Source organism: Streptomyces sp. AC512_CC834, from assembly GCF_019049325.1.
In the GTDB taxonomy this organism is placed as follows: domain Bacteria; phylum Actinomycetota; class Actinomycetes; order Streptomycetales; family Streptomycetaceae; genus Streptomyces.
The window spans coordinates 113,445-165,039 of record NZ_JAGMUO010000023.1; the positions used below are offsets into that span (position 1 = coordinate 113,445).

At 70.0% G+C, this 51,595-nt stretch carries 46 protein-coding genes, 1 tRNA gene, 1 pseudogene and 1 riboswitch (1 of these 49 running past the window's edge); of the genes and pseudogenes, 23 read left to right on the plus strand and 25 right to left on the minus strand.

The genetic code is table 11. The features are described 5' to 3' along the window. The 9 genes from KUM40_RS08685 to KUM40_RS08725 form a co-directional block, all read right to left on the minus strand. Positions 1-514 carry the 5' portion of a Ppx/GppA phosphatase family protein gene (locus tag KUM40_RS08685; protein WP_217164668.1) on the minus strand. It extends 443 nt beyond the left edge of the window, so only the first 514 of its 957 coding nucleotides appear in the window; its start codon is at positions 512-514; its stop codon lies off the left edge, out of view. Then, the gene (locus KUM40_RS08690; protein ID WP_217164770.1) at positions 511-1,116 is read right to left on the minus strand and encodes a DUF501 domain-containing protein; all 606 of its coding nucleotides are present in this window, start codon (positions 1,114-1,116) and stop codon (positions 511-513) included. The genes KUM40_RS08685 and KUM40_RS08690 overlap by 4 nt, the downstream gene beginning before the upstream one ends. 50 nt (positions 1,117-1,166) lie before the next feature. Beyond that, complete coding sequence (locus KUM40_RS08695; protein WP_217164670.1) at positions 1,167-1,649, minus strand: septum formation initiator family protein; 483 nt, start codon at positions 1,647-1,649, stop codon at positions 1,167-1,169. A gap of 108 nt (positions 1,650-1,757) precedes the next feature. After that, complete coding sequence (eno, locus tag KUM40_RS08700) at positions 1,758-3,038, minus strand: phosphopyruvate hydratase (RefSeq protein ID WP_217164671.1); 1,281 nt, start codon at positions 3,036-3,038, stop codon at positions 1,758-1,760. A gap of 259 nt (positions 3,039-3,297) precedes the next feature. Next, positions 3,298-4,032 carry a transglycosylase family protein gene (locus KUM40_RS08705; RefSeq protein ID WP_217164673.1) on the minus strand — a complete coding sequence of 245 codons (735 nt, stop codon included), beginning with the start codon at positions 4,030-4,032 and terminating at the stop codon, positions 3,298-3,300. A gap of 3 nt (positions 4,033-4,035) precedes the next feature. After that, positions 4,036-4,203: riboswitch (cyclic di-AMP (ydaO/yuaA leader) on the minus strand. Between the two features lie 183 nt (positions 4,204-4,386). Then, positions 4,387-5,442: a transglycosylase family protein gene (locus tag KUM40_RS08710; RefSeq protein ID WP_217164675.1), complete on the minus strand. Its 1,056-nt coding sequence runs from the start codon at positions 5,440-5,442 to the stop codon at positions 4,387-4,389. Between the two features lie 143 nt (positions 5,443-5,585). Further along, on the minus strand, positions 5,586-6,854 hold the full coding sequence (locus tag KUM40_RS08715) for a cytochrome P450 (protein ID WP_217164772.1): 1,269 nt from the start codon (positions 6,852-6,854) through the stop codon (positions 5,586-5,588). 71 nt (positions 6,855-6,925) lie between these two features. Beyond that, complete coding sequence (locus tag KUM40_RS08720) at positions 6,926-7,903, minus strand: nucleoside triphosphate pyrophosphohydrolase (protein ID WP_217164677.1); 978 nt, start codon at positions 7,901-7,903, stop codon at positions 6,926-6,928. Between the two features lie 118 nt (positions 7,904-8,021). Continuing rightward, positions 8,022-8,675 carry a SurA N-terminal domain-containing protein gene (locus KUM40_RS08725; protein WP_217164680.1) on the minus strand — a complete coding sequence of 218 codons (654 nt, stop codon included), beginning with the start codon at positions 8,673-8,675 and terminating at the stop codon, positions 8,022-8,024. 269 nt (positions 8,676-8,944) lie between these two features. Between KUM40_RS08725 and KUM40_RS08730 the strand changes: the two genes are divergently transcribed. Further along, on the plus strand, positions 8,945-9,886 hold the full coding sequence (locus KUM40_RS08730; protein ID WP_217164682.1) for an aminoglycoside phosphotransferase family protein: 942 nt from the start codon (positions 8,945-8,947) through the stop codon (positions 9,884-9,886). Here the strand turns inward: KUM40_RS08730 and KUM40_RS08735 are convergent. Next, the gene (locus KUM40_RS08735; RefSeq protein ID WP_217164684.1) at positions 9,861-10,676 is read right to left on the minus strand and encodes an HNH endonuclease family protein; all 816 of its coding nucleotides are present in this window, start codon (positions 10,674-10,676) and stop codon (positions 9,861-9,863) included. The genes KUM40_RS08730 and KUM40_RS08735 overlap by 26 nt on opposite strands. Positions 10,677-10,821: 145 nt before the next feature. Between KUM40_RS08735 and KUM40_RS08740 the strand changes: the two genes are divergently transcribed. Then, the gene (locus KUM40_RS08740) at positions 10,822-11,019 is read left to right on the plus strand and encodes an antitoxin (RefSeq protein ID WP_217164686.1); all 198 of its coding nucleotides are present in this window, start codon (positions 10,822-10,824) and stop codon (positions 11,017-11,019) included. 178 nt (positions 11,020-11,197) lie between these two features. On the opposite strand, the gene mfd is transcribed toward KUM40_RS08740, so the two are convergent. The 3 genes from mfd to KUM40_RS08755 form a co-directional block, all read right to left on the minus strand. Beyond that, positions 11,198-14,731: a transcription-repair coupling factor gene (gene mfd, locus KUM40_RS08745; protein WP_217164688.1), complete on the minus strand. Its 3,534-nt coding sequence runs from the start codon at positions 14,729-14,731 to the stop codon at positions 11,198-11,200. Between the two features lie 384 nt (positions 14,732-15,115). Next, complete coding sequence (locus KUM40_RS08750; protein WP_217164690.1) at positions 15,116-17,683, minus strand: ABC transporter permease; 2,568 nt, start codon at positions 17,681-17,683, stop codon at positions 15,116-15,118. Then, positions 17,680-18,468, minus strand: coding sequence for an ABC transporter ATP-binding protein (locus KUM40_RS08755; protein WP_217164692.1), 789 nt, complete (start codon positions 18,466-18,468; stop codon positions 17,680-17,682). The genes KUM40_RS08750 and KUM40_RS08755 overlap by 4 nt, the downstream gene beginning before the upstream one ends. Before the next feature lie 540 nt (positions 18,469-19,008). On the opposite strand from KUM40_RS08755, the gene KUM40_RS08760 reads away from it, so the two are divergent. Both KUM40_RS08760 and KUM40_RS08765 read left to right on the plus strand, forming a co-directional pair. Continuing rightward, entirely contained in the window at positions 19,009-19,488 is a 480-nt protein-coding gene (locus tag KUM40_RS08760) for a DUF485 domain-containing protein (protein ID WP_217164694.1), read from the plus strand. After that, positions 19,485-21,125 (plus strand): cation acetate symporter, encoded by a 1,641-nt coding sequence (locus tag KUM40_RS08765; RefSeq protein WP_217164696.1) that lies wholly within the window; start codon positions 19,485-19,487, stop codon positions 21,123-21,125. Before KUM40_RS08760 ends, KUM40_RS08765 begins: the two co-directional genes overlap by 4 nt. A 52-nt stretch (positions 21,126-21,177) precedes the next feature. Here KUM40_RS08765 and KUM40_RS08770 read toward each other — a convergent pair whose 3' ends face one another. The 3 genes from KUM40_RS08770 to KUM40_RS41140 all read right to left on the minus strand — a co-directional run bounded on the left by KUM40_RS08770 (position 21,178) and on the right by KUM40_RS41140 (position 26,000). Next, a complete protein-coding gene (locus KUM40_RS08770; protein WP_217164774.1) occupies positions 21,178-22,080 on the minus strand; it encodes a cellulose-binding protein in 903 nt (300 codons plus the stop codon). A 169-nt stretch (positions 22,081-22,249) separates the two neighbouring features. Next, positions 22,250-24,997, minus strand: coding sequence for an SUKH-4 family immunity protein (locus tag KUM40_RS08775; protein ID WP_217164699.1), 2,748 nt, complete (start codon positions 24,995-24,997; stop codon positions 22,250-22,252). 7 nt (positions 24,998-25,004) lie between these two features. After that, positions 25,005-26,000: an SMI1/KNR4 family protein gene (locus KUM40_RS41140; protein WP_217164701.1), complete on the minus strand. Its 996-nt coding sequence runs from the start codon at positions 25,998-26,000 to the stop codon at positions 25,005-25,007. A 311-nt stretch (positions 26,001-26,311) separates the two neighbouring features. On the opposite strand from KUM40_RS41140, the gene KUM40_RS08785 reads away from it, so the two are divergent. Beyond that, positions 26,312-26,842, plus strand: coding sequence for a YwqJ-related putative deaminase (locus KUM40_RS08785; RefSeq protein WP_217164702.1), 531 nt, complete (start codon positions 26,312-26,314; stop codon positions 26,840-26,842). A gap of 70 nt (positions 26,843-26,912) precedes the next feature. Further along, on the plus strand, positions 26,913-27,407 hold the full coding sequence (locus tag KUM40_RS08790; protein ID WP_217164704.1) for an SUKH-3 domain-containing protein: 495 nt from the start codon (positions 26,913-26,915) through the stop codon (positions 27,405-27,407). A 31-nt stretch (positions 27,408-27,438) separates the two neighbouring features. Here KUM40_RS08790 and KUM40_RS08795 read toward each other — a convergent pair whose 3' ends face one another. Beyond that, complete coding sequence (locus tag KUM40_RS08795; RefSeq protein WP_217164706.1) at positions 27,439-28,758, minus strand: sensor histidine kinase; 1,320 nt, start codon at positions 28,756-28,758, stop codon at positions 27,439-27,441. 134 nt (positions 28,759-28,892) lie between these two features. Here KUM40_RS08795 and KUM40_RS08800 point away from each other — a divergent pair, with 134 nt between their 5' ends. The 7 genes from KUM40_RS08800 (at position 28,893) to KUM40_RS08830 (ending at position 34,612) form a co-directional block, all read left to right on the plus strand. Continuing rightward, positions 28,893-29,756, plus strand: coding sequence for a hypothetical protein (locus KUM40_RS08800; protein ID WP_217164708.1), 864 nt, complete (start codon positions 28,893-28,895; stop codon positions 29,754-29,756). 14 nt (positions 29,757-29,770) lie between these two features. Then, positions 29,771-29,842, plus strand: a tRNA-Gln gene (locus KUM40_RS08805). 117 nt (positions 29,843-29,959) lie between these two features. Beyond that, positions 29,960-31,408 (plus strand): bifunctional UDP-N-acetylglucosamine diphosphorylase/glucosamine-1-phosphate N-acetyltransferase GlmU, encoded by a 1,449-nt coding sequence (glmU, locus tag KUM40_RS08810; RefSeq protein ID WP_217164710.1) that lies wholly within the window; start codon positions 29,960-29,962, stop codon positions 31,406-31,408. A gap of 134 nt (positions 31,409-31,542) precedes the next feature. Beyond that, a complete protein-coding gene (locus KUM40_RS08815) occupies positions 31,543-32,517 on the plus strand; it encodes a ribose-phosphate diphosphokinase (protein ID WP_217164711.1) in 975 nt (324 codons plus the stop codon). A gap of 242 nt (positions 32,518-32,759) precedes the next feature. Next, complete coding sequence (locus KUM40_RS08820) at positions 32,760-33,356, plus strand: 50S ribosomal protein L25/general stress protein Ctc (protein ID WP_217164713.1); 597 nt, start codon at positions 32,760-32,762, stop codon at positions 33,354-33,356. Between the two features lie 91 nt (positions 33,357-33,447). After that, entirely contained in the window at positions 33,448-34,050 is a 603-nt protein-coding gene (gene pth / locus KUM40_RS08825) for an aminoacyl-tRNA hydrolase (RefSeq protein WP_217164715.1), read from the plus strand. A gap of 52 nt (positions 34,051-34,102) precedes the next feature. Further along, the gene (locus tag KUM40_RS08830) at positions 34,103-34,612 is read left to right on the plus strand and encodes a hypothetical protein (protein ID WP_217164717.1); all 510 of its coding nucleotides are present in this window, start codon (positions 34,103-34,105) and stop codon (positions 34,610-34,612) included. 136 nt (positions 34,613-34,748) lie between these two features. Here KUM40_RS08830 and ppc read toward each other — a convergent pair whose 3' ends face one another. Next, positions 34,749-37,484: a phosphoenolpyruvate carboxylase gene (gene ppc, locus KUM40_RS08835; RefSeq protein ID WP_217164719.1), complete on the minus strand. Its 2,736-nt coding sequence runs from the start codon at positions 37,482-37,484 to the stop codon at positions 34,749-34,751. Positions 37,485-37,881: 397 nt separating this feature from the next. Here ppc and KUM40_RS08840 point away from each other — a divergent pair, with 397 nt between their 5' ends. From KUM40_RS08840 to KUM40_RS08850, 3 genes are all read left to right on the plus strand, one after another. After that, positions 37,882-38,895, plus strand: a complete 1,014-nt coding sequence (locus KUM40_RS08840; RefSeq protein WP_217164721.1) for a fatty acid desaturase — start codon at positions 37,882-37,884, stop codon at positions 38,893-38,895. Continuing rightward, the gene (locus KUM40_RS08845) at positions 38,892-39,569 is read left to right on the plus strand and encodes a TetR/AcrR family transcriptional regulator (protein ID WP_217164723.1); all 678 of its coding nucleotides are present in this window, start codon (positions 38,892-38,894) and stop codon (positions 39,567-39,569) included. The genes KUM40_RS08840 and KUM40_RS08845 overlap by 4 nt, the downstream gene beginning before the upstream one ends. A 138-nt stretch (positions 39,570-39,707) precedes the next feature. Beyond that, positions 39,708-40,883, plus strand: coding sequence for a CaiB/BaiF CoA-transferase family protein (locus tag KUM40_RS08850; protein WP_217164725.1), 1,176 nt, complete (start codon positions 39,708-39,710; stop codon positions 40,881-40,883). 61 nt (positions 40,884-40,944) lie between these two features. On the opposite strand, the gene KUM40_RS08855 is transcribed toward KUM40_RS08850, so the two are convergent. Both KUM40_RS08855 and KUM40_RS08860 read right to left on the minus strand, forming a co-directional pair. Further along, complete coding sequence (locus KUM40_RS08855) at positions 40,945-41,316, minus strand: VOC family protein (protein WP_217164727.1); 372 nt, start codon at positions 41,314-41,316, stop codon at positions 40,945-40,947. After that, positions 41,313-42,143: a trans-aconitate 2-methyltransferase gene (locus KUM40_RS08860; RefSeq protein ID WP_217164728.1), complete on the minus strand. Its 831-nt coding sequence runs from the start codon at positions 42,141-42,143 to the stop codon at positions 41,313-41,315. The genes KUM40_RS08855 and KUM40_RS08860 overlap by 4 nt, the downstream gene beginning before the upstream one ends. Before the next feature lie 120 nt (positions 42,144-42,263). On the opposite strand from KUM40_RS08860, the gene tamR reads away from it, so the two are divergent. Beyond that, positions 42,264-42,761: a MarR family transcriptional regulator TamR gene (gene tamR, locus KUM40_RS08865; protein WP_059301209.1), complete on the plus strand. Its 498-nt coding sequence runs from the start codon at positions 42,264-42,266 to the stop codon at positions 42,759-42,761. On the opposite strand, the gene KUM40_RS08870 is transcribed toward tamR, so the two are convergent. Beyond that, a complete protein-coding gene (locus KUM40_RS08870; protein ID WP_217164731.1) occupies positions 42,720-43,487 on the minus strand; it encodes a response regulator transcription factor in 768 nt (255 codons plus the stop codon). The genes tamR and KUM40_RS08870 overlap by 42 nt on opposite strands. 324 nt (positions 43,488-43,811) lie before the next feature. Between KUM40_RS08870 and KUM40_RS08875 the strand changes: the two genes are divergently transcribed. Then, positions 43,812-44,267 carry a GNAT family N-acetyltransferase gene (locus KUM40_RS08875; protein WP_217164733.1) on the plus strand — a complete coding sequence of 152 codons (456 nt, stop codon included), beginning with the start codon at positions 43,812-43,814 and terminating at the stop codon, positions 44,265-44,267. A gap of 33 nt (positions 44,268-44,300) precedes the next feature. On the opposite strand, the gene KUM40_RS08880 is transcribed toward KUM40_RS08875, so the two are convergent. The 3 genes from KUM40_RS08880 to KUM40_RS08890 all read right to left on the minus strand — a co-directional run bounded on the left by KUM40_RS08880 (position 44,301) and on the right by KUM40_RS08890 (position 46,188). Beyond that, positions 44,301-44,900 carry a Uma2 family endonuclease gene (locus tag KUM40_RS08880; protein ID WP_217164735.1) on the minus strand — a complete coding sequence of 200 codons (600 nt, stop codon included), beginning with the start codon at positions 44,898-44,900 and terminating at the stop codon, positions 44,301-44,303. Positions 44,901-44,962: 62 nt separating this feature from the next. Next, positions 44,963-45,778 carry an ATP-binding protein gene (locus KUM40_RS08885; RefSeq protein WP_217164737.1) on the minus strand — a complete coding sequence of 272 codons (816 nt, stop codon included), beginning with the start codon at positions 45,776-45,778 and terminating at the stop codon, positions 44,963-44,965. 86 nt (positions 45,779-45,864) lie between these two features. After that, complete coding sequence (locus KUM40_RS08890; RefSeq protein WP_254394781.1) at positions 45,865-46,188, minus strand: hypothetical protein; 324 nt, start codon at positions 46,186-46,188, stop codon at positions 45,865-45,867. Positions 46,189-46,458: 270 nt separating this feature from the next. Here KUM40_RS08890 and KUM40_RS08895 point away from each other — a divergent pair, with 270 nt between their 5' ends. Further along, a complete protein-coding gene (locus KUM40_RS08895) occupies positions 46,459-47,340 on the plus strand; it encodes a helix-turn-helix transcriptional regulator (protein WP_254394782.1) in 882 nt (293 codons plus the stop codon). Then, on the plus strand, positions 47,337-47,594 hold the full coding sequence (locus KUM40_RS08900; RefSeq protein ID WP_217164740.1) for a DUF397 domain-containing protein: 258 nt from the start codon (positions 47,337-47,339) through the stop codon (positions 47,592-47,594). Before KUM40_RS08895 ends, KUM40_RS08900 begins: the two co-directional genes overlap by 4 nt. A gap of 1,259 nt (positions 47,595-48,853) precedes the next feature. Here the strand turns inward: KUM40_RS08900 and KUM40_RS08905 are convergent. Then, positions 48,854-49,047: pseudogene (locus KUM40_RS08905) on the minus strand (galactokinase); the annotation flags it as partial. Between the two features lie 289 nt (positions 49,048-49,336). On the opposite strand from KUM40_RS08905, the gene KUM40_RS08910 reads away from it, so the two are divergent. The 3 genes from KUM40_RS08910 to KUM40_RS08920 all read left to right on the plus strand — a co-directional run bounded on the left by KUM40_RS08910 (position 49,337) and on the right by KUM40_RS08920 (position 51,435). Continuing rightward, positions 49,337-49,627: a hypothetical protein gene (locus KUM40_RS08910; RefSeq protein ID WP_217164742.1), complete on the plus strand. Its 291-nt coding sequence runs from the start codon at positions 49,337-49,339 to the stop codon at positions 49,625-49,627. A gap of 130 nt (positions 49,628-49,757) precedes the next feature. Beyond that, a complete protein-coding gene (locus tag KUM40_RS08915; RefSeq protein WP_254394783.1) occupies positions 49,758-51,011 on the plus strand; it encodes a hypothetical protein in 1,254 nt (417 codons plus the stop codon). A 13-nt stretch (positions 51,012-51,024) separates the two neighbouring features. Continuing rightward, entirely contained in the window at positions 51,025-51,435 is a 411-nt protein-coding gene (locus tag KUM40_RS08920) for a hypothetical protein (protein WP_217164745.1), read from the plus strand. Positions 51,436-51,595: the final 160 nt, after the last annotated feature.

The window sequence follows — 51,595 nt, forward strand, 5'->3', positions numbered from 1 at the left end:
GCCGCTCGGTCATCCGGACACAGCCGACGTCCACGGAGCGGGCGGCGCGCACGTGGTCGTCGCCGACGACGAACTCGGTGGAGCCGCCGCCGATGTCGACGACCAGGTAGGGCTTGTCGAAGTGGTCCCGGCCGGCCAGTTCCTTCGTGGCGCCGGTGAAGGAGAACTCGGCCTCCTGGTCGCCCGAGATGACCTCCGGCTCCACGCCCAGGATGTCCAGCACCCCGCGCACGAAGTCGTCCCGGTTCTCCGCGTCCCGGGAGGCGGAGGTGGCCACGAAGCGCAGCCGCTCGACGCCGTGCTCCTTGACGGCCTCGGCGTACTCGCGGCAGGCGGCGAACGTCCGCTCCAGCGCCTCGGGCGCCAGCCGCCCGGTGCGGTCGACGCCCTGGCCGAGCCGCACGATGGTCATCCGGCGGTCCAGGTCGGTCAGCTCACCGGTGGCCGGGGAGGCGTCCGCGACGAGCAGCCGGATGGAGTTCGTACCGCAGTCGATGGCGGCGACACGGGTCACTGGGCGTCCTCCTGGTCGGCCTGCCCGGCAGCCTGATCGGCCTGGCCGGCAGCCTGATCGGCCCGGTCAGCAGCCCGGTCGGCCCGGTCGGTGGGCGTCACGCACGGCCCTTTGCGCCACCACTCGGGCAGCATCGCGATCGCCTCGTCGCCCAGCGGATTGACGCCGGGACCGGCCGCCAGCGAGTGGGCGACCAGCACGTGCAGGCACTTCACACGGTCCGGCATGCCGCCCGCGCTCGGGAAGCCGGTCAGCTCCTCGATCTCGTCGCGGCGCCGGATGTAGTCCTCGTGCGCGGCGCGGTAGGAGGCGGCCAGGACAGGGTCGGTGCCCAGCCGCTCGGTCATCTCCTTCATCACGCCGTTCGCCTCCAGCGTGCCGATCGCGGAGGCCGCCTTCGGGCACGTCAGGTAGTACAGCGTCGGGAAGGGCGTGCCGTCGGGCAGCCGCGGTGCGGTCTCCACGACGTCCGGCTGTCCGCACGGGCAGCGGTGCGCGATGGCGCGCAGACCGCGCGGGGGCCGTCCGAGCTGCTGCTTGAAGGCCGCCACGTCCGCGTCGGTCGGCTCGGTGCGCGGGGTGGTCGGCGGGGGATTCTGCATGACTGTCTTCTGCTGGTCTTCCTGTTGGGTCATGTCCGGCGCGGTCGGGTTCACTGCCGGCCGGCGGCGGCGTCGGCCTTGTCGACCCCGTCCCAGACGCTCCGGTACCAGGGACGGTCGGCGGCACCGAGTTCGGCGCGTGCCTGCTTGGCCGCGTCCGGGTCGACGACGACGAACCCCGTCTCCCCGGGCATCACGTAGTGCAGCCGCAGCCGGATCTGCTGCTCGGCGTAGGCGTCGTCCTGCCAGCGTGCCTTGAGGTCGCGCAGGTCCTCGACCCGGTCGCGGGTCTCCTGCTGCTCCCGCTGGAGGTCGGCGATCTCGGCGCGCTGGGCGACGTACTGCCGTATCGGATAGGCGAGCGCCACGACGAGCGAGCAGAGCACCATCGCGAGCAGCGCGGCCCGGCCGGTCAGCCGGGAGCGACGGGCCTGGCGCTTGGTCTGCGAGCGGTAGACCCGGGCCGCGGTCTGTTCCCCGATGATCCGGATCCTGGTCGCGGTGGAGAAACGGTCCCGGTCCTTCACCGCCATGTCTGTCCCCGCCTCCGCCTTCACGTCGTCATACGTGCGTACGTCCCCGCACACGGTACGGGACCGAGTACGGGGACGTACGTACGACGCTGCCTACGACGGCGGCGCTCAGCCCTTGAAGCGGGGGAACGCGCTGCGGCCGGCGTACACCGCGGCGTCGTCGAGGATCTCCTCGATGCGCAGTAGCTGGTTGTACTTGGCGACGCGCTCGGAGCGGGCCGGGGCACCGGTCTTGATCTGGCCGCAGTTGGTGGCGACGGCCAGGTCGGCGATGGTGACGTCCTCGGTCTCGCCGGAGCGGTGGGACATCATGCACTTGAAGCCGTTGCGCTGGGCCAGCTCCACGGCGTCCAGGGTCTCGGTCAGCGAACCGATCTGGTTGACCTTGACCAGCAGCGCGTTGGCGGCGCCGTCCTCGATGCCGCGGGCCAGGCGCTCGGGGTTGGTGACGAACAGGTCGTCGCCGACGATCTGGACCTTGTCGCCGAGCTTGTCGGTGAGGACCTTCCAGCCATCCCAGTCGTCCTCGAACAGCGGGTCCTCGACGGAGACCAGCGGGTACGCCTCGACCAGCTCGGCGTAGTACTCGGTCATCTCGGCGGCGGTGCGCTCCTTGCCCTCGAAGGTGTAGGAGCCGTCCTTGTAGAACTCGGACGCGGCGACGTCGAGCGCCAGGGCGATCTGCTCGCCGGGGGTGTAGCCGGCCTCCTTGATCGCCTCGAGGATGAGGTCGAGGGCGTCGCGGTTGGAGCCGAGGTTCGGCGCGAAGCCGCCCTCGTCGCCGAGGCCGGTGGCCAGGCCCTTCTTCTTCAGGACCTTCTTGAGGGTGTGGTAGACCTCGGCGCCCCAGCGCAGGGCCTCGGAGAAGGACTCCGCGCCGATCGGGGCGATCATGAACTCCTGGATGTCCACGTTGGAGTCGGCGTGCGAGCCGCCGTTCAGGATGTTCATCATCGGCACCGGCAGCAGGTGCGCGTTGGGGCCGCCCAGGTAGCGGAAGAGCGGCAGGTCGCTGGCCTCGGAGGCGGCGTGGGCGACGGCGAGGGAGACGCCCAGGATGGCGTTGGCGCCGAGCGAGCCCTTGTTGTCGGTCGCGTCCAGGTCGGACATGGCCTGGTCGATCAGGCGCTGCTCGGTGGCGTCGTAGCCGACCAGCTCCGGGCCGATCTGCTCGATGACGGCGAGGACGGCCTTCTCGACACCCTTGCCGAGGTAACGGCTCGGGTCGCCGTCACGGAGTTCGACGGCCTCGAAGGCACCGGTGGAGGCGCCGGACGGAACGGCGGCACGACCCGTGCTGCCGTCGTCGAGGCCGACCTCGACCTCGACCGTGGGGTTGCCTCGGGAGTCCAGGATTTCCCGGGCTACGACGACGTCGATGGACGGCACGAGCATCTCCTTCTTCAATGTGACGCTTCGGTGTGACGCGCGGGTCCACAGGACCGCAGCGGCTCTGCGGGACCGAGCCTAACCGGCTCCGGGCGATCGGCCAGCCGATCGCCCACCCGCTGGACAGAACCGAGAGTAAATTGTTTCCGAACGGAACAAAGACGTTTCCGGAAACAGCACCCGAATCGGGGGCGCAAAAATCCCGCCCCGGTGCGTACGGGGGAACACGCACCGGGGCGGGAGTCGCGGGGGCCGCCGCCTACTTGAGGTGGAGCTGCTGGCCCGGGTAGATCAGGTCGGCGTCGTCGACGATGTCGCCGTTCAGCTTGAACAGCTTCGCCCAGCCGCCCTCGACCTCGTGCTCCTCGGCGATCGAGCTGAGGGTGTCACCCTTGACGACCTTGTACTCGCCGTCGCCCTTCTCGACCTTGGTGCCGGTCGGGGTGGTGACGGTCTTCTTCTCGGCCTTCTGCTCGGCCTGCTTCTCGGCCGCCGGGCGCTCGGAGGAGCGGGAGGCCTTCTGCTCGCTGGAGCGCTCCGCGCTGGAGCCGCTGCTCTGGCTCTCCGAGCTCTCGGAGCTGCCGGAGCTCTCGGAGCTGCCGGAGTCGCCGCCGGTGTACGCGGCGCCCGACAGGCCGGTGCCGCAGACCGGCCAGGCACCCTTGCCCTGGCCCGCGAGCACCTTCTCGGCGATCTCGATCTGCTGCGCCTTGCTCGCCTGGTTGGCGGTGGAGGCGTACTGCGTACCGCCGTAGGCGGCCCAGGTGGAGCTGGAGAACTGCAGACCGCCGTAGTAACCGTTGCCGGTGTTGATGGACCAGTTGCCGCCGGACTCGCACTGGGCGACGGCGTCCCACTCGGACGCGGTGGCGGCGGAGGCGTTGCCGGCCGCCATCAGCGGGGCGGCGACGGCGGCACCGGTGACGCCTGCGACGGCGATGACACGGGTGGCCTTGGACGGGCGACGGTGCTTGCCCTTGCCGGAAAACAGCATGGTTGATCCCCTCACCGACGCCTGCGAGGTGAGCTGTCGGGTTCGGGCCGGTTGAGTTGCCCGGCCGGGTTCCTTGACGGAACTCGGCTCCACCCCTAGCCGCTCCGGCTCAACTGCCCGGTGCGGCACTTACCTTGGGTCCCCCGCTCCTGCCTTCGGCGCTTGACGCGACGACTGTTCCCGTACGGCCGCTGGCAGGATTCGGCGTTGCGGCTGTCGGGGCCCGCGGTGGCGAGCGGTCATGACCGTAGACACGCGCTCCGCGGATTTTCAAAGACGATCACGGCTTCTGAGACCTATCTCTCACGAGATCCAAAACGGACATACGGTCTCTAACCGTGACGTGAACTCCCTCTACTTTTCGCCCGATTCGCCCGCGACCGTGAGTGTCTGACCGGGCAGGATGTGGTCGGGGTCCGCACCGACGACCCGCTCGTTGTCGGCGTACAGCGCACGCCATCCGCCGTCGACGCCAAAGGAGTCGGCGATGGCCCAGAGACTGTCGCCGGAGCGGACGATGTACGAGCCTCCGTCGGCCTCCCGCGAATCATCGTCACGCGAGGCGTGCCGCCCCGCCGCGTTGTCCGTGAGGCCCCGCTTCACCGTGTTCTCGTCGGCACTGTCGCCGCGATGGCGGCCCGCACCGGACGTGCCGTCGGTGCCCTCCGGTTCGGCACTCGCCGAGGAGTCGGTTTCCGGCGATGTGCCCGGCTTGGCGGTTTGGTCCGCATCGTCGGACGGGGCGTCAGAAGCGGACGAGGAGGGTGAGGAAGAGGGCGAAGGGGACGAAGGGGATCCTTCGGAAGCCGACTCCGGCGCCTCGGATGACTCGGATGACTCGGACGTCTGGGACGACTCGGGCTTTTCCGTGCTGGCGGGCGATTCGGACGACTTGGACGTGTCCGTGTCCGTGCCCGTCTCCCCCGAGGTGTCCGAGGAATCCGAGGTGTCCGAGGAATCCGAGGTGTCCGGGGTGTCCGAACCCTCCGACGCGCCGTCACCGGCCGCGTCCGAGCCACTGTCCGTGAGCCCCGAGTCGTTGCCCAGACCCGCCAGCAGGCCGCAGGTCGGCCAGGCGGCGATGCCCTGGTCCGCGTGTATCTTCTCGGCGATTCTTATCTGCTGGGAGCGACTGGCCTGGTCGGCGCTGGGCGCGTACTCCAGACCGCCGTACTGCTCCCAGGCCTCCTGCGACAACTGCAGACCGCCGTAGTACCCGTTGCCGCTGTTCTGGCTCCAGGCGCCGCCGGTCTCGCACTGGGCGACCTGGTCCCAGTTCGCCGAGTCGGCCGCGTGGGCGCCGGTGGCGCCGAGCAGCGGGATCGCGATGGCGGAGCCGGTCACTCCGGCGGCGACGACCAGGGCGGGAGCCTGGCGGGGGCGACGGTGACGACCGTTCCCGGAGAGCATGCGACGACCTTTCACGAGACGACGGGGACCGCGCGGCGGGTGATGCTGGGCGCCACGCTGATTCGTGAACGTATAGGCAGATGATCGCTTGTCACAAGTTCATGCCGCGCAGATCACGTGAAGATCACAGAGTTGAGCGCGTGTCACTTTTGCGTTGACGACGCAACGTTGTCGGTCGATGACGCGAACGGCGTGAACGATACGGGCAAGGTGCGCAGGCCTCGCATGATGAGCCCGCCGCGCCACCGGAGTTCGGCGGGGTCCGCGGCGAAGGCGAGGTCCGGCAGGCGGGTGAGGAGCGTGGCGAGCGCCGTCTGCCCCTCCAGCCGGGCGAGCGGGGCGCCGAGGCAGTAGTGGATGCCGTGGCCGTATCCCAGGTGCTGGCTGTCGCGGCGGGCGAGGTCCAGGGTGTCCGGCTCCGTGAATCGCTCCGGGTCCCGGTCGGCGGCGGCGAGGACGACGAGGACGGGATCGCCCGCCGCGACGTCCTGCCCGCCGACGGTCAGCGGCCGGGTGGCGAAGCGCCAGGTCGCCATCTCCACCGGGCCGTCGTAGCGCAGGAGTTCCTCGACGCCGGTCTCCAGCAGGCCGCGCTCACCGGCGGCGAGGGACGTCTGGAGCCGGGTTCGCTGCTCGGGGTGGGTGAGCAGGGCGTACACCCCGTTACCGATGAGGTTGACCGTGGTCTCGAAACCTGCGAAGAGCAGGATGAAGGCCATCGCGGCGACCTCGTTCTCGGTGAGGTGCTCGCCGTGGTCGGAGGCGCGGATCAGCCCGGAGACGAGGTCCTCGCCGGGGCCCGGCTCGGGCGGCAGCGCGGCGCGCTTGCGGTGGATGAGGTCGGCGAGATAGCCCCGCATCTTCTTCACCGACCGCGCGACCCCGCCCCGCGGTCCACCCCCGTGACGAATCATCATGCCCGCCCAGTCCCGGAAGTCGTCCTGGTCCTCGCGGGGTACGCCGAGCAGGTCGCAGATGGCGTAGATGGGCAGCGGGAAGGCGAACTCGTGGATCAGGTCGGCGGAGCCGGTGGCCGCGAACCGGCCGATGAGGTCGTCGGCCAGCTCCTGCACCCGGGGCGCGAACTCGGCGACCCGGCGGGGCGTGAACGCCTTGCTGACCAGGCGGCGCAGCCTGGTGTGGTCGGGCGGGTCGATGTTCAGCAGATGGGTCATCAACTCGGCCTTCCGCTCCCCCGGAATGCCGGTCTTGCCCTTGGCGTGCGCGGGCTCGTCGTGGTGCGCCGGGTTCTTGGACAGCCGCGGGTCGGCGAGGGCCTGCTTCGCGTCGGCATACCGGGTGACCAGCCAGGCCTCCACCCCGCTGGGCAGCCGGGTGCGGTGCACGGGGGCGTGTTCACGCAGCCAGGCGTACGCCGGGTAGGGGTCGCTCGCGAACTCCCAGGTGAACAGCTCGGGGACGGGACCGTCGGACGTGCGGTCGCCGGGGGCGGGCCGGTGGGCGGGGGCGGGCCGGTGGCCGCTCACGCCTCGACGTCCCTGATCGCGTCCCGGTACGCCCGGGCCGCCGCTCTCAGGGCCGCTTCCGGGTCGGTGCCCTCGGCCTCGGCGCGGGCCGCGAGGGCCAGGAGTTCGTAGCCGACGCCCTCGCCGGTGGGCAGGGGGACCGGGAGGTCGGCCGTGCGGGCGCGGGAGGCGAGCTTGGCGGCGAGGGCGAGGCCGGGCTGGCCGAGCGGGACGCCCTCGGTGACCGAGGTGCGCTGCTTCTCGGCGGCCTTGGTGCGCAGCCAGTGCTCGCGGACCTCTTCCGGGGTGGCGGCCGTCTCGTCGCCGAAGACGTGCGGGTGGCGGTGGACGAGCTTGTCGACGATGGTGCCGGCCACGTCGTCGACGGAGAACGGGGCGTCCGGGTCCTCCTCCGCGATGCGGGCGTGGAAGACGACCTGGAGGAGCACGTCGCCCAGCTCCTCGCGCAGTTCCTCGCGGTCGCCGTCCTCGATGGCCTCGACGAGTTCGTACGCCTCCTCGATGGCGTACTTGGCCAGCCCCTTGTGGGTGCGCTGGGAGGACCACGGGCAGTCGAGGCGGATGCGGTCCATGACCTGGACGAGGTCGAGGAGGCGGGCGCCCGGGAGGTCGTAGGAGGCGGGGAGCAGCTCCAGGTCGGGCATGTGGACGCGGCCGGAGCCGGCGAGGCGGGCCAGGCCGTCGGTGAGCGCGGGGTCGCCCTCACCGGTCGCGACGACCACCGCCGTGCGGCCGCCGGCGCAGGCGTCCACCAGTTCCTCGGCGGTCGGGGCGGCCTCGTCGACCCGTATGCCCGCCTCGCGCAGATACGGCAACTGCGGGTGGGCCGCGTCGGCGCACAGGACGCGGTCGGCGCTGCGCAGGGCCTGCCAGGCGGGCCAGGACAGCAGGCCGGGGGCGACGCGGTGGCTGGTGGTGAGCAGGACGATGCGGCCCGGGTCCGCGGCGGTCGCGTCGGCGGTGGTTGCGTTCACTCCCCGAACCTAACGCACGCCGCCGACGGCCCCCGAGTTGTCCACAGGGGGCCGTGCGCGGGACCGGCGGGAGCGTTACAGGACCGGAAGGGGCGTTACGGGACCGGCGGGAGCAGCGCTATGCCGTCTGCTGGGTCCCTGCCGCTGTGACCTCCCGCAGCCACGGCACCTCGGTGTCGACGCGGCTGCTCTTCTCGACGTCCCAGGCGCCGTAGCGCGGGTTGAGGTCGACGTCGAGCTTCTTGGACGCCTTGGACAGGGCCTGCCAGAACTCCGGCCGGCTGGTGTCGGTGCCGAGGCTCTGGGCGAGCTTCTGGGCCTCGAGCTGGAGACGGAGGTTGGCGTCGAGGCGCTCGGGGGCGACGCCGTACTGCTGGAGCCAGACGGTCTCAAGCTGCTCGGGGCCGCCCGCCTGCTCCTCCAGGCCGCCGCGCATCTGCTGCACTTCCTTGCGGGTGACGCTCACCCCGGCGTCCTGGGCGGCGCGGTGCAGGACCTGGTCGAGGACCATGCCGTGCAGGGTGTCGCGGGTGAGGGTGCCGGTCCTGGCGACGACCTGCTGGTACTGGGCGTCGTCCGGGACGGCGGCGCGCTGCGCCTCGCGCACCTCGTCCACGCGGTTCTCGAGCTGGGCGACGGTGATCCGCTGGTCGCCGACGACGGCTGCCGCGCCCGGATGCGCGTCGTTGCCGCAGGCGGCGAGCAGGGGTGCCGCGGCGACGATCGCGGCGGTGAGGAGAAGCGCGGAGCGACGGCGACTGCGGCGGTGCAAGGGAACCTCCCGATTGGAGATTGTGCGACGGTGCACAAAGTCTTGCGATGATCGATGGTAGGCAGTGGCCAGGCTCTGGCCAACCCATTGGACCAACGATTCACCAGGACTTCGGGCACCGCCTCACCGTCCCGCGGGAGGGGAGGGCCCTCGGCCGCGTACCTGGCCGAGCCACTGGAGGGTGCGCCGGAGTCTCGTGCGCGGCGGCGCGGTCGCCGGCGCTGTACTGACTCTCGCAGCGATGTCACGCCGACCCGTAGGGTGCCCGGATGATTGCGGTACCAGAGGAGTTCGCGCGCGGCACTGTCGGGCGCGAAGGAGAACCTGGATCGGCGTGGCTCGCCGAACTTCCCGGGATCGTCGATGACCTGCTGGACGCCTGGGGCTGTGTGCCGGACGGCGAGGTCATGCACGGAGGTGTCGGGGTGATCGTCCCGGTGCGACGGCTGACCGGCGATGCCGCAGTACTGAAGGTGTCGTTTCCGCATCCCGGCAATGTCCATGAGCCGGACGCGTTCGCGGCGTGGTGCGGGCGCGGCGCTGTTCTCCTGCACAAACGGGACGACGAACGGTTCGCGATGCTGCTCGAACGGGCCCAGACCTCGACTCTGGCGGAGGTTGAGGACGGGGACGAGGTGATGGCGGTGGCGGGGCGGATCAATCGCCGTCTGGCTGTCCCCGCGCCGCCCGGCCTGCCCCGGCTCAGCGATGGGGCGAACACCTGGGAGGAGCAGCTTCGCAAGGATGCCAGGGAGCTGACACACACGCTGTCGCGCCACGTACTGGATGCTGCCGTGGCGACCATCCGGGAGCTGGGCCGCGCCCAGCCCGGCACTCTCCTCCACGGCGACCTGCACGCTCGCAACATTCTGCGCGCCGACCGCGAGCCGTGGCTGGCCGTCGACCCCAAGGGGTACGTCGGGGACCCCGCGTACGACGGCGGCACGCTGCTCAAGGCGCGCGCCCTGGTGCTCCTCGAAGCGGACGACCTGCGCAAGGCTGTTCACCGCGCCTTGGACGTCTTCGCCGAAGCTGCGGAACTCGATCGCGGACGCGTCCGGCGTTGGGCCCAGTTCCATGCCGTCCAGGCTGCGTTCTGGGGCCGTCGTCACGGATTCCGTATCGCCCGCAGCGGACCGCGGCTGGACTGGCTCACCGAATTCGCGGACGGCCTGGCAGAGTTGCTCACGGAACCGCACTCTCGCCGGTGAGGGTGGCTCCGCACTGCTTGAGCATGATCGTCTTGTCCGGCGCGGTGACCGGCAGTTCGTACTTCAGCGCCACTTGCGTGAACCGGACCGAGTAGGAGCAGCGGATCGCCTTGCTGGGCGGCAGCCAGGACGCGGGACCCGAGTCCTGCTTCGCCGAGTTGGCGCGGCCCTGGACGGGGAGCAGGTTGAGCGGGTCGTTCGCGAGTTGCTCGCGCTTGCTCTCCGGCCACCGGGCCGATCCCATCTGCCAACTGTACGAGAGCGGTACGACGTGGTCGATCTGTACCTCGCTCGCCTTCTGCTTGCGCCACTCGATGCTCTTGCCGGTGTACGGATCGGCCAGCGTCATGGCGACGACCACGCAGTCCGAGCCGGAGCGGAAACGCAGCTCCTGGCCGTCGCGTTTGAGCAAGTCGTTCCGCGTGTCACAACCGTTCCTCGCCAGCGGTACGCCGTCCGCCGTGTCCATCCAGGCGTAGCCGAACTCGTCGCGGTCGTAGCCCGTCTTGGGGCCGCGCCCCTTGGTCTCCAGGCCGTCGATGAGCTTACGGGCGGTCGCCTCGTCGGTGTCGCCGGTGAGCGGGGCGAGGCCGGGTTCGGTTCCGTCCGGGTTGTCCAGCGGGCTGACGGCCCGGCCCTCGCGGTCCGATGCCTCGGGGGCCGGCGCCTCGGCGCCGCTGCCCGAGGAGGGGGTCCCGTCGCCGTCGAGACCCTCGCATCCGGTGACCAGGGACAGGGCCACAATCGCGCCCGCGGCCCATCCGGTACGACTCCTGCTGTGCCGCCTCATGGGCGCCCCTCCCCTTGCCGTTCGCCGGTTTCACCGTAGCGACCGAGAGGTCCAGACCATAGTGGGCCACAGTAGGCTTTAGTGGGCATGCTGGACATATCTGCCGTACCGTCGACAGTGAGTCACGTCTCGGAAGGAGCTCTGCATGGGCATCCTCGACAAGATGAAGAGCATGGCCGGCAAGGACAAGGACAAGTCAAGGAAGATGTCCGACGCCGCCGAACGCCAGGTCAACCAGCGGACCGGCGGCAAGTACGAGAAGCAGGTCGACTCCGCGCAGCAGCAGGCCGAGGGCAAGCTCGGTTTCGGCCGCGAGCAGGGTGGCGAGGGGCCGGAGCGGTAGTAGCCCGCTCCGTTACCTGGACCTGAACCTGGACCTGGGCCTGCGTCGAAGCCGTCCATGGGCATGTCCCGTGGACGGCTTCCCCATCGGTGTGCAGAGCCATCGGTGTGGCCACGGCCCGAGGACCGAAGCCGCCACGAAGCGAGGATCGAGGCCGTCAGGACCAGGGTCGAGGCCGTCAGGACCCGAGGATCGAGGCCAGGAACTCTCCCACCCAGCCGAGCAGCTCCCGCCCGACCAGCGGCTTGCCGCCGACCTTCGCGGTCTTCGGGCGCGGCACGAGCACCTGGTGCGTGCCCGCCTTGATGACGCTGCCGGGGTAGAGCCGCTTGAGCCTCAGCTCCTGGGACTCGCGCAACTCCACCGGCGCGAAGCGGATGTTGTTGCCCTGGAGCACGATCTCGCCGACGGCGCACGCCCGCGCGAGCATGCGCAGGCCCGCGACCAGCAGCAGGTTCTCCACCGGCTCCGGCAACTTGCCGTAACGGTCGACGAGTTCCTCGCGTACGGCCTTGACGTCCTCCTCGCTGTTCGCGGAGGCGATGGACCGGTACGCCTGGAGCCGCAGCCGCTCGCCGGGGGCGTAGTCGTGCGGGACGTGCGCGTCGACGGGCAGCTCGATCTTGACCTCGAGCGGCGGCTCCTCCTCCACACCGCCCTCGAGGGAGGCCCGGTAGTCGGCGACGGCCTCGCCGACCATCCGCACGTACAGGTCGAAGCCGACGCCGGCGATGTGGCCGGACTGCTCGCCGCCGAGCAGGTTGCCCGCGCCGCGGATCTCCAGGTCCTTCATCGCCACGTACATGCCCGCGCCCATCTCGGTGTGCTGGGCGATGGTCGCCAGGCGCTCGTGCGCCGTCTCCGTCAGGGGCTTCTCCGGCGGGTACAGGAAGTACGCGTAGCCGCGCTCGCGGCCCCGGCCGACGCGGCCGCGCAACTGGTGGAGCTGGCTGAGGCCGAAGTTGTCGCCGCGCTCGACGATGAGGGTGTTGGCGTTGGAGATGTCGATGCCGGACTCGACGATGGTCGTGGAGACCAGCACGTCGAACTTCTTCTCCCAGAAGTCGACCACGACCTGTTCCAGCGCCTGCTCGGACATCTGGCCGTGGGCCGTGGCGATGCGCGCCTCGGGGACGATCTCGCGCAGCCGGGCCGCCGCGCGGTCGATGGACTCGACACGGTTGTGGATGTAGAAGACCTGGCCCTCGCGCAGCAGCTCGCGGCGGACCGCGGCGCCGATCTGCCGGTGCTCGTAGGGGCCGACGAAGGTCAGCACCGGATGGCGTTCCTCGGGCGGGGTGGTGATCGTGGACATCTCGCGGATGCCGGTGACCGCCATCTCCAGGGTGCGCGGGATGGGGGTGGCGGACATGGTCAGCACGTCGACGTTGGCGCGGAGCTTCTTGAGCTGCTCCTTGTGCTCGACGCCGAAGCGCTGCTCCTCGTCGACGATGACCAGGCCCAGGTCCTTGAACTTGGTCTCCGAGGCGAACAGGCGGTGGGTGCCGATGACGATGTCCACCGAACCCTCGCGCAGGCCCTCCAGGGTCGCCTTGGACTCGGTGTCGGTCTGGAAGCGGGAGAGCGCCCGCACGTTCACGGGGAACTGCGCGTACCGCTCGCCGAACGTTCCGAAGTGCTGCTGCACCAGCAGGGTCGTGGGGACGAGTACGGCCACCTGCTTGCCGTCCTGGACGGCCTTGAAGGCGGCGCGGACCGCGATCTCTGTCTTGCCGTAGCCGACGTCGCCGCAGATGAGGCGGTCCATGGGGACCGTCTTCTCCATGTCGTCCTTGACCTCGGCGATGGTGGTGAGCTGGTCCGGCGTCTCCACGTAGGGGAAGGCGTCCTCCAGCTCGCGCTGCCAGGGGGTGTCCGCGCCGAACGCGTGTCCGGGCGCCGCCATCCGCGCGCTGTACAGCTTGATCAGGTCGGCGGCGATCTCCTTGACCGCCTTCTTGGCGCGGGCCTTGGTCTTGGTCCAGTCGGCGCCGCCGAGACGGTGCAGGGTGGGGGCCTCACCGCCGACGTACTTGGTGATCTGCTCCAACTGGTCGGTGGGGATGTAGAGCCGGTCGCCGGGCTGGCCGCGCTTGGCGGGGGCGTACTCCACGACCAGGTACTCGCGGGTGGCGCCCTGGACGGTGCGCTGCACCATCTCGATGTAGCGGCCGACGCCGTGCTGCTCGTGGACGATGTAGTCGCCCGCCTCCAGGGTGAGCGGGTCGATGGTCTTGCGGCGCCTGGCGGGCATCCGGGCGCCCTCGCGGCCCGCCGCCCGCTGACCGGTCAGGTCGGTCTCGGTGAGCACGGCGAGCTTGAGGGCCTGGTCGACGAAGCCGTGCTCGACCGAGCCGCAGGAGACGTGCACGACGGAGGGGCTGAGCGTGCCCAGGTCCTTGTCGAGGCGGGCGGCGATGCCCTCGCCGCCGAGGACCTCGACGGTGCGGGCGGCCGGGCCGTGGCCCTCGGTGACGTAGACCGCGCGCCAGCCGTCGGCGAGCCAGCCCTTGGTGTCGGCCAGTGCCTTGGCGGTGTCGCCGCGGTAGGTCTCGGGGGCGTGCATGCCGAGCTTGAGGGTGTCGGCGTCGTCCAGCGCGTCGTCGGCGGCGAACGGCGACACCGACCACCACATCATGTCCAGCTCGCGGGCCCGGTCCCGGACGTCCGCGATGGACCACAGGGAGGCCGCGTCGACGTCGATCGGCGCCTCGCCGCCGCCCGCGGTGGCCGCCCAGGACGCCTGGAGGAACTCCTGCGACGTCGCGACCAGGTCGGCGGCCCTCGTACGCACCCGCTCCGGGTCGCAGACCAGGGCCATCGAGCCCTTGGGCAGCACGTCGAGGAGCAGTTCCATGTCGTCGACGAGGACGGGCGCCAGGGACTCCATGCCCTCGACGGCGATGCCCTCGGCGATCTTTCCGAGCAGTTCGCCCAGTTCGGGGTGGTCCTCGGCGAGGACCCGCGCGCGCTCGCGCACGTCGTCGGTGAGCAGCAGCTCGCGGCAGGGCGGGGCCCACAGGCCGTGCTCGGCGACCTCCAGGGAGCGCTGGTCGGCGACCTTGAAGTAGCGGATCTCCTCGACGTCGTCGCCCCAGAACTCGACGCGCAGGGGGTGCTCCTCGGTCGGCGGGAACACGTCCAGGATGCCGCCGCGCACGGCGAACTCCCCACGCTTCTCCACCAGCTCGACACGCGCGTACGCGGCCGCGGCCAGGGCCTGGACGATCTCCTCCAGGTCGACGCTCTGCCCGGAGCGCAGCGCCACAGGATCCAGGTCGCCGAGGCCCTTGACCTGGGGCTGGAGCACGGAACGCACCGGCGCGACGACGACGGAGACCGGGCCGGTCTCGGGGTCGTCGGGGCGGGGGTGGGCCAGGCGCCGCAGGACGGCCAGGCGACGGCCGACGGTGTCGCTGCGGGGGCTGAGCCGCTCGTGCGGGAGGGTCTCCCAGGACGGGTACTCCACGACGCCCTCGGGCGGCAGCAGTGAACGCAGCGCCGCGGCCAGGTCCTCCGCCTCGCGTCCCGTCGCCGTCACCGCCAGCACGGGGCGGCCCGTGTCGCGGGCCAGGGCTGCGACCGCGAAGGGGCGGGCCGCGGGCGGGCCGACCAGGTCGACGTGCATGCGGTTGCCGTCTGCGGCCGCGGAGATCGCTTCCGCGAGGGCGGTGTCCTTGACGACGGCGTCGAGCAGACCGTGCAGGCTCATGGAGGGGGCGCTTCCGTCCTGGGGTGGGACAACACGAATAACCCGACGCGGTGAGGGTCGGGGGTCTCCAGCGTACGTCGCTGCGCGGACGGACGCCGGGGGCTGTGGACGGCGCGGGGTGCGGGGTGCCGGACGCGGAGTGCCGGGCACGAGGCGCCGGGCACGAGGCGCCGGGCACGGGGCGCGGGGTCCCGGGTGCCGGGTGCCGGGTGGGTGGGCGCAGGCCGGGTCGGTGGGCCGGAAAGGTGTCGACTCGGTGGGCTGACGGGTGCCGACTCGGTGGGACGGAAGGTGGTCCACGAAAGAAGGCCGGCACCGGAGGCCTCATGGTCTCCGGTGCCGGGCTCTCCCCCGCAACCCCCGTGTGCGGTGGCTGTCGGGCCGCTACTCCGTCGCGATGGCGTTCAGGACGTTCATGCGGCCCGCCCGGAATGCCGGGACCAGGGCGGCGAACAGGCCCACGAAGGCCGAACCGACGAAGACCCCGATGATCGTCGGCCACGGGATGTCGAGGACGTTCAGTCCCTCCAGGGCGAGCAGCTTCTGCGCGGTGGCGCCCCAGCCCATGCCCAGCCCGAGGCCCAGCAGGGCGCCGAAGAGGGCGATGACGACGGACTCCATGCGGATCATGCGGCGTAGCTGGCGGCGGGAGAGGCCGATCGCCCGCATCAGGCCGATCTCCCGGGTCCGCTCGACCACCGACAGCGCCAGGGTGTTCACCACACCGAGGACGGCGACGATGATCGCCAGGGCGAGCAGGCCGTAGACCATGTTCAGCAACTGGCCGACCTGGTCCTTCAGCTCCTGCTTGTAGTCGGTCTGGTCGGCCACCTGGTACTGCGGGTAGGCGTCCAGGGACTTCTTCAGCGCCGCGTACGCCTGGTCGGCCTGGCCGTCCTTCGCCTTGGCGAACATGATCGTGTTCGGCGGGACGCTGTCGGCCGGCAGGTACTTGCGCATCGTCTCGAGGCTGATGTACCGGGCGCCCTGGTCGATGGCCACGTCGTCGCTCGTGATCGCGGCGACCTTGAGCTTCGCGGTCTCACCGCCCTTGAAGGCGACGGAGAGGGTGTCCCCGACGTGCACGCCGTGCTTCTCGGCGTAGTCCGAGCCGACCGACATGGCGTCGGTGCCGTAGGCGGCGGTGAGCTTGCCCTCCGTCGTCGCGCGGCGCACGTCCTGGGCGTAGGTCGGGTCCGCGGCCGTGACGCCGTCGTCGTCCGTCTTGCCGTCGGGCGAGGTCAGCGTGGCCTCGAGCACCTTGTAGCGGGTGACGTGCTCCAGGCCGGGCGTGTCCTGCATGGCCTTCTCGGCCTGCGGGACGATCCGCTGGTTGCCCTGGACGATGAAGTCCGCGCCGACCGTCTTGTCCAGCTCGCTCGTGGCCGAGGCGACCATGGAGGAGCCGACGACCGAGAGGCAGGCCACCAGCGCGAGGCCGATCATCAGAGCGGCACCCGTGGCGCCGGTGCGGCGCGGGTTGCGCAGGGCGTTGCGCTCGGCCAGCCGGCCCACCGGACCGAAGGCCCGCAGCAGCACCGCGCTGATCACCCGCACCACGAAGCCGGCCAGCAGCGGGCCGATGACGACGAAACCGATGAGCGAGAGCACGATGCCCGCGCCGAGCATCAGCGCACCGTCGCTCGCCTTGTCGGCGCCGGCCGCCGTGAGCAGGGCCGCCGCGCCGGAGCCGGTGAGCACCAGGCCGATCAGGCCGCGTATCCAGCCGGCCTTGCCGTCGGCCGGCGTACCGGCGTCGCGCAGAGCGGCCATCGGGGAGATCCTGCCGGCGCGGCGGGCCGGGATGTAGGCGGCCAGGACGGTGACCACGATGCCGAGGACCAGGCCGACCACGGGGGTCGCCGTCTTGATGGTCAGGTCGTCGGTGGACAGGTTCATGCCCGCCGACGACATCAGCTTCATCAGGCCGACGGCGATTCCGACACCGGCCGCGACACCGAGGATCGAGCCGACGACGCCGAGAAGGAGCGCCTCGACCAGCACCGAGCGGTTGACCTGCCGACGGGAGGAACCGATGGCCCGCATCAGGCCGATCTCGCGGGTGCGCTGGGCGACCAGCATGGAGAAGGTGTTGATGATCAGGAAGATGCCGACCAGGAACGCGATACCGGCGAAGCCGAGCATGGCGTACTTGATGACGTCCATGAACTCGCCGATGCCCTCACGGTTCTCGTCGGCGTTCTCCTTGCCCGTCTGGACCTTGTAGGTGCCGCTGCCCAGGGACTCGGTGACGTTCTGCTTCAGCCGCGCGTCGGAGACGCCGGCCTCGGCGGTGACGTTGAGCTGGGTGAACTTTCCGGTACCGCCGAGCAGTTCACGCTGGGCGGTGGGCGTGTCGAAGTAGAGGACAGCGGCGCCGGGGTTGGTCACGGTGAAGGAGGCGATGCCGACGATCTTCGCCTTGAAGTCGCCGGTCTGCGCGATGGTGCGCAGTTCGTCGCCGAGCTTCAGGTCGTGCTTGTCGGCGGTGTCGGCGTCGACCATCACCTCGGTCGGCCCGCGCGGGGCGTGCCCGGAGGTGATCTCCATCGACCGCAGGTCGTTCTTCGTCCAGTTCCCCGCGATGGTCGGGGCGCCGCTGGTGGCGCCCACGTTGTCGTTGTCCTTGTCGACGACGGTCACGTTCATCGAACTGACCGCGCCCTCGGCCGACTTGACGCCCTCGGCGCCCCGGGCCCGCTCGAGCGCGGAGGCTGGCAGGGCCTCGGGCACGCCGCTCTGCGGGGTGTCGTCGCTCTTGGCGTCCTTCGGCATGACCGTCACGTCGGACGAGGTGACCGCGAAGAGCTTGTCGAAGGTGGTGTTCATCGTGTCGGTGAACACCAGGGTGCCGCACACGAACGCCACCGACAGCAGCACCGCCACCGCCGAGAGCGCCATGCGGCCCTTGTGCGCGAAGAAGTTGCGCATCGAAGTCTTCACGACGGTCATGACGTGCGCCCCCGGGCGTCAAAATCCTTCATGCGGTCGAGGACGGCCTCAGCGGTCGGGTGGTGCATCTCGTCCACGATCCGGCCGTCGGCGAGGTACAGCACCCGGTCCGCGTAGCCGGCGGCCACCGGGTCGTGGGTGACCATCACGATGGTCTGGCCCAGCTCGGTGACCGAGCGGCGCAGGAAGCCCAGCACCTCGGCGCCGGCGCGCGAGTCGAGGTTTCCGGTCGGCTCGTCACCGAAGATGATCTCGGGCCGGGCGGCCAGGGCCCGCGCCACCGCGACCCGCTGCTGCTGGCCGCCGGAGAGCTGGGTGGGCCGGTGCTTGAGCCGCCCGGCGAGCCCCACGGTCTCCACGACCCGGTCCAGCCACGCGCGGTCGTACTTGCGGCCGGCGATGTCCATGGGCAGCGTGATGTTCTCGATCGCGTTGAGCGTCGGGAGCAGGTTGAACGCCTGGAAGATGAAGCCGATCCGGTCCCGGCGCAGTTGCGTGAGCCTCTTGTCCTTCAGGCCGGTGATCTCGGTCTCGTCGAGGTAGATCTGCCCGCTGGTGACGGTGTCCAGACCGGCCAGGCAGTGCATCAGCGTGGACTTGCCGGATCCCGACGGGCCCATGATGGCGGTGAACTGGCCGCGGGCGATGTCCACGTCCACGTGGTCGAGGGCGACCACCCGGGTCTCGCCCGATCCGTAGGCCTTCACGACCTGCCGCGCTCGCGCGGCAACGGCCGTACGCCCTCCAGTGCTCCCGTGCGTGGGAATACTTACGGCCGATGTCATGTCAAGTCTCCTATGTCGGTCATCGAGTGAGCCGCCGGTGCCGGCGGTAGCGGCGTACGCTGCCGCGCCCGTCGTGGTGTCGAGGTGCCGTGGTGTCCGTGCTGCTGTCTCGAAGAGTCTGTCCGGAACAGGGGGTCGACCGCGCTGGTGTTCAGCGCACTCTTTTGCTGGGGAAAACCCCACCCCCGAGGGTCCGGTTCACCGCCCCCCAGCGGTGTAAAGCCAGATTAAGGACGTCACCGGGTCCGTCTCGTCCTCCGTCGGTACGAACCCTCCCCGAGCCGTAGTACGGAGGTACCCCTAGGGGCCGTCCACCCTCCGGTGGAGCGGACCTCGGGGTCGCCCTCCACCCCCAGACGCACCGAGCGTCCACCCTCCCGCCGCGTCAGGGGCAAGCGGGCGCTCACGGTGGCCACATACCGACCGATCAGTTTGGCCAAAACGCAGCGCGTTACCCAACTCGCGAGTAACGTGCGGGACCCCCACCCCCCACCTCCTGCGGTCCGCCGCTCGGACCCAAGCCGCGCAAGGAGAACCGGGATGTCCTACGACCCGTCCCCGTCGTACCGGCACGGACCACCACCACCGCCGTACGACCCACCGCCGTACGACCCACCGCCGTACGACCCATCGCCGTACGGCCCACCGTCCCACTCCACACCGCCGTACGCCCCGCCACCGCGGACCGGCCACCGGGCTCCCCGGCGCGATCCGCTCGGGCACCACAGCGACCTGCGGGTCCTGCGCAGCGCCTACCGTCGGCAGCGGCGCACCGCGACGCTCGCCGCGCTCGGCTACTTCACGCTGTTCCTGATCCTGTCCGCGTACGCACCCGGGGTCATGACCGGCACCGCCGCCGGCGGGCTGCCCACCGGACTGCTGCTCGCCCTGGTCCAACTCCCCGTCACCTGCCTGGCGATCGCGCTGTACGAGTACACCGCCCGGCGCCGCGTCGACCCGCTCGCGGACCGCATCCGCAAGGAGGCCGAACTGGACGCCAGGCGGGAGGCGGGGCGATGACAGGGCTCGCGACGACAGAGCTCGCGACGACGGAGTTCAGCGGCAACGCCCAGGCGATGTCCCTGGTGGGCTTCACGGCCGTCGCCACCGTCACGCTGCTGCTGTGCGTGATGACCGGCCCCGACCGGGACGACCTCGACGAGTTCTACACCGGGTACAGCTCCCTGTCCCCCATGCGCAACGGCCTCGCGATCGCCGGTGACTACATCTCGGCGGCGTCCGTCCTCGGAACGAGCGGCGTCATCGCCCTCTTCGGCCACGACGGCGTCGTGCTGGCGCTCAGCACCGCACTGTCGCTGATGCTGCTGATGTTCCTGCTGGCCGAACCCCTGCGCAACGCGGGCCGGTTCACTATGGGCGACGCGCTCGCCCGCCGGATGCCCGGGCGCGGGGTGCGCATCGTGGCCTGCGCCGTGACCATCGCGGCGCTGCTGCCGCTGATGCTGGTGCAGCTCGCGGGCACCGGCCAACTGCTCGCGTTCGTCCTCGGTTTCTCCGGCGAGTCGCTGCAGACCGGCTGCATCGTCGGCCTGGGCGTGCTGATGATCGGTTACGCGGCGATCGGCGGGATGAAGGGCACCGCACTCATCCAGATCCTCAAGATCGTGATGCTGCTCGGCTCGGGCGCCGTCGTCGCCGTACTGATCCTGAACCGCTTCGACTGGGACCCCGCCGCGCTGTTCGACACGGCGGCGGACCGCAGCGGCGTGGGTTCGGCGTTCCTGGACTCGGGACTCCAGTTCGCCGGCGGGCCCCACCCCGACGCGGACATGATCTCCTCGCAGCTCACCGTCGTCCTCGGCGGCGCCTGCCTCCCCCACGTCACCATGCGCATGTACACCGCGTCCTCCGCCCGCCAGGTGCGCCGCTCGATGTCCTGGGCGGTGTCCAGCGTGGCGCTGTTCGTGCTGGTCGTCACGGTCGTCGGCTTCGGCGCGGCGGCACTGGTCGGGCGGGCCGCCATCGCGGGGATCGACCCGCAGGGCAACACCGCCTATCTGCTGGGCTCGCAGGCGGCCTTCGGTGCGCGGGTGTCCACCGCGGAAACGTTCCTCTTCACCACGGTCACCACCGCGGTCTTCCTCACCCTGCTCGCCTCCGTCGGCGGCATGATCCTCGCCTGCGCCAACTCCCTGGCCCACGACGTCTTCGCCACCCGCGTACAGGAGATGTCCCCGCGCCGCGAGATGACCCTCGCCCGCGTCTCGGCGCTGGCCGTCGGCATCCCCGCGATCGTCCTGGCCACCCTCGTCCAGCACCGCAGCCTCCAGCCCCTGGTGACCCTGTCCTTCTGCCTGGGCGCCTCGGCCATCGCCCCCGCCCTGGTCTACGGCCTCTTCTGGCGCCGCTACACGCGCGCCGGACTGCTCTGGACCCTCATCGGGGGCTCAGTGGCCGTCCTGCTCCTGATGCCGGGCACCAACCTGGTCTCCGGCTCACCGGTCTCCGCCTTCCCCGAGGCCGACTTCAACTGGTTCCCGTTCACCACGACGGGCCTGGTCACCATCCCGCTGGGCTTCGCCTGCGGCTGGCTGGGCACGATGCTCTCCGGCCGGCGCAAGGCGCAGGAGCAGCGCCGCCACTACGAGGCGGTGGAGAGCTGGATCCTGGCGGGGGCGGTCCGCAGGGGCGACTGACGGTGCCGGTGCCGGTGCCAGCACCGTCAGTCGAGGAAGCGGGCCCCCGGCCTCACTCCACCGCCCGGCCCGTCAGCGAACTCAGATTGCTGCGTACACAGGCCATATGGGCCTGGAGTTCGTCCCACCGCTCACCGTGCTCACGCAGCACCCGTTCCGTCTCGCGGGCGATCCGCTCCTGACACACCCGGGCCTCGGCGACCACCTCGGCCGCCCGGGCCCGGGCCTCCTCCTGCCGCCGCCCGACCGCCTCCCGCGCGTCGGACAGGTCCTGTTCCGCCTCGCGCACCCCCTGTTCGGCGCGCGCCACCAACTCCTCGTGGTGGGCGTCCAGGGCCTGCGCGCGCTCGCCCTCGGTCCGCTCGGCGGCGGCCCACCGCTCGGCGAGCCCCCGGCGCTGCTCGGCCGACATCCCGGTCGTGCGCCTGCGCATCTCGCGCAGCGCGGAGAGCGCCTCCCCGCGCCCGGCCTTCACCTCGCGCCGCGCCTCGATCCGCGCCTCGTCGGCCTCCGCGCGCGCCGCGAGCAGCCGCTGCCTGGCCCGTTCGTCGGCCTCGTCGCGTACGGCGTCGGCGTGCGCCCGCGCCGCCTCCCGCACCCCGGCGGCGTGCGCCCGCGCGTCCTCCATCATCCCGTCGGCCGCATCACGCGCCCTCTCCCGTACGGCCTCGGCCTCTTCCCGGCCGAGCTGGAACAGGTGCCGCGCGCGCTCCCCGAGCGTCTCGTAGTCCTGCGGGGTGAGCTCTGCGACCACGTCCCACAGGTCCTCCAGCTCCTCCTCCATCTCCCGGGCCAGCACGGTGAGGCGGGCGGCCCGCTCCCAGGCTGCGTCACGGTCCTCGGAGAGTGCCGCCGCACACTTCTCCACCTGCTCGGGACGGTAGCCGCGCTCACGCCCGCGCCCGCGCCCGCGTACGGTCACGAAGCCGTGGGGAGACGCCGCCGCGCCGCTCATGCTCATCACACCCCTGTGGTGAACCTGCCGCACTAAATGGACTTAACCGACTTTATGGATCGGACGTAAGCCCTCATAATCCGACACACCGCACACAAAGGGCGGGGCCCGGTCGCCCTCACAGGTCGACCGGGCCCCGCCCCTCGGACACGTCAGCGGCGCGAGCGCCTCACAGCAGCCCGTCCCACATCTGCTCCAGCAGCACCGACCACCAGCTCTCGGGCGAGCCGAGCGCCGCCGGGTCCAGCGCGGCCAACTGCGCCTGGAAGTCCACCGTCCAACGGCCCGCCTGCTCCTGGTTCAGACCGAACCTGAGCCGCCACATCCGGCCCAGCAGCGCCAGGCAGCGCGCGAACTCCGGCAGCCCCGTGTTCACGAACTGCGGCGGCACGGGCGCACCGCCCGGACCCGCCTCCACCGGCACCGCCACGATGGCCGCCGTGCCGTACTGCACACAGATCGCCCGGCCGAAGTCACTGCCCACGACGAGGTACGACCCCGCGTCCGAGGCCGGCTGCACGCCCCGCTCGGCTGCCAGCTCCGCCAGCGTCGGCACCGGGCGCCCCGGCTGGGCCTGCGCCCAGAAGAACGGACCCATGTCCGACGGCAGCCCCGCGGCCACCAGCGTGTGCGCCACGACCGGCGGCACACCCTGCCGCGACACCGCGGCCTGCTCGAACCGGAAGACCCCAGGACCGAAGGCACCGCCCAGCTCCTGCCCGATGGCCTCCGGCGGAACCGGCGGCGCCGGCTGCACCTGCGGCAGCGGAGCACGCGCCGGCGCCGGGCGCGCCGGGCCGTCGGCCACCTGGTGCAGTTCGCCCTGGTGCGCCAGCAACTGCTGCATGCCCTGCTGCCGGCTCGCGTGGTCAAGGCCGTACGGCGCGATGGAGGTGATCCGCGCCTGCGGCCACTGCTCCCGGATCATCCGCGCGCAGTACGCACCCGGCAGCTCGCACGACTCCAGCTCCGTGTGCAGCTCCAGCACCTGGTCCGGCGGCACGTTCATGGAGCGCAGCTCGTGGAACATCTGCCACTCCGGGTGCGGCGTACCCGGCGCGGAACGCCGGATGAGCTGCTGCTCGGAACCGTCCTGCGCGCGGTAGCGCAGCACGGCCTGGTAGCCGGGACCGACGGTCGGCTGACCGGCGGGCTGCGGCGGATAACCGTACGCCGGCGGCTGACCTGGCACGGGCTGCCCCGGCGGCGGCACGGCACCGGGCGGCATGGGCTGCGCACCACCGGGGACACCCGGGGCACCGGGAGGCGGCGGAGGCGCACCGATACCACCGGGACCGCCCACGGAGGGCGAGGCCAGCACGGTCTGCGCATGGTGCACGGCACCGCCCGCACCACCCGAAGAGCCCTGCGGTCCCGCCGCACCCGGAACCCCGGGAGCGGCCGGCGGAGGCGGCGGCGCACCCGGCCCGGAAGGCGCACCCGGCACACCGGGAGCGCCGGGAACACCAGGGGCACCGGGGGCACCAGGAGCACCCGGAGCGCCGGGAGGCCCGGGGGGCCCGGGAGGCTGAGGGGTACCGCCGCCCGTCCGGCCCGGGTCGGCCAGCATCGTGGCGGCATGATGCATCCCGCCCGGCGCACTCGGCGGCGGTGTACCCGGCGTGCCCGGCGCACTCGGCGGAGGCGGTGTACCCGGCGCACCCTGTCCCTGTCCCTGTCCCGCCGGAGGCTGCGGGGCATTGGGCGGAGGCGGCGTGCCCGGGCCGCCCGGTCCCTCGGGTCCGAGCGACGACACCAGTTGCGTCGGCACATAGCCACCCGCCGGCGGCGGCGTACCCGGCGCGGGAGTCCCCGACGGCGCGGGCGTGCTCCCCGGGCGCGCGCCCGGCACACCCGGGGCGCTCGGCGGAGGCGGCGCGCCCGCACCACCGCCACGGCGCGGCGGAGGCGCCGCCTTGCTGGTCGCGGCGTCGGCGATGTCCCCGGCGTTCGGCGCGAGCGGCCGGGGCGGCGTGGCGGGCGCACCCGAAGCGGCGGACGGCTGGGCCGCGGGCGGCGTCGGCGGCCCGGGCGGCGGCGTACCCGCCCCGGCGGGCGGCGGCGTACCCGGCCCAGCGGGCGATGCTGGCGCGGCCGGCGCGTTCGGGTCGCCGAGCGCCGGGGAGAGCGCCGTCGGCGGAAGCCCGCTGCCGCCCGACATCAGCGCCGTCTTGGCGTCCGGTGTCGCCGAGGGCGGCGGCGTGTCGTCGTCATCACCGCTCAGCGGCGGCGAGAACACGGTCTGGGGCAACGGTACGGAACGGTCCTCACCGGCGTCCGCGTTGGTGTCCGTCCCCGCCCACGGAGTCGCCCCGGCAGGCGCACCCGGCGCCCCGGACACACCCGCGTCCACGCCGGAGCCACCGGCACTCGCCCCCGCGGCCGGCCACCCCGCACCGCTCCCCTGAACGCTCCCCTGCGCACCCGCCGATGCCACAGGGGGAGCCGACGGCACACCGCCCTGCGTCTCGGGAAGCGCGCCACCGGCGCCACCGGCACCCCCAGTGTCACCACCGCCCTGGTCACCCCGCCGGTGATCCGGAATGCCGATCCTGTCCGCCGCCTCCTGCAACCACTCCGGCGGACTCAGCAAAAACGACGTCTGATTCAGGTCCACCCGTGCCGCGGGCGCCGACACAGGCGCCGCGGCCTCCTCCGGACGGCCGTACTCCTCCTCGTACCGGCGGATCACCTCACCCACCGGCAACGAGGGCCACAGCGTCGCCTCGCCGCTGTCCCGGGCGATCACCAACCGCTGCGCACCCCCGTCCGAACGCGGACCGTCCGCCCGGTCCTCGGCCCACACCACGAACCCGAGGTCGAACTCCCGCACCCGCACCTCGCGGTGCTGGTACGCCGGCAACTCGCCGTTGACCCACTCCTCCGCGCGCTCCTGCGCCTTCGCGTACGTCACCATCGTCCGCTCACTCCCCTACAGACGCCGACGTCACGGGCACCGCACGCGCGAAACCGCCGTCCACCATCAGGTTCGCCACCGTCTCCAGCTCCGGCGGGGACCCCGCCAGCCGCGACAGGAACGCGTCGAAGTCCTCACCACAGGCCAGCAGCAGCCGCTCCACGCGATCGGCCGGCGGCCACGACGGATCCACGTCTCGCACATCGTCGTAGGCGCAGAACCACACCGAACCGATCCGCTCACCCTTCACCTTCACGGCGAGCAGACCGCCCTGGACGAAGGCGACACCCAGGTAGTCCTTCGTCAGATGGTCCCGCAGACACTTGTTGACATAGACCAGGTCATTGACCGCCGCCTCCTCACGCACCGTGAAAAACGGCTGATCCACCAGCAGCCCCAGCTCCGCGTCGAGCGCGGTACCCACCGGCGCACAGCCACCCGCCGCCTTCAGGAACGACCGGTACGCGCCCGGCAGCCGGTACCCGAGGTCCTCCTCGACACCCTGCACCTGCTGCTCCGTGACGGCGACACCCGACTTCGGCAGACCGAAGTGCGCCGGACGCGTCTCCTGCAACGGCCGCGTGCCCCGCTTGCCCTGGTCCACCGCCGCCGTCGAGATCCCGCCGTGGTGACGCAGCAGCGCCTTCACCTCGACCGGCACCAGTTCCATCCGCCGCGAGCCGGCCGCGTGATGCCACGTCCAGCCGTGCGGTGTCGCCACCGCCGGCACCGTGTCCCACAGCTCGTGCCCCGACGCCGACAGGGCCGCGTTGGCCGACACGTAGTCCGTCAGCCGCAGCTCGTCGACGCCGAACCCCTCCGGCGGATCCGCGATCTCCGCGACCGCGCGGGCGTACGGCGAGAAGACCGGGAAACCGCCCTCATCCATCCGTACCCCTCTCGGGTGACGGGCCGCCCGCACCGGATCCGGGAAATGCACGACCTGCCCGGCATAGGCCGCGTTCGGCGGCGCGGCTTGCTGCCCGAGCCGACCTGTCGTCATGGCGGTTGCCCCCTGCGGCGTCTGTCTGCTGTCTGCTGTCTGATCTGTCTGCACTGTCTGCCCTGTCCGGTCACCGCACGCGATCGCGGCGCCGACGGCACAGTGCCGACAGCCTATGCGGTACGGCGAGAGGGGTCACCGGCACCGGACCCCGCACCGGACACCCACGCCTCCGCTTCCGTGACCAGCCGTCACCCTCTCGTGACACACCGCCCATACCCGGGCGTGTCGCCACGCCCCAGCTTCCACAGCAGCCACGAGATTTGGCACTCTGTGACCTTCGGGGGGATGCTCAGGAGGGGAAGACGATCATGAGTGCGACACAGACGGGACCCGACACCGGGCGGTCCGACGACCCCCGCGGCGGCGATCCCCGCATCGGCTGGAGCAGCACCGACGCCCAGCACGCCCCCACCCTCCGGCACCGCCGCGACGGCATACTCCCGACCGTCGCCGCCGCCCTTTCCGTACGCGGCACCACCCTCACCGGCACCGCCACACGCGCCGACGCGCCACCCGCCCTGCACCATCTCGTCCAGGACTTCCTCGACACCCTCACCAACGGCCAACGAGACCGTTACACCGGCCGCTGCGCCGAGACCATCCTCATCTCACGGCACCTGGCCACCGCCGACGCCGCCCGCAGCAAACGCGCCGCACGAAAACCCATGACCAACGGCGAAGCCCGCAAAGCACTCAAACACGCCAAACTCACCACCCGCCGCATCCGCGAGGACGGCGACCCCCTCCACGGCGCCTTCGCCGCACCCTGCCGCGCCTGCGCCGCCCTCAGCGCCCACTTCGGCGTCCGCGTCGTCGACCCCACGGCGCACGAGGACTGACACCCCGCCGACCGCCGACCGACGACCGACGCCGACGCCGACGCCGACGACCGAGACGAACCAAGGGCCGATGCAAGCCGACCGCACCTCCACCACCCGCTTCCCCGTCCCCGTCGACGCCGCACTGCGCGACGCCGGCTGGCAACCCGGACGCTGGGACATCAAGCAGGCCGAGATCTGGGCCGACACCCTGCGCGAACACACCTCACCCGCGGGACACCGCCACACGGTCTTCCCCGCCGCAGTGGAAGCCTGGGCCGAATTCGGCGGCCTCCACATCGCCCCCACAGGACCCGGCCGCCAGAACGCCCCCGCGACGCTGCACCTGGACCCCCTGCACGGCCTCCACATGGCCCGCACCCTCGGCGACCTCGGCCGCGCCCTCGACACCCGGACCTGCCCGCTCGGCACCGAGACCGACAGCCAGGCCCTCGTCGCCATCGACACCGAAGGCCGCGTCTACGTCCTCGACCACACCGGCGACTGGTACCTCGGCCCCGACATCGACTCCGCCCTCGCCACCCTCGTCGCCGGCACCCAGCCCACCCGCCTCACCACCGCCTGACCCGACCACGCGACGGCACGCCACGCCACGCCTACGACGCCGGAATCACCGCCGACACCCGAAAGCCCCCCGCATCGGTCGGCCCCGACACGAACACCCCACCCAGAGCAGCCACCCGCTCCTTCATCCCCACCAGCCCGTTGCCACCCGACGGCAACCGCGCCGACGCCGCCGCCGAGACCTCAGGCGGCGACTCGTTCTCCACCTGCATCGCGATCTCCGAGACCCGATGCGCCAGCCGCACATACGTCTTCGCACCCGCCGCATGCTTGTGCACGTTCGTCAGCGCCTCCTGCACCACCCGGAACGCCGTCGACTCCACCTCCGCCGCATACGCGCGCTCCTCCCCCTCCACGGACAGGTCCACGACCATCCCGGCCGCCTCCGACTGCCCGATCAACTCATCCAACTCCGACAGCGACGGCCCGTCCGGCGACGGCTCCCCGTCCTCCGCCGCCCGCGAGGCCGCCGCCGCCGCGGCCACCCCCACCGCCGCCAACGGCACCGACGCCCGCTCCGCACGCACACCGTCCCCGCCGCTGCGCAGCACCCCGAGCATCTCCCGCAACTCCGTCAGCGCCTGCCGCCCCATGTCCCCCACCAGAGCCGCGTTCCGCACCGCCTTCTCCGGATCCTTCCGCGCCACCGCCTGAAGCGCGGCCGCATGCACCACCATCAGACTCACCCGATGCGCGACCACGTCGTGCATCTCCCGCGCGATCCGCGTCCGCTCCTCACCACGCGCCCACTCCGCACGCTCCTCCGCCCGCTCCGCGAGCAACTGCAACTCCCGCTCCAGGCTGTCCGCCCGCTCCCGCAGACTCTCCATCAACCGACGCCGCTGCCCCACGTACAGACCCAGCAACAACGGGGGCGCGGTCATCCCCAGGGACGTCGCGATCGACGCGAACGGAAGGAACCAGTCCCCCAGCTCCAGGCCGTCCCGCGTCATGTCCTGCCCCAGCCGCACGAACGTCACGATCAACGTCCCCAGGAACGTCATCCCGGCCAGGGCCCCGATGATCCGCCGCGGCAACTCCGACGCCGCCAGCGTGTACAGGCCGACGACACCCATCAGGAAACCCATCTCGGCCGGCGTGATGGCAATCCCCACCAGCACCACCGCGATCGGCCACTTCCGCCGCACCACCAGCACCGAACCGGCCAGCAGCCCGAACACCACACCCATCGCGAGCGGGATCCCGGCGTCCCGCGCGAACGGAACCCCCTCCGCCGCGCACTCCAGCGCGGACACGGCACCGAGGCTCACATCGAGCACCGCGCCGCGCCGCCTGTCCCACCACCAAGGCCCTCCCCGGGCCGGCACGTGGTCTTCCCCCGTCGTGGTCATGCCTCCAGCCTACGGGCGCGCGCCGCCCCTTTTCCGGTGACTTTCGACAAACGATAGGACGCGATATCCCTCGAACTGGTGAACCCCGGGCCGTTCACCTCCGGAAGCGAGGATTCCGGCCGGACGGTATGCCCATGGCACTTTCACACAACAAGTACGCGGACTTCGAGGGCTTGCGGGAGCGGGCGGTCGCGCTGCGGCGCGAGGGGCTCAGCCGACGCCAGATCCGCGACCGGCTCCACGTCGACAACAACGACATCCTCAACCGGCTCCTGGAGGGCGAGCCGCCTCCCGAGTGGACGAAGCGCCCGAACGCGAAGGACGACGTGAGGGAGCGGGCACGGGAGCTACGGCGTCAGGGCTGGACGTACGACCAGATCCAGGTGGAGCTGGGGTGCAGCAAGAGTTCGATCTCACTGTGGGTACGGGACTTGCCGAAGCCGGAGCGACGGCAGCGGACACGTGAGGAAGCGTCGGCGATCGCCAAGCGCGGCTGGGAGGCGACGCTGCGTCTTCGAGAAGAGGAACGTCAGCGAACCAAGCGGGCAGCAACCCAGGAGATCGCGCAAATGACCGACCGTGAGCTGTTCCTGGTGGGCGTGGGTCTCTACTGGGCCGAAGGCTCCAAGAGCAAGCCATATCGGCGACAGGAGCGGGTTACCTTCGTCAACAGCGACCCCGACATGATCACGCTCTTCCTCGCCTGGCTGCGCCTGCTCGGCGTTGAGCCGGGGCGCCTCAAGTTCGCCGTGCAGATCCACGAGACCGCCGACGTGGCAGGCGCCGAGCAGTTCTGGACAGACCATGTGGGCATTGAACGGACAGCGCTTCGCAAGACGACGCTGAAGAAGCACAACCCCAGCACGAACCGCAAGAACACTGACGAGACCTACTACGGCTGCCTCCGCGTCGATGTCCGCGGTGGAGCCGATTTGTACCGTCGCATCGAAGGCTGGTGGTCTGGCATGGTGGTGGAGGCCAAGCGGCGAACCGCGTAGGCTGCCACCGGTAATCCCCCGTGGTGTAATCGGCAACACGCGTCGCTTTGGACGATGTATTTCAGGTTCGAGTCCTGGCGGGGGAGCCGTGCTCGGTTCGGGCCCTGACCTCCAGGTCAGGGCCCGCACTCATGTCCGCCACAAACCACCCCGGTATCCTGCGGATGTCCACCCCCACCCCCCTCAAAGCCGAAGGGCATCCCGTGAGCGCCATTCGCCCGGCAGCCGTCGTCGTTCTCGCAGCGGGTGAGGGCACCCGTATGAAGTCGGCCACACCCAAGGTCCTGCACGAGCTGTGCGGCCGGTCCCTCGTCGGGCATGTGCTCGCCGCCGCCGATGAGCTGGACCCCGAGAACCTGGTCGCCGTCGTCGGGCACGCCCGCGAGAAGGTCACCGCGCACCTCGCCGAGGTCGCCCCCGCCGTACGCACCGCCGTCCAGGAGCAGCAGAACGGCACCGGGCACGCCGTGCGGATGGGTCTGGAGGTGTTGGGCGGTGCCGTGGACGGGACCGTGGTCGTGGTGTGCGGCGATACTCCCCTCCTCACCGGCGGGACGCTTCAGGCCCTGGCCGCCACGCACTCTGCCGACGGGAACGCCGTCACGGTGCTGACGGCCGAGGTGCCGGATGCGACGGGGTATGGCCGGATCGTGCGGGACGGGGCGTCCGGTGCCGTCACCGGGATCGTGGAGCACAAGGACGCCTCCGAGTCGCAGCGGGCGATCCGGGAGATCAACTCCGGGGTGTTCGCGTTCGACGGGCGGTTGCTCGCCGATGCGCTGGGCAAGGTGCGGACGGACAACAGTCAGGGTGAGGAGTACCTGACGGATGTGCTCGGGATTCTGCGTGAGGCGGGGCACCGGGTCGGTGCGTCGGTGGCGGGTGATCATCGGGAGATCGCGGGGATCAACAATCGGGTGCAGTTGTCCGAGGCCCGTCGGATCCTCAATGACCGGCTGTTGACGCGGGCGATGCTGGCGGGTGTGACGGTTGTCGACCCGGCGACGACGTGGGTCGATGTGACGGTGACGTTCGAGCAGGATGTGGTCGTGCAGCCGGGTACGCAGTTGCACGGCTCGACGCATCTCGCCGAGGGTTGCGAGGTCGGGCCCAATTCCCGTCTCACGGACACCAGGGTGGGTGCGGGTGCGCGGGTGGACAACACGGTCGCGTTCAGTTCCCGGGTCGGTCCGGAGGCGAGTGTGGGTCCGTACGCGTATCTGCGTCCGGGTACCCGGCTGGGTCTGAAGGCCAAGATCGGTACGTATGTGGAGACGAAGAACGCTTCGATCGGTGAGGGGACGAAGATCCCGCACCTCTCCTACGTGGGTGACGCGACGATCGGGGAGTTCACGAACATCGGTGCCGCGAGTGTGTTCGTGAACTACGACGGGGAGAGCAAGCATCACACGACCGTCGGTTCTCACTGCAAGACGGGTTCGGACAACATGTTTGTGGCTCCCGTCACGGTCGGGGACGGTGCCTACACGGCCGCCGGCTCGGTGATCACGAAGGATGTGCCGCCCGGTTCGCTGGCCGTGGCCCGTGGCCAGCAGCGGAATATCGAGGGTTGGGTGGCTCGGAAGCGTCCGGGGAGCGCGGCGGCGAAGGCGGCCGAGGCGGTGTCCCGTGAGGCGGGTGGCGAGGACTGACCGGAAACCGTCGCGTCGAACACGGCGTACCGTGATAAGTGCACATCCGCACCCCACTAGCTGAGACGCCTCCCGCAGCCAGCCGGGAGGGCGTTCTGGACGCTCAGCTGCGAAACCTCTGAGGAGAAAGTGCTGTGACCGGGATCAAGACGACCGGCGAGAAGAAGCTGATGTTCTTCTCCGGCCGCGCCCACCCCGAGCTTGCCGAGGAGGTCGCCCAGCAGTTGGGTGTCGGGGTTGTCCCGACGAAGGCCTTCGACTTCGCGAACGGCGAGATCTATGTGCGTTATCAGGAGTCGGCGCGAGGTGCGGACTGTTTTCTGATCCAGAGCCATACGGCTCCGATCAATAAGTGGATCATGGAGCAGTTGATCATGATCGATGCGCTGAAGCGCGCGTCGGCCCGCTCCATCACGGTCATCGTGCCGTTCTACGGTTACGCGCGGCAGGACAAGAAGCACCGGGGACGTGAACCGATCTCGGCGCGTCTGATCGCCGATCTGATGAAGACGGCGGGTGCGGACCGGATTCTGACCGTGGATCTGCACACGGACCAGATCCAGGGCTTCTTCGACGGTCCGGTGGACCACCTGTTCGCGCTGCCGCTGCTCGCGGACTACGTGGGTGCGCAGGTGGACCGTTCGAAGCTGACGGTGGTGTCTCCGGACGCGGGCCGGGTGCGGGTGGCGGACCGTTGGTGCGACCGGTTGGGCGCGCCGCTGGCGATCGTGCACAAGCGGCGTGACAAGGACGTGGCGAACCAGGTCACGGTGCATGAGGTCGTCGGTGATGTGAAGGGCCGGATCTGTGTTCTGGTCGATGACATGATCGACACCGGTGGCACGATCTGTGCCGCGGCGGACGCGTTGTTCGCGCATGGTGCGGAGGATGTCATCGTGACGGCGACGCATGGTGTGCTGTCGGGTCCGGCGGCGGATCGGCTGAAGAACTCGAAGGTGAGCGAGTTCGTGTTCACGGACACGTTGCCGACGCCGAACGAGTTGGAGCTGGACAAGATCACGGTGCTGTCGATCGCGCCGACGATCGCGCGTGCGGTGCGTGAGGTGTTCGAGGACGGTTCGGTGACGAGCCTGTTCGACGAGCAGTAACCGTTCTGCAGGTCTGCGGGGCGTCGCCGCTTGCGTGAAGCGTGAATCGTGATGCCTGAAGCCTGATCGTTTTGGGTACGGCCTTCTTCTCCGAGTAGACTGCTGAAGTTGCTCGGCGAGGGAGGCCGTACGCGTCGTTTTGAGGGCGTGTGCCGGCTGTCCGTTATCGACGCGCTCTTCGTAGCAGGCCGTTCGTGGCCGGGTGACCACGTCCGTTCCTGATTTTTCTACGAGGAGTGATCATGCCCGAGGTGAAGCTCACCGCCGTGACGCGTACCGAGTTCGGTAAGGGTGCCGCGCGTCGTATCCGTCGTGACGACAAGGTTCCCGGTGTGCTGTACGGCCACGGTTCGGACCCGCTGCACCTGACTCTTCCGGGTCACGACCTGCTGATGGCGCTGCGTACGTCGAACGTGCTGATCGCGCTGGACATCGATGGCAAGACCAACGAGCTGGCGATCCCGAAGTCGGTCCAGCGTGACCCGATCAAGGGCTTCCTGGAGCACGTCGACCTGCAGTTGGTGAAGCGCGGCGAGACCGTGTCGGTCGAGATCCCGGTGCAGGCCGAGGGCGAGCTGGCCCCCGGTGGTTTCCTGCTGGAGTACGTCCTGGACGCGCTGCCGGTCGAGGCCGAGGCCACGCACATTCCGCAGCAGGTCACCGTGTCGGTGGCGGGTCTGGAGGCCGGTGCCTCGATCCACGCCAAGGACATCGCGCTGCCGTCCGGTGTGAAGCTGGACGTGGACGGCGACACCGTGGTGCTGCAGGTTCTGTCGGCGCAGGCCGAGGAGGCTCCCGCCGAGGGTGAGGGCGAGGGCGAGACGGCCGCCGAGGCCTGATCCTCGCTGCCGTCATCGTTTGGTCGGCCGCTGTTCCCGTGCGGGGCAGCGGCCGACGCCGTATGTGTGGACTGGTCCTGGGTAAGGAGACATGGACGTGACGACGGACGCGGGCGCTCCCTGGCTGGTGGCCGGCCTCGGTAATCCGGGGCCCGAGTACGCCTCGAACCGGCACAACGTGGGTTTCATGGTGGCGGATCTGCTGGCGGAGCGGATCGGGGCGCGGTTCAAGCGGCACGGCAAGGCGCAGGCTCAGGTGGTCGAGGGGCGGATCGGTCCGCCGGGGCCGGGCGGTCGGCGGGTGATCCTGGCGAAGCCGATGTCGTTCATGAACGTGTCGGGCGGGCCGGTGACGGCGTTGCGGGACTTCTACAAGGTGCCGGTCGGCAACATCGTGGCGGTGCACGACGAGTTGGACATCGACTACGGCGTGCTGCGGTTGAAGCTGGGCGGCGGGGACAACGGGCACAACGGGTTGAAGTCGATCACGAAGTCGCTGGGTGCGGAGTATCACCGGGTGCGGTTCGGGATCGGTCGGCCGCCGGGGCGGATGCAGGTGGCGGATTTCGTGCTGCGGGACTTCTCGTCGGCGGAGCGCAAGGAGCTGGACTACTTCGTGGACCGGGCGGCGGACGCGGTGGAGGCTCTGGTGATCGAGGGTCTGGAGCGGGCGCAGACCGCGTACAACTCCTGACTTGTCCGTCGATGGTTCGTGGGTGAGTTGACCGAGCGCGCAGGTATGGCCAATGATCCCGGCCATGCCTGCCTCTGCCGCCGCCGTCCGTCCTCGTCAGGGCTCGTCCGCCGTGCTGCGGTTCGGCCGGATCGCGGCGATGGGGACGGTGACGGCGCTGATTCTGATCGCGGGTGTGTGGGCGTCGTGGGGTACGGCGCAGTACGTGCTGCTGACCAAGGGGCGGGAGCGGGGCACGGTCGAGGTGACGGGGTGCGGCGGGGGTTCGTGCAGTGGGCCGTACTCGCCGGTGTCGGCGGGGTCGCAGGCGCGGGAGCGGGTCGTCATCGAGGACTCCGTCGCCGTGGCGAAGGGCCGGACGTATGCGGTGGTGGTGAAGCCCGGCAGCGACGAGGTGGTGCGTTCGGGTCCGGCCGGGGTGCTGTACGCGTGGGTGCCGTGGGGCGGGGCGTTGTTGCTGGCGTCGGTGGTGGTGGCCGGTGGGTTGCGGCGGACGCGGGTGGCGTGGGGGATGGCGGGGGCGGGTGTGGCGTTGCTGACGGCGGCGTTCTTCGCGGTCTGAGGTCCCGGCGTATGGCGTACGGCTACGGCGTATGGCGTACGTCGTACACCGGGTGACGTGAACGTGACGGTGCCCCCGCGCTCCTGGGATTCGCCCGGTGAGCGCGGGGGCACCGTCATGTCTGCGGTGTCGCGGGTCAGCCCGTGTTGCGCAGGCCCGCGGCGACGCCGTTGACGGTGAGGAGCAGGGCTCGGGCGAGCAGCGGGTCGGCTTCCTCGTTCGCGGCGGCGGCCTCGCGCTGTCGGCCGAGGAGGGCGACCTGGAGGTAGGAGATGGGGTCGAGGTAGGCGTCGCGGATGGTGAAGGTCTGCTTGAGGACCGGGTCGGCGTCCAGGAGTTCGTTCTCACCGGTGATGCGCAGGACTTCGCGGACGGTGAGTTCGTGTTCGGCCTTGATGGTGTCGAAGACGTGCTTGAGTTCGTCGGGGACGAGGGTGTCGACGTAGTGCTGGGCGATGCGCAGGTCGGTCTTGGCGAGGGTCATCTCGACGTTGGAGATGAAGTTGCGGAAGAAGTGCCACTGCTGGTGCATCTCGTCGAGGACGGTGTCCAGGCCGGCTTCGCGCAGGGCCTTGAGGCCGGAGCCGACGCCGTACCAGCCGGGGACGATCTGCCGGGACTGGGTCCAGCCGAAGACCCACGGGATGGCGCGCAGTCCGTCGAGCGAGACGCCCGAGCCGGGGCGGCGGGAGGGGCGTGAGCCCAGGTGCAGGTCGGCGAGCTGGTCGACGGGTGTGGAGGCCAGGAAGTACGTCGGCAGGTCGGGGTCCTCGACGAGCGCCCGGTAGGCCGTGTGGGCGGCGTCGGAGGCGGCGTCCATGGCGGCGTCCCAGCGGGCGAGGGCCTGGTCGGACTGGCGGGGCGCGGTGTGCAGGGCGGAGGCCTGGAGGGTGGCCGCGACGGTGAGTTCCAGGTTTTCCCGGGCGAGGGCCGGGATGAGGTACTTGTCGGAGATGACCTCGCCCTGTTCGGTGACCTTGATCTCGCCCTCGAGGGTGCCCCAGGGCTGGGCGAGGATCGCGTCGTGGGTGGGGCCGCCGCCGCGGCCGACGGTGCCGCCGCGGCCGTGGAAGAGGCGGAGCCGTACGCCGTAGCGGTGGGCGACGTCGCGCAGGCGGCGCTGGGCGCGGTGGATCTCCCACTGGCTGGTGGTGATGCCGCCGAACTTGGAGGAGTCGGAGTAGCCGAGCATGACCTCCTGGACGTCGCCGCGCAGGGCGACCAGGCGCCGGTAGGAGGGGTCGGCGAGGAGGTCTTCCAGGATGGTGTCGGCGGCCTTGAGCTCGTCGGTGGTCTCCAGGAGCGGCACGATGCCGATCTTGGCCCAGCCGGCGTGCAGGTCGATGAGTCCGGCCTCGCGGGCCAGCACGGCCGCGGCGAAGACGTCGTCGGCGCCCGCGCACATGGAGATGATGTAGGACTCGATGACCTCGGGTCCGAAGACTTCGAGGGCGCGCTTGACGGTCTGGAAGACGCCGAGGGTCCTTTCGCCGGGGGCGTCGACGGGTGCCGGGGTGGGGGCCAGGGGCCTGCGTGAGCGCAGTTCCTTGGCGAGGAGCTTGGTGCGGTACTCGCGGGGCATGTCGGCGTAGCGCCAGGATTCCTCGCCGAGTCGGTCGAAGAGCTGGCCGAGGGCGTGGTGGTGGGCGTCGGCGTGTTCGCGGACGTCCATGGTGGCGAGCTGGAGGCCGAAGGCGGCGAGGGTGCGGATGGTGCGGGCGAGGCGGCCGTCGGCGAAGAGGCTGCCGCGGTGTTCGCGCAGGGAGCTCTGGACGATGCGCAGGTCGTCGATGAGCTGGGCGGTGCCGAGGTAGTCGCGGCCGGCTTCGTGGGCGGTGCCCTTGGCGAGGCGCTGCTTGGTGTTCTCGAGCTTCTGCCGGATGCAGGTGGCCTTGAGCCGGTAAGGCTCTTCGGCGTTCAGCCGCTTGTAGCGGGGGCTGATCTCGGGGAGCTGGTCGAGGTCGGCCTTCAGGGAGGCGAGGAGTTCCTCCGTCGCGCCGGCGTAGCGGATGGAGTTGGAGAGGAAGCCGCGCAGCTCGTCGATCGTCTCCAGGGCGTCGTTGATGCCGTGTTCGTGCTGGAGGATGAGGACGTCCCAGGTGACCTGGGGGGTGACGTTGGGGTTGCCGTCGCGGTCGCCGCCGATCCAGGTGCCGAAGGTGAGGGGGCGGGTGTCGTCGGGGAGCTTGACGCCGGCGCGTTCCAGTTCGGCGGTGAGGTCCTCGAGGACGTCGCCGACGGCGCCGGCGTGGAGTTCGTCGAGGTAGTAGATGGCGTTGCGGGCCTCGTCGGCGGGCTCGGGGCGGACGACGCGGAGTTCGTCGGTCTGCCAGACGAGGTCGATGTTCTCGGCGAGGCGGGTGTCGAGGCGGCGGCGGTCGGATTCGTTGACCGGGGTGTCCAGGAGGGCGGCGACGCGGCGCAGCTTGTTGAGGACGGAGCGGCGGGCGGCCTCGGTGGGGTGTGCGGTGAAGACGGGTCGCACGTTGAGGTTGCGGACGGTCTCGCGCAGGTGTTCGGGGTCGGCGTCCTTGAGGCGGTCGGCGGTGCGGGCGAGCAGTCCGCCTTCGGCGGCGCGCTTGGCGCCCAGTTCGCGGCCTCGGTGGACCTGTTCGGTGACGTTGGCGAGGTGGAAGTAGGTGGAGAAGGCGCGGACCAGCTTGGCGGCGGTCTCCAGTTCCGTGCCGCGCAGCAGTTCGGCGGCGGCCTCGCCGTCCTCGCGGGTGAGTCGGCGTACCTTCTCGACGAGTTCCAGCAGCTCGGGGCCCTCCTGCCGGACGAGTGTCTCTCCGAGGAGGTCACCCAGTCGGCGGATGTCGGCACGCAGCTCGCTGCTGGTGGTCGTGGTGGTCTGGTCGTCGGCACTGCTCACAGGTGCGGCTCCTTGCAGTGTTGAAGCTCGTCTGGAGGGAACCCGGACGGCCGTCTCGCGCGGCGGGAGCCGCTTACCGGGCCGGACGTCCGGGAAGTAATCAGAGCGGACCGCGCTGTCCGACCGGCTTCCAGGATAGGTGTCGGTCAGGACGCGCAGGCTCTGGGGCTCTGCCGCGCGGCCACGCACTGTCATACTTACGTCGCCGTGGGTTACGGAAGCGTAGAAATCCGTGCGCCGGTTCCCGAAGCCCGGCGCCGGACAGCCGGGCAACCGGACACCCCCGGCCCCGCCCTCGCCCCACTCCCGACCCACTCCCGCTCCACTTCCGCCTCACCCCGGCCCCAACCCCCGGCCCCAACCCCCGACCCCACCCTCGATCCCACAGGGGACACGCATGACCTCGAGTTCCGATGTGATCCCGGACGCTCCGCAGCCGCCGCCCGGCGGCGATCCCGCGCCCTCCGCCACGCTGGGTGGTGAGCAGAAGCGGTCGCTGGAGCAGATCTCGCTGCTGCTGTTCATCACTCTTCCGTTCCTCGCGCTGGTGGCGGCGGTGCCGCTGGCGTGGGGCTGGGGGGTGAGCTGGCTGGACCTGGGGCTGCTGGTCTTCTTCTACTTCCTGGGCTGCCACGGCATCACCATCGGCTTCCACCGCCACTTCACCCACGGTTCCTTCAAGGCGAGGCGGCCGTTGAAGATCGCGTTGGCGATCGCGGGCTCGATGGCGGTCGAGGGGCCGCTGGTGCGCTGGGTGGCCGACCATCGCAAGCATCACAAGTTCTCCGACGACGAGGGCGATCCGCATTCGCCGTGGCGGTACGGCGAGACGGTGCCTGCCCTGATGAGGGGCCTGTGGTGGGCTCACATCGCCTGGATGTTCGACGAGGAGCAGACGCCGCAGGACAAGTACGCGCCGGATCTGATCAGGGATCCGGCGCTGCGCGCGGTCTCCCGCCAGTTCATCCTGTGGACGGTGGTGTCGCTGGCTCTGCCGGCGCTGATCGGCGGGCTGGTCACGATGTCCTGGTGGGGTGCGTTCACCGGGTTCTTCTGGGGTTCGCTCGTCCGGGTGGCGCTGCTGCATCACGTGACGTGGTCGATCAACTCGATCTGTCACGCCGTGGGCAAGCGCCCCTTCAAGTCGCGGGACCGTTCGGGCAACGTGTGGTGGCTGGCGGTGCTGTCCTGCGGTGAGTCCTGGCACAACCTGCACCACGCGGACCCGACGTCGGCGCGGCACGGGGTGATGCGTGGGCAGTTGGACTCCTCCGCCCGGCTGATCCGCTGGTTCGAGCGGCTCGGGTGGGCGTACGACGTGCGCTGGCCGTCACGCTCGCGTATCGATTCGCGCCGCAACACGGATCAGGACGGTGCCCGCCGCCGGAAGGAGGCGGCGAAGGCTGCATGATTGACGCCGTGGCGACCGACTCCAGCAGCACCCCAAGCAACGAGAAGCCGCGGCGCGCACGTCGCACCCGGATGACCGGTGCCGAGCGCCGCCAGCAGTTGCTGGAGATCGGCCGGACCCTCTTCGCGGCGAGGGGTTTCGAGGGCACGTCGGTGGAGGAGATCGCGGCCAAGGCCGGGGTCTCCAAGCCGGTGGTGTACGAGCACTTCGGCGGCAAGGAGGGGCTGTACGCGGTGGTGGTGGACCGCGAGATGCGGCGGCTCCTGGACATGGTGACGAGCTCCCTGACCGCCGGCCACCCGCGTGAGCTGTGCGAACAGGCGGCCTTCGCGCTCCTTGACTACATCGAGGAGTACACGGACGGTTTCCGCATCCTGGTCCGCGACTCCCCGATCCCGCAGTCGACGGGTTCCTTCGCCTCTCTCATCTCGGACATCGCCACCCAGGTGGAGGACATCCTGGGCCGCGAGTTCAAGAGCCGCGGCTTCGACGCCAAGCTTGCCCCGCTGTACGCGCAGGCGCTGGTCGGCATGGTGGCGCTGACGGGCCAGTGGTGGCTGGACGTGCGCAAGCCGAAGAAGGCGGAGGTGGCGGCGCATCTGGTGAACCTGGCGTGGCACGGCCTGGACGGCCTGGAGCCGAAGCCGCGGCTGATGGGTCATCGCAAGAGCTAGGGCCGTCCCCGGGGGGGCCGGAGCCGGCCTGACCTGCACGACACCCCTCCAGCGCACCCCCAGCGCACTCCCCGCGCACCCCCAGCGCACCCCCAGCGCACCGCCAACGCGTCGAGAGCGTGGAACGGAACACACCACATGCAGCCGCTGCGCGGAATCACCGTCGTCTCGCTGGAACAGGCGATCGCCGCTCCCTACGCGAGCCGTCAGCTCGCCGATCTCGGCGCCCGGGTCATCAAGGTGGAGCGTCCCGGGGCGGGGGACTTCGCCCGGGCGTACGACACCCGGGTGCGGGGGCTGAGTTCGCACTTCGTGTGGGTCAACCGCAACAAGGAGTCCCTCACGCTGGACTTCAAGGATCCCCGGGGCAGGGAGCTGCTGGGCCGGCTGATCGCGGGCGCCGACGTCTTCCTGCAGAACCTGGCGCCGGGCGCCGCGGCCCGGGCCGGCCTGGGTGCCGAGGAGCTGCGGGCCGGGCATCCGGAGCTGATCGTGTGCGACATCTCCGGCTACGGCGCGCCGGGGCCGTACGCGGGCCGCAAGGCGTACGACCTGCTGGTGCAGTCCGAGGCGGGGCTGCTGTCGGTCACGGGTGCGCCGGACGAGGTGGCCAAGGTGGGCATCCCGGTGTCGGACATCGCGGCCGGGATGTACGCGTACAGCTCGATCCTCGGCGCGCTGCTGGAACGGGGCCGGACGGGGCGGGGCACGCATCTGGACGTGTCGATGCTGGAAGCCACCGTGGAGTGGATGGGCTTTCCGCTGTACTACTCCTTCGACGGTGCCGAGCCGCCGCCGCGGGCGGGCGCGGCGCACGCGACGATCTACCCGTACGGGCCGTTCACTGCGGGTGACGGCAGGGTCGTGATGATGGCGGTGCAGAACGAGCGCGAGTGGCGTGGCTTCTGCGCGGGTTTCCTGGACCGTCCGGAGCTGGCCGAGCATCCCGACTACGCCACCAACGCGGACCGCAACACGCACCGGGAGGCGCTGGGCGGGCTGATCGCGGCCCGGTTCGCGGAGCTGACCAGTGCCGCGGCGATCGAGCTGCTGGGTGCGGTGCCGGTGGCCAACGCGCGGGTGAACACGCTCGCCGAGGTGTGGGACCACCCGCAGCTCGCCGCGCGCGGTCGCCTGCACGAGGTGCCGACGCCGGCGGGTCCCGTGCCGGGGCTGGCTCCGCCCGGCCCGACCGGGGGCGCGCCCCGCATGGGGGCGGTACCGGCGCTGGGCGAGCACACCCGGGCCGTGCTCGGCGACCTGGGCCTGTCCGGCGAGGCCATCGACGCGCTCGTCGCGCAGGGCGTGGTGTGAGCGCGGCCGGTTGCCGCCGGGGTCGCAGGGCGTGACGTGAGCGCCGTCGGTTGCCGCCGGGTCAGGGCCGTTCGTCCGGTTCGAGGAACTCCAGGCGGTTGCCGACGGGGTCCGCGCAGTAGAAGCGGCGGTGGCCGGGCAGGTCGTCGTCCCAGGTGACGGGCGTGCCGCGGGCCTCCAGCCGGGCGGCGTACGCCTCGATTGCGGTGACGCGCAGCCCGGGGTGGGCCTTGCGGGCGGGCCGGAAGCCGTTCGTCACGATGCCCAGGTGGAGCTGGACCGGGCCGGCCCCGAACCAGCAGCCGCCGCGGGCGGCGAGGGCGGGCGGCTTGGGGATCTCGGTCATGCCGAGGACGCCGGTGTAGAAGGCGCGCAGTCGCTCCTCGGAGCCGGGCGGCGCGGCGAGCTGCACGTGGTCGAGGCCGGCGATCACCGGCCTGTCGCCGCCTCCGGTTTGCGGGCGACGGCGAAGACGCGGCGGAAGGGGAACGGCGTGCCGTGTGCCCCGGCGGGATAGGCGGCGCGCAGCACGTTGCGGTACTCCTCGACGAACGCGTCCCGGGCCTCGGGGTCGTCGTCGAGCGCGGCGAGTACGGGGCGCAGTCCCGTGCCCTTCACCCAGTCGAGGACGGCGTCCTCGCCGGGCAGCAGGTGGACGTACGTCGTCTCCCACACGTCGGCGGTGCAGCCGGTGCCGGTGAGGTGGGCGAGGTAGGCCTCGGGGGTGAGGACGGCGTCGTCGTGGCGCAGGACGCCGTCGAGGCGGCCGTGCCAGCGGCGGGAGTGGGCGAGTTCGCGCAGCAGGCGGTGGCTGGGGGCGTCGAAGTTGCCGGGCACCTGGAGGGCGAGGGTGCCGCCGGGGGTGAGGTGGTCGATCCAGTCGGGGAAGCGGTCGGCGTGGCCGGGGATCCACTGGAGGGTGGCGTTGCTGACGAGGAGGTCGCACGGTTCGGCGGGGGTCCAGGTGCGGGCGTCTGCGGGGGCGAAGTCGAGGTGGCCGCCGCCGGGGGTGGGGCCGGCGTGCTGCCGGGCGCGTTCGAGCATCTGGGGTGAGTTGTCGTAGCCGGTGATGCGGGCGGTGGGCCAGCGGTCGGCGAGCAGGACGGTGACGTTGCCGGGGCCGCAGCCGAGGTCGGCGATGCGGGGCGGGTCCGCGGGGAGGTCCTGGACCCGGGCGAGGAGGTCGGTGAAGGGGCGGGCGCGGTGCCCGGCGTGGCGCAGGTACTGGGCGGGGTCCCAGGTGGGGGCGGTGGCGGGCATGGAGCCTCCAGGAGGTGGCCGTACGGGGACGGGTACCCAGCGTCACCCGCAAACTATCTCGACGTCAAGACTGCCGACATCAAGAGACTTCACGTCGACACAACCACTACACTGATCGTCATGGAGGACGAGGTCGATCGGCTGGTCGCAGCGTGGCGCCGGGAGCGCCCGGACCTCGACGTGGAACCACTCGAGGTGCTGAGCCGCGTCAGCAGGCTGGCCCGGCACCTGGACCGCGCGCGCCGGCTGGCCTTCTCCGAACACCAGCTCGAACCCTGGGAGTTCGACGTGCTGACGGCACTGCGCCGCGCGGGCACCCCGTACCAGCTCTCACCGGGACAGCTCCTCACCCAGACCCTGGTCACCTCGGGCACGATGACCAACCGTATCGACCGGCTCGCGAAGAAGGGCCTGGTGGAGCGCCTGCCCGACCCCAGCGACCGGCGCGGCGTCCTGGTCCGGCTCACGGACGAGGGCCGGGACCGCGCCGACCAGTCACTGGCGGGCCTGCTGGCGCAGGAGCGCGCGATCCTGGGCGAGCTCTCCCACGCCCAGCGCAGCGAACTGGCGGCCCTGCTACGCCAACTGACCGCCCCGTTCGACAACATCCCTGGTTAGATCGGCGGGCCCCACCCCGGCCCTGCGGGCCAGCGCGACGGCGGCGAGGGTGGAGTGGACGCCCAGTTTGCCCAGGACGTTCTGCATGTGGGTGCGCACGGTGTGCGGGGACAGGTACAGCCGCTCGGCGACCGCCTTGCGTCCGAGCCCGGCGACCATGCAGCGCAGTACCTCACGCTCCCTCGGCGTCAGGGACTCCACCAGCCGCTCGCTCTCGGTGCGGTGCTTGCGGGCGGCGGTCAGTTCGCGCAGGACGCCGGTGAGCAGGGCAGGCGGCAGATGCGTCTCGTCGCGCAGAACGCCGCGGATGACGCTGAGCAGCCGCGACAGGGAGCAGTCCTTGGCCACCCACCCGCAGGCGCCTGCCCCCAGCGCGAGGGCCGCCCGCCGGGGGTCGTCCTTCTCGGCGAGGACGACGATCCGTACGCCCGGCTGCCCCGACCGCACCCCGGCGACCAGCGAGATCCCGTCCACCAGCCCGTCCTCGTTGCCGTCCCGCACGGGGACGGCGGGCCGGGCGCCGGGCACGTGGCCGCCCAGGTCGGCGTCGACGAGCAGCACGTCGAACCGCCGCCCCTCGGACGCGGCCCGCTCCAGGCAGCGCAGTGCGGCCGGACCGCTGCCGGCCGCGGAGACGTCGACGTCGGGCTCGGCGGCCAGCGCGGCCGCGAGCGACTCGGCGAAGATGCGATGGTCGTCGACGACCAGGACTCGGATACGAACCACGAAACCCCCTCCCCCAGGCTCCGCCAGGAGCAGGGGATACCCATCGTCTGTCCGTCCTCGGAAGACGACACCCGACACGAGTACAACACCCGGCACGGGTACGACGCCCGAAGCCCCGTATCCAGCTATGTGCTCGGTACTCCGGGACGGGCCGCCGCAGCCGCACGACCGCCGCCGTGCGGTAACCGCTACCCCCGCCCCGGGCGTCGTACCCGGCTGTCTCGCCCCCTGAACGGCACCGGCCCCCACCGGTGCTGTTCATCAGAGTACGGGCGGGCGCCGGGAGCGGAAGGCTATTTGCAGAACTGACCGCCCGGCACGTTTATGGTGAGCCGCATGTTTCGTCTTGTGACAGAAGTCGACAAAGAACGGCGCGATCTGCTGCGCACCCGGCTACGGGAGACGAACACGGCGGCGTCCTCCATCCTGCGTTCCCTGCGCGGAACCCCTCACGAACGCGAATTCCCGCTGCACGTCTGGGTGCTGGACCAGACCGGAGCCCTGGCGGGCGGCCTGGTCGGCCACACCTGGGCGACCTGGCTCCACGTGACCTACCTCTGGGTCGACGACGGCTGCCGGGGCTCGGGCCTGGGCTCCGCCCTCCTCGACGAGGCGGAACGCACGGCCCGCACCGAACGGGGCTGCGCGGCCGCCCGCGTGGAGACCTGGGACTTCCAGGCCCCGGGCTTCTACACGAAGCACGGCTACGACGTGATGTGCGTGATCCCCGACTACCCGCCGGGGATCACGGAGTACACGCTGGTGAAGCGATGGGAATGAAGGAGCCGAACCGCTGTCGGGCGCCGGGCGCCGTCACTCGGGATCCAGCCCCATGTCCTTCGCGCTGTAACGGGGCAGGCCGGCCGTGTCGACGGTCCAGGTGCCGAGCTCGGTGACAAGGGTGACCGGCTCTCCGTACGGAAGGTGCAGCCGGTTCTCGTATGCGGGCCGGCCCTCGGTCCTGCCGATGCTCCACTGGTAGGTCCAGGTGCCGTCGCGCGGGTCGAGGATCAGGTAGTGGGGGATGCCCATGGCGGGGTAGTCGCGGCTTTTGTCGCGGTAGTCGTTGTCCGGGTTGGAGGGGGAAACGATCTCGATCGCCAGGACGATCTCGTGAGGGTCGAGGGGGTCGTCGGTCTGCATGGCGTCGTAGGAACAGACGTGCAGGTCCGGGACCCGAAGTTTGCCGAGCAGCTCGTCGTCGGTGTCAGTGGCCCCGAACACGCCCCAACCATCCTGGAGTTGCGAAGTGATCCGGTCCCGCACGTGCGTCGCCGTCAGCCGGTGGCGCGGACCCGGACTCAGCACCATGACAATCTTCCCGTCACTGATCTCGGGCCAGGCGAGACCGGGCGGGGGTGTGAATTGGTCACGCATGTCGCGCAGCCGCCGGTACAGGGTCTGCTGAGTCATGGGTCCTCCCAACCTCCAGTGTGAAGGCGACTGCCGTCGGCTGCGGGCGTGAATGCTCCCGCTCACCCGGAGTCGGCCGAAGTGTCCGCCACAGCGCTGATGACGACTTCGGCCCAGACCGTCAGCCCTCCACCCGTCCGCCGTGTCCCCCACCGGGTGGCCAGCGCGTCGGTGATCAGCAGACCTCGCCCGCCTTCGCACTCCGACCCGGACCCACCGGCCGACGCCGAGATCTCCGGCGTATCGCCGCTCCTGCCGTCGTCGGTCACACCGACCGTGACGGTGTCGGCGGTGAGGGCGCAGGTGATCGCGACGGTACGGCTGTCCGTGTGCTCCAGGGCGTTGGCGACCAGTTCGCCGGTGATGGCCACGAGGTCGTCCGTCGTAGCGGCCGGCAGCCCCCAAGACCGGCATGTGTCACGGACGTAGTGCCGTGCGATCCGGGCAGAGGCGAGGTCCCCGCCGGGGAGGGTGAGCAGGCCGTAGGCGCGGAGTGCCGGTGCAGTCCCGCCCACCCACTCCCGTTCGGCCTCCCAGGGTGCTGTTGGCGAGTCCCCGAGCGGGCAGGGATTGGACAGTTTGTCCCGATGGAAACGCCACTCTGACGGCGTGTCGCTGGGACAAACTGTCCAATCATGAACCTCGGACCACCTTGAGTCGGACGGCTGTCCGGCCGATTCACCGGTTCCCCTGAGGCGGGCGCCCCGGGACTCGGCGATGAGCAGGGCATCTGCGAGCGCGTCCGCCAACTGACCGGTCAGGAGACGGAGCTCCCCGGCTTTCGGCCGCTGCTCCTCCAGCGCGTCCCGTGCCCTGCCGAGCAGCCGCTCCCCCAAGCCGAGCTGCACCGCCTCCATACGGTCCGCGAGCCGGGACACGGGCCCGTCCCCATCCGTGAGAAGCACGGCCGTGCGCCCATGACCGTCAGGGCAGGGCAGGATCCGCACACGATCCGTCCTCTCGCTCATGACGCCGCCGCCGGGCAGCCGTGGATGTCACGGGTGTCGAGGTCAACTCCGTACGTCGCACACCACAGGACATCGCGACGCAGCCGCTGGATACGTACCTTCTCCTCGCGCTCGTACGCAGTGATGTAGGGACGGACGAGGCGGGTGGCGGCACCGTCGATAGGCTCGTGCCAGTGACGGACGGTGGGAGCGAGTGGCGGCCGCCGCGACATCAGCCGATCTGCCCGCCATCGCGTCTGGTGCACCGTCGTCTCCCGACCGGCGGGCGGCCTGCGAAACAGCCGCAGCCAGTCGGTGACTTGCGAGATCAGTCGTCGCACGATGACTCCCTTGAAGGGGTTGAGCCAGTAGGACCTGATGCACGCACAACGGCTGCCGCTCATGAGGTCGAAGACTCTGGCGGCGCCTGTTGCGCTCGCCAGACACGATGGCATTGAATTTCAATCATCGATACTCAATCACCCAACCGTCCCTCAACCGGGTGAACTTCAGGACGTCAGCACCAATTACGGGCGGGCTACGTACGCTCTCCATGGCCGCGCTCGCCCGACAGGGGCGTAAGGGCATCGAAGACCGAGTAGGAGACACAGATGGCGACCGCGCGAGGATCAGCGGGTCCTGCCGGGCGGATGCAGATCGCCCGTGGACTCAAGACGCTCCGGACCGGGGCCAAACTGACGCAGTCCGAGGTGGCCAAGCGCGCAGGAGTCTCCGTCGGGACAGTCAACCGATACGAGACATGGCAGGACCGGGCCAAGCTCAGGATCCCCACGGTGAAGGCGATTGCCGACTCCTGCGGTGCCACAGCCGAAGAACTCGAGACCTTGGTCGACCTGGTTCGCAATCAGGAAAACGGCTGGTGGATGGAACATCCGGCCGTGCCCGAAGTCATGGACCCTCTGATGTCCTTCGAGGACGTGGCCGAGTACGAGCACGTCTTCGCCAACGCGCTGGTACCGGGCCTGCTACAGACGCCGCGTTACGCGCTGGCCCTGCACGAGGCCCAGGGAGTTCGCACCGAAGCCAAGGTGATCGCAAGCGAAGTGGACGCGCGCATCAAGCGCCAGGGGATCCTGGACCGTACCCCCGCGCTCCACCTGTGGGTGGTCCTCGACGACGCCGTCCTCAGACGGCACGTCGGCGGTGTGACCGTCATGGGTGAGCAGATCGACCATCTGATCGGCATGGCAGACCGACCCAATGTGGACATCCAGGTTCTTCGGTTCTCGGCGGGCGCGCACGCGGCCGGCTCAGGCGGTCACTTTCTGCTCCTGGGACGCGACGACGAACGGGATCCGCTCAACAGCATGAACGTGGTCTATCTGGAACTGCACAGGCGGGGCCTGTACCTCGACGAACCCACCGATGTGCACAACTACAAAATCATGTTTGACTACCTGCGATCGCAAGCGGCCGACACCGCGACCAGCCTTGACCTGCTGGCCGCAGCACGACGGGAGCTCACCCCATGAACGAGACGCAGCCCGCGCCGTTCCCCGTAACGGCAGGTTGGTTCAAGAGCAGTTACAGCGCGGCGAACAACGAATGCATTGAAGTGGCCCACACCGTTGCACAAGTGGGCATACGTGATTCAAAAGTCTCAGGTCGACGTGGGTTCACCGTAAGCGCCGACGCATTCGCGCTGTTCGTCGTGGGCCTGAAAGATCGTGGATGTGGCGTTGGGTCACCGCTGGTCAGCAGAGCACGACAGCTACCGTCTCGGTGAGCTTCTCCGGGGCGGCGCCACGGACGTTTGTGCGTGGCGCCTGGTCACCTCGGGCCAGACCGTCTCAAACTCGGAACCGATGGGGATGTCCTGGAATTCCACCGGGACCACGAAGCCGACGCGAGTCACGAGCCGTTCCCCCCTGGGCCATCGAGACAGTCTCCATCGACAGGGGGTGGCGAGGGAGGAGGCCCCCACTGCTGAGCGCGTTGCTGTCTATAGCGCTCCGCCTTGCGCCGATTGCTTTCGTACCAGCCCCTCATCCAGCGGGGGACCAGCGCGGCTACGACAGCCAGAAGGACGGCTAGCACAACCAGAGCCAGCGCTCGGCCAGGAACGTTGTGAGCCAACCAGGCCAGGACGAGGAACCCGATGCTGAGCAACGCTGTGAAAACAACCAGCCCGCGCGAGCCATGCGTCTCGTATACGGTCATGTTCTGACGCGCAGAGGCGGCTTCTGCGGGCGCGATCGGCCGGCCCAGTACGCCCGGTGTTCCGGTGTGGGGACACGCCTGAGTCAGCAGGGGGCCACCGGTGCGCAGTCGGTCCAGCGCGACCTGTGCTCGTCGACGGACATCCGGGGAGTCGTCTCGGAGGTAGGTCAGTCGCCACTGCCCCCGGGTGACGATGTCCCTCTCGTGAAGCTTGTAGCCCAACTCGAAAGCGATCGCCTCGATCCTGTCAATCTTCATTACTTCGAGGCCCCGAAGCGTGAACTCTGCAGTGCCTCGCCCGTCGAAGTACGCAAGGATTTGATCATTTTTCACTAGGGCTCACTTCTCCTGCCGTGCGGTTCGGGCCTTCTCACTCAGTCCGAGTTCGAGAGCCTGGCGATGGTCCTGCGGAGCGAAGTAGCCCAGTACGGGCGGATCGGCGATGAAGGACGCAGTCCCCGCCGACTTACCACCTCCGTTCTTGGACCAATCAAAGACGATCACGCCGAAGACACCCGGCTGACACCTTGTCACCGTCGACCTCGGCCGACGCGTCGGAGTCGACTTCGGTCACGGAAGGGGCGGGATCCGGGGTAGCCCATGCGGTGTTCGGAATTCTGGCCGAGACCAGAGCCAGAAGGACAATGGTGCCCATCCGGGGCGACGTGATCAGCCTTCGCACGCGGACAGGGCCAGGACCACGGTCAGCGCGGCGGCGGTGAGGGGGGTGGAACGGCGGTTCACGGGTGGCTCCCGGTGGGGCGAGGTTCACACGACTATGCCCACGCTCTCTACCGAGAGTGACGAAAAACAGTCGGGTTCCCGTCAGACCACCCGCCGCGCCCCCACTGACGGCACCGCCTCGAACACCCGAGGCGCCGTGAAGCCCGCCGTCGCGAACGCCTCCTCCACCGCCTTGATCACAGACTCCACGTCAGGACGATCGCCGAGCCGCCGAAGCCGCCGCCGGTCATCCGGGCACTGAGGACGCCGGAGGCGAGGGCCGTGTCGACGACCAGGGAACGGCAAAGGGCCCGGGCCGTGGCGGGGGAAGCCACGGCCCGGGCCGGTATGCGAGGTGGGGCTGACGGGCGCGAGACGGGTGCCTGTCGCGAGATCGGACTGACGTAAACTCAACTGGCGCCCCCCAAAGCCCCGTCGATAGCGTCGGTACGCGGCCAAAAGTCGCCGCACTGACCGCAGCCGCGACCCTGATATCTATCAAAGTATGCCCGCGCCTCGCCGCCTTCGTGAGCCGCCAGCTTCCCCGCCCATACATCTTAACCTTCACAGACAGGACTGATTCTCATGTCGGACTTGACTGTCGACCTTGAACTTCTCAAAACTTCTGCGAAGCAACTGAACGCCATTCGTAAAGAGTTCAAGAATCTCGACGACTGGAAGGACGACATCACATCAGCGGTGGGCGCCCCCGAACTCAGAGGCGCGATGACGGACTTCATTGACAATTGGGACAAAAACCGAAAGAGGCTGGTCGAGTCACTGGAGGAGGTTGGAAAAATGGTCGAAGGAACACGTGACGCATTCAAGAGTCTCGATGACAAATTGGCCAAGTCGGGCAAGAAGAGGCACCATTAACCACACTCGGTTCACTTACTGAATTGCCGAATTAGGGGGACAAATGGCAAGGCCAAAGGACTGGCAACCGCTTCGAGAAAGCGACCCGGTACCCGGCGACCCGGTCGGCGTTTTCAACCAGGTCACACACATGACGAAAATCGCCGAGTACCTGCGAAATCAGGCTGAGGCACTCACCGCCATGGCGGATGCCGACAACCTCAAGGGCAAGTACGCTGACGAACTGGCGGAGAATTCTCGCGGCTTGGGTCGTAAACTCGATCTGGCAGAAGACCGGTACCGTGAGGTCAAGGGGCATCTTTCCAGTTGGGCAGACGACTTGGAAGATTTCCAGAAAGCTGCCGACAAGACACTCGATGACGCCCGTGACGCTCAGCGAATCATCGACGCCCACTCTGGTAAGGGTGACAAGAAGGCCACTGGCAACCAAAAGGGCGCAAGTGATGAAGCGGCATCAACCGACGTTGATCCAGCTCTTAAGCGAGCGAAGGAAGATCTGACCGCCGCACGTCGGCGCCTCAATACGACGGAAGGCGATTATCAGGAACGTGCTGCTCACTACGCCAGCAAGATCCGGTCGTCTATCGACGACGATATGAAGGACAGTTGGTGGAACGACTTCAAGGCCTGGGTCGCTGACGCCGAATGGCTAGGCGACATCGCGGACTGGGCCAGTTGGGCAGCGACTGCCGTCGGGGTCGTGGCCATGTTCTTTCCCGCCGTAGGCGTCATCGCGCTGGCTCTTACGGTTGTCGTAGCCGCGATCCACATCACGCAGGCGGTAACTGGAAACGGTTCGTGGTTCGATGTAGTCATGGACCTCGGTGCACTAAAATTGGCACGTACGGGGATGAAAGCGGCAAAAGCCATGAAAGCCCTGCAAAATAGCTCACGGAAGACCGCTGCCGATCTAGCCAAAGGACAGGCCAAGTCGCAGGCCTCGCGTGCAAACGCAAGTGCCCGCAAGACGGCGGCAAAGGCGGAGCGCAAGCGTGGCGGTACTTCCCGGAAGAGTCGCGATCGGGCCAGGGCGAAGCGACTCCGCATGGAGGGCGAGAATCGGGCGGCAGGCAAACGTGCATCCAACGAGGTCCGCGATACCGAGATGCCGCAGATTACAGCTGCGGAGAAGGCCAGCGCCATCGGTGACAAGGCCATGGCCAAGCAGATGAAGGACATCAACAAGTGGCGGGATGCCTACCCCGACAACCGCACGCTCGCTTCGAACGCCAGTCAGGCTCAGCGCCACAAGGACGCGGTTCAGGGCGCTTGGGCGACGTCCACGATACTCGACGCCGCGGACAAGGGCGCGGATGCCGCGACCAACGACGGATACAGCCGAATGAAGGACCGCATGACCGCACCCGTCGGCTCACAGTGGTGAAGGAGACCTGTCGATGACCGCAACCCGCGACGCCAAAGAGACCGGCCATGCAGTCCCCTGGTTGCCGTACGGCATCGCAGGGGTGAAAATCGTCTTCATCCTGGCAGTCTTCCGTCTCATGTCCACGCCCTTCTCCGAAGAGATGTTCGGGGAACAGTGGCTACCCATGCCGACGTGGGACTGGGCCCTGGCGTCCGCGACCCCGGTACTACTCATCCTGCTGGCACGCCGGCCGACCGCCTGGTCCGCGCTGTCCGGCGAACTCACCATCCTGCGTATCGCCCTCACCTTCTATCTCGTGTACGGCCTGGCATTCGCGTCCCTCCAGGGTGAGGCAGTCCTGTGGGTGTCGGTCATTGCCGGGCTCGTCGGCCTTGTGGCCATACGCCTTCTCAACCGCAAGGAGCCTGTCCATGGCAGCTGAACATATGAAGGCTGCAAGCAAGGGTAGCGCGTCGGCCACGGGATATCGCCTCCTTCTCCCTTGAGCAATGCTCAAGACCTGTGGATCAGCCCCGGGCGGGGACGCGGAGGCGTACCTTCCCGAATGATCCTTTGATGGTCACCGAGTAGGCCCGCGTTCG

Coding starts and splice junctions, on each gene's coding strand:
- KUM40_RS08850 (WP_217164725.1), top strand. CDS start 39,708: ATGCAGCCGCTGCGCGGAATCACCGTCGTCTCGCTGGAACAGGCGATC.
- KUM40_RS08875 (WP_217164733.1), top strand. CDS start 43,812: ATGGTGAGCCGCATGTTTCGTCTTGTGACAGAAGTCGACAAAGAACGG.
- KUM40_RS41140 (WP_217164701.1), bottom strand. CDS start 26,000: ATGACGACAGGTCGGCTCGGGCAGCAAGCCGCGCCGCCGAACGCGGCC.
- KUM40_RS08735 (WP_217164684.1), bottom strand. CDS start 10,676: ATGAGGCGGCACAGCAGGAGTCGTACCGGATGGGCCGCGGGCGCGATT.
- KUM40_RS08895 (WP_254394782.1), top strand. CDS start 46,459: ATGGCGACCGCGCGAGGATCAGCGGGTCCTGCCGGGCGGATGCAGATC.
- KUM40_RS08710 (WP_217164675.1), bottom strand. CDS start 5,442: ATGCTCTCCGGGAACGGTCGTCACCGTCGCCCCCGCCAGGCTCCCGCC.
- KUM40_RS08690 (WP_217164770.1), bottom strand. CDS start 1,116: ATGCAGAATCCCCCGCCGACCACCCCGCGCACCGAGCCGACCGACGCG.
- KUM40_RS08920 (WP_217164745.1), top strand. CDS start 51,025: ATGACCGCAACCCGCGACGCCAAAGAGACCGGCCATGCAGTCCCCTGG.
- tamR (WP_059301209.1), top strand. CDS start 42,264: ATGGAGGACGAGGTCGATCGGCTGGTCGCAGCGTGGCGCCGGGAGCGC.
- KUM40_RS08790 (WP_217164704.1), top strand. CDS start 26,913: ATGCAAGCCGACCGCACCTCCACCACCCGCTTCCCCGTCCCCGTCGAC.
- KUM40_RS08880 (WP_217164735.1), bottom strand. CDS start 44,900: ATGACTCAGCAGACCCTGTACCGGCGGCTGCGCGACATGCGTGACCAA.
- KUM40_RS08755 (WP_217164692.1), bottom strand. CDS start 18,468: ATGACATCGGCCGTAAGTATTCCCACGCACGGGAGCACTGGAGGGCGT.
- KUM40_RS08785 (WP_217164702.1), top strand. CDS start 26,312: ATGAGTGCGACACAGACGGGACCCGACACCGGGCGGTCCGACGACCCC.
- mfd (WP_217164688.1), bottom strand. CDS start 14,731: ATGAGCCTGCACGGTCTGCTCGACGCCGTCGTCAAGGACACCGCCCTC.
- KUM40_RS08760 (WP_217164694.1), top strand. CDS start 19,009: ATGTCCTACGACCCGTCCCCGTCGTACCGGCACGGACCACCACCACCG.
- KUM40_RS08740 (WP_217164686.1), top strand. CDS start 10,822: ATGGGCATCCTCGACAAGATGAAGAGCATGGCCGGCAAGGACAAGGAC.
- KUM40_RS08800 (WP_217164708.1), top strand. CDS start 28,893: ATGGCACTTTCACACAACAAGTACGCGGACTTCGAGGGCTTGCGGGAG.
- KUM40_RS08765 (WP_217164696.1), top strand. CDS start 19,485: ATGACAGGGCTCGCGACGACAGAGCTCGCGACGACGGAGTTCAGCGGC.
- KUM40_RS08695 (WP_217164670.1), bottom strand. CDS start 1,649: ATGGCGGTGAAGGACCGGGACCGTTTCTCCACCGCGACCAGGATCCGG.
- KUM40_RS08900 (WP_217164740.1), top strand. CDS start 47,337: ATGAACGAGACGCAGCCCGCGCCGTTCCCCGTAACGGCAGGTTGGTTC.
- pth (WP_217164715.1), top strand. CDS start 33,448: ATGGACGTGACGACGGACGCGGGCGCTCCCTGGCTGGTGGCCGGCCTC.
- KUM40_RS08705 (WP_217164673.1), bottom strand. CDS start 4,032: ATGCTGTTTTCCGGCAAGGGCAAGCACCGTCGCCCGTCCAAGGCCACC.
- KUM40_RS08770 (WP_217164774.1), bottom strand. CDS start 22,080: ATGAGCGGCGCGGCGGCGTCTCCCCACGGCTTCGTGACCGTACGCGGG.
- KUM40_RS08750 (WP_217164690.1), bottom strand. CDS start 17,683: ATGACCGTCGTGAAGACTTCGATGCGCAACTTCTTCGCGCACAAGGGC.
- KUM40_RS08730 (WP_217164682.1), top strand. CDS start 8,945: ATGATTGCGGTACCAGAGGAGTTCGCGCGCGGCACTGTCGGGCGCGAA.
- KUM40_RS08845 (WP_217164723.1), top strand. CDS start 38,892: ATGATTGACGCCGTGGCGACCGACTCCAGCAGCACCCCAAGCAACGAG.
- KUM40_RS08775 (WP_217164699.1), bottom strand. CDS start 24,997: ATGGTGACGTACGCGAAGGCGCAGGAGCGCGCGGAGGAGTGGGTCAAC.
- KUM40_RS08915 (WP_254394783.1), top strand. CDS start 49,758: ATGACGAAAATCGCCGAGTACCTGCGAAATCAGGCTGAGGCACTCACC.
- KUM40_RS08795 (WP_217164706.1), bottom strand. CDS start 28,758: ATGACCACGACGGGGGAAGACCACGTGCCGGCCCGGGGAGGGCCTTGG.
- KUM40_RS08840 (WP_217164721.1), top strand. CDS start 37,882: ATGACCTCGAGTTCCGATGTGATCCCGGACGCTCCGCAGCCGCCGCCC.
- KUM40_RS08830 (WP_217164717.1), top strand. CDS start 34,103: ATGATCCCGGCCATGCCTGCCTCTGCCGCCGCCGTCCGTCCTCGTCAG.
- KUM40_RS08820 (WP_217164713.1), top strand. CDS start 32,760: ATGCCCGAGGTGAAGCTCACCGCCGTGACGCGTACCGAGTTCGGTAAG.
- KUM40_RS08860 (WP_217164728.1), bottom strand. CDS start 42,143: ATGCCCGCCACCGCCCCCACCTGGGACCCCGCCCAGTACCTGCGCCAC.
- KUM40_RS08910 (WP_217164742.1), top strand. CDS start 49,337: ATGTCGGACTTGACTGTCGACCTTGAACTTCTCAAAACTTCTGCGAAG.